This window comes from Hymenobacter crusticola, from assembly GCF_002154225.1.
GTDB lineage: Bacteria > Bacteroidota > Bacteroidia > Cytophagales > Hymenobacteraceae > Hymenobacter > Hymenobacter crusticola.
On the sequence record NZ_MTSE01000019.1, the window covers coordinates 1 to 57671 of the forward strand.

43 protein-coding genes and 2 pseudogenes (1 of these 45 running past the window's edge) are annotated in these 57671 nt (G+C 57.3%); 30 read left to right on the plus strand and 15 right to left on the minus strand.

The features are described from left to right. Window positions 1–297 precede the first annotated feature (297 nt). Both BXP70_RS22755 and BXP70_RS22760 read right to left on the minus strand, forming a co-directional pair. Window positions 298–666: a hypothetical protein gene (locus BXP70_RS22755; protein WP_179197789.1), complete on the minus strand. Its 369-nt coding sequence runs from the start codon at window positions 664–666 to the stop codon at window positions 298–300. Window positions 667–1200: 534 nt separating this feature from the next. Continuing rightward, window positions 1201–2034, minus strand: a complete 834-nt coding sequence (locus BXP70_RS22760; protein ID WP_086596428.1) for a hypothetical protein — start codon at window positions 2032–2034, stop codon at window positions 1201–1203. 435 nt (window positions 2035–2469) lie between these two features. Here BXP70_RS22760 and BXP70_RS22765 point away from each other — a divergent pair, with 435 nt between their 5' ends. Together BXP70_RS22765 and BXP70_RS22770 are read left to right on the plus strand one after the other, a co-directional pair. Beyond that, the gene (locus tag BXP70_RS22765) at window positions 2470–2883 is read left to right on the plus strand and encodes a hypothetical protein (RefSeq protein ID WP_086596429.1); all 414 of its coding nucleotides are present in this window, start codon (window positions 2470–2472) and stop codon (window positions 2881–2883) included. 225 nt (window positions 2884–3108) lie between these two features. Further along, entirely contained in the window at window positions 3109–3627 is a 519-nt protein-coding gene (locus BXP70_RS22770) for a hypothetical protein (RefSeq protein WP_143436636.1), read from the plus strand. 117 nt (window positions 3628–3744) lie between these two features. Here BXP70_RS22770 and BXP70_RS22775 read toward each other — a convergent pair whose 3' ends face one another. Further along, window positions 3745–4209, minus strand: a complete 465-nt coding sequence (locus BXP70_RS22775) for an immunity 26/phosphotriesterase HocA family protein (protein WP_086596431.1) — start codon at window positions 4207–4209, stop codon at window positions 3745–3747. Between the two features lie 431 nt (window positions 4210–4640). On the opposite strand from BXP70_RS22775, the gene BXP70_RS22780 reads away from it, so the two are divergent. Beyond that, window positions 4641–4973: a TonB-dependent receptor plug domain-containing protein gene (locus BXP70_RS22780; protein WP_086596432.1), complete on the plus strand. Its 333-nt coding sequence runs from the start codon at window positions 4641–4643 to the stop codon at window positions 4971–4973. Between the two features lie 416 nt (window positions 4974–5389). On the opposite strand, the gene BXP70_RS22785 is transcribed toward BXP70_RS22780, so the two are convergent. After that, on the minus strand, window positions 5390–6301 hold the full coding sequence (locus BXP70_RS22785; RefSeq protein ID WP_086596433.1) for an NAD-dependent epimerase/dehydratase family protein: 912 nt from the start codon (window positions 6299–6301) through the stop codon (window positions 5390–5392). A gap of 215 nt (window positions 6302–6516) precedes the next feature. Then, complete coding sequence (locus BXP70_RS22790) at window positions 6517–7311, minus strand: 3-keto-disaccharide hydrolase (protein WP_086596434.1); 795 nt, start codon at window positions 7309–7311, stop codon at window positions 6517–6519. A gap of 597 nt (window positions 7312–7908) precedes the next feature. Between BXP70_RS22790 and BXP70_RS22795 the strand changes: the two genes are divergently transcribed. After that, the gene (locus BXP70_RS22795) at window positions 7909–8325 is read left to right on the plus strand and encodes a Crp/Fnr family transcriptional regulator (RefSeq protein ID WP_086596435.1); all 417 of its coding nucleotides are present in this window, start codon (window positions 7909–7911) and stop codon (window positions 8323–8325) included. 60 nt (window positions 8326–8385) lie between these two features. On the opposite strand, the gene BXP70_RS22800 is transcribed toward BXP70_RS22795, so the two are convergent. From BXP70_RS22800 to BXP70_RS22815, 5 genes are all read right to left on the minus strand, one after another. Continuing rightward, a complete protein-coding gene (locus BXP70_RS22800) occupies window positions 8386–9699 on the minus strand; it encodes a hypothetical protein (protein ID WP_086596436.1) in 1314 nt (437 codons plus the stop codon). A gap of 681 nt (window positions 9700–10380) precedes the next feature. Further along, complete coding sequence (locus tag BXP70_RS30825; protein WP_262490760.1) at window positions 10381–10509, minus strand: hypothetical protein; 129 nt, start codon at window positions 10507–10509, stop codon at window positions 10381–10383. Between the two features lie 240 nt (window positions 10510–10749). Next, window positions 10750–11907 carry a hypothetical protein gene (locus tag BXP70_RS22805; protein WP_086596437.1) on the minus strand — a complete coding sequence of 386 codons (1158 nt, stop codon included), beginning with the start codon at window positions 11905–11907 and terminating at the stop codon, window positions 10750–10752. A gap of 11 nt (window positions 11908–11918) precedes the next feature. Next, window positions 11919–12893: a GlxA family transcriptional regulator gene (locus tag BXP70_RS22810; protein WP_086596438.1), complete on the minus strand. Its 975-nt coding sequence runs from the start codon at window positions 12891–12893 to the stop codon at window positions 11919–11921. A gap of 467 nt (window positions 12894–13360) precedes the next feature. Continuing rightward, window positions 13361–14950, minus strand: coding sequence for a hypothetical protein (locus BXP70_RS22815; protein WP_086596439.1), 1590 nt, complete (start codon window positions 14948–14950; stop codon window positions 13361–13363). A 613-nt stretch (window positions 14951–15563) separates the two neighbouring features. Here BXP70_RS22815 and BXP70_RS29575 point away from each other — a divergent pair. The 8 genes and pseudogenes from BXP70_RS29575 to BXP70_RS30835 all read left to right on the plus strand — a co-directional run bounded on the left by BXP70_RS29575 (window position 15564) and on the right by BXP70_RS30835 (window position 21451). Beyond that, a complete protein-coding gene (locus BXP70_RS29575) occupies window positions 15564–15950 on the plus strand; it encodes a hypothetical protein (protein WP_143436637.1) in 387 nt (128 codons plus the stop codon). Continuing rightward, window positions 15947–16162, plus strand: coding sequence for a hypothetical protein (locus BXP70_RS22820; protein ID WP_143436638.1), 216 nt, complete (start codon window positions 15947–15949; stop codon window positions 16160–16162). The genes BXP70_RS29575 and BXP70_RS22820 overlap by 4 nt, the downstream gene beginning before the upstream one ends. Window positions 16163–16341: 179 nt before the next feature. Then, window positions 16342–17475: a Fic family protein gene (locus BXP70_RS22825; protein WP_086596441.1), complete on the plus strand. Its 1134-nt coding sequence runs from the start codon at window positions 16342–16344 to the stop codon at window positions 17473–17475. Window positions 17476–18003: 528 nt separating this feature from the next. Further along, complete coding sequence (locus tag BXP70_RS31085; RefSeq protein WP_179197791.1) at window positions 18004–18261, plus strand: hypothetical protein; 258 nt, start codon at window positions 18004–18006, stop codon at window positions 18259–18261. A gap of 176 nt (window positions 18262–18437) precedes the next feature. Beyond that, window positions 18438–19322 (plus strand): SDR family NAD(P)-dependent oxidoreductase, encoded by an 885-nt coding sequence (locus BXP70_RS22835; protein ID WP_086596443.1) that lies wholly within the window; start codon window positions 18438–18440, stop codon window positions 19320–19322. 64 nt (window positions 19323–19386) lie between these two features. Then, window positions 19387–20316, plus strand: a complete 930-nt coding sequence (locus BXP70_RS22840) for a helix-turn-helix domain-containing protein (protein WP_086596444.1) — start codon at window positions 19387–19389, stop codon at window positions 20314–20316. Window positions 20317–20967: 651 nt separating this feature from the next. Further along, window positions 20968–21015 (plus strand): annotated as a pseudogene (locus tag BXP70_RS31090) (hypothetical protein); the annotation flags it as partial. A gap of 139 nt (window positions 21016–21154) precedes the next feature. Continuing rightward, window positions 21155–21451 carry an alpha/beta hydrolase fold domain-containing protein gene (locus BXP70_RS30835; protein ID WP_179197788.1) on the plus strand — a complete coding sequence of 99 codons (297 nt, stop codon included), beginning with the start codon at window positions 21155–21157 and terminating at the stop codon, window positions 21449–21451. A gap of 93 nt (window positions 21452–21544) precedes the next feature. Here BXP70_RS30835 and BXP70_RS22855 read toward each other — a convergent pair whose 3' ends face one another. The 5 genes from BXP70_RS22855 to BXP70_RS22875 all read right to left on the minus strand — a co-directional run bounded on the left by BXP70_RS22855 (window position 21545) and on the right by BXP70_RS22875 (window position 25024). Then, window positions 21545–22000 (minus strand): MarR family winged helix-turn-helix transcriptional regulator, encoded by a 456-nt coding sequence (locus tag BXP70_RS22855; protein WP_143436639.1) that lies wholly within the window; start codon window positions 21998–22000, stop codon window positions 21545–21547. A 147-nt stretch (window positions 22001–22147) separates the two neighbouring features. Next, the gene (locus BXP70_RS22860) at window positions 22148–22903 is read right to left on the minus strand and encodes a glucose 1-dehydrogenase (RefSeq protein ID WP_086596448.1); all 756 of its coding nucleotides are present in this window, start codon (window positions 22901–22903) and stop codon (window positions 22148–22150) included. An 80-nt stretch (window positions 22904–22983) separates the two neighbouring features. Beyond that, window positions 22984–23751, minus strand: a complete 768-nt coding sequence (locus BXP70_RS22865; protein WP_086596449.1) for an SDR family oxidoreductase — start codon at window positions 23749–23751, stop codon at window positions 22984–22986. A 72-nt stretch (window positions 23752–23823) separates the two neighbouring features. Next, window positions 23824–24378 carry a carboxymuconolactone decarboxylase family protein gene (locus tag BXP70_RS22870; RefSeq protein ID WP_143436640.1) on the minus strand — a complete coding sequence of 185 codons (555 nt, stop codon included), beginning with the start codon at window positions 24376–24378 and terminating at the stop codon, window positions 23824–23826. A 94-nt stretch (window positions 24379–24472) separates the two neighbouring features. Continuing rightward, the gene (locus BXP70_RS22875) at window positions 24473–25024 is read right to left on the minus strand and encodes a carboxymuconolactone decarboxylase family protein (RefSeq protein ID WP_086596503.1); all 552 of its coding nucleotides are present in this window, start codon (window positions 25022–25024) and stop codon (window positions 24473–24475) included. Window positions 25025–25273: 249 nt separating this feature from the next. Between BXP70_RS22875 and BXP70_RS22880 the strand changes: the two genes are divergently transcribed. The 18 genes and pseudogenes from BXP70_RS22880 to BXP70_RS22965 all read left to right on the plus strand — a co-directional run. Beyond that, window positions 25274–25786, plus strand: a complete 513-nt coding sequence (locus BXP70_RS22880; RefSeq protein WP_086596451.1) for an RNA polymerase sigma factor — start codon at window positions 25274–25276, stop codon at window positions 25784–25786. Next, window positions 25783–26418, plus strand: a complete 636-nt coding sequence (locus BXP70_RS22885; protein ID WP_086596452.1) for a hypothetical protein — start codon at window positions 25783–25785, stop codon at window positions 26416–26418. The genes BXP70_RS22880 and BXP70_RS22885 overlap by 4 nt, the downstream gene beginning before the upstream one ends. A gap of 127 nt (window positions 26419–26545) precedes the next feature. Continuing rightward, window positions 26546–27613 carry an alpha/beta fold hydrolase gene (locus BXP70_RS22890; RefSeq protein ID WP_218779844.1) on the plus strand — a complete coding sequence of 356 codons (1068 nt, stop codon included), beginning with the start codon at window positions 26546–26548 and terminating at the stop codon, window positions 27611–27613. Then, the gene (locus BXP70_RS22895) at window positions 27610–27972 is read left to right on the plus strand and encodes a DoxX family protein (protein WP_086596453.1); all 363 of its coding nucleotides are present in this window, start codon (window positions 27610–27612) and stop codon (window positions 27970–27972) included. The genes BXP70_RS22890 and BXP70_RS22895 overlap by 4 nt, the downstream gene beginning before the upstream one ends. A 424-nt stretch (window positions 27973–28396) precedes the next feature. Then, window positions 28397–32638: a two-component regulator propeller domain-containing protein gene (locus tag BXP70_RS22900; RefSeq protein ID WP_086596454.1), complete on the plus strand. Its 4242-nt coding sequence runs from the start codon at window positions 28397–28399 to the stop codon at window positions 32636–32638. 755 nt (window positions 32639–33393) lie between these two features. Continuing rightward, window positions 33394–36528, plus strand: coding sequence for a SusC/RagA family TonB-linked outer membrane protein (locus BXP70_RS22905; RefSeq protein ID WP_086596455.1), 3135 nt, complete (start codon window positions 33394–33396; stop codon window positions 36526–36528). A gap of 11 nt (window positions 36529–36539) precedes the next feature. Beyond that, window positions 36540–38234 carry a RagB/SusD family nutrient uptake outer membrane protein gene (locus tag BXP70_RS22910; protein ID WP_086596456.1) on the plus strand — a complete coding sequence of 565 codons (1695 nt, stop codon included), beginning with the start codon at window positions 36540–36542 and terminating at the stop codon, window positions 38232–38234. A gap of 153 nt (window positions 38235–38387) precedes the next feature. Next, window positions 38388–41594 carry a glycoside hydrolase family 2 TIM barrel-domain containing protein gene (locus tag BXP70_RS22915; RefSeq protein WP_086596457.1) on the plus strand — a complete coding sequence of 1069 codons (3207 nt, stop codon included), beginning with the start codon at window positions 38388–38390 and terminating at the stop codon, window positions 41592–41594. Window positions 41595–41767: 173 nt separating this feature from the next. Continuing rightward, window positions 41768–44929 carry a glycoside hydrolase family 76 protein gene (locus BXP70_RS22920; protein ID WP_086596458.1) on the plus strand — a complete coding sequence of 1054 codons (3162 nt, stop codon included), beginning with the start codon at window positions 41768–41770 and terminating at the stop codon, window positions 44927–44929. Between the two features lie 1288 nt (window positions 44930–46217). Next, window positions 46218–48941, plus strand: coding sequence for a TonB-dependent receptor (locus BXP70_RS22925; protein ID WP_086596459.1), 2724 nt, complete (start codon window positions 46218–46220; stop codon window positions 48939–48941). 391 nt (window positions 48942–49332) lie between these two features. Next, on the plus strand, window positions 49333–49620 hold the full coding sequence (locus BXP70_RS22930) for an ArsR/SmtB family transcription factor (protein ID WP_086596460.1): 288 nt from the start codon (window positions 49333–49335) through the stop codon (window positions 49618–49620). A gap of 260 nt (window positions 49621–49880) precedes the next feature. Next, window positions 49881–51041, plus strand: coding sequence for an efflux RND transporter periplasmic adaptor subunit (locus BXP70_RS22935; protein ID WP_086596461.1), 1161 nt, complete (start codon window positions 49881–49883; stop codon window positions 51039–51041). 16 nt (window positions 51042–51057) lie between these two features. After that, window positions 51058–54267, plus strand: a complete 3210-nt coding sequence (locus tag BXP70_RS22940) for an efflux RND transporter permease subunit (protein WP_086596462.1) — start codon at window positions 51058–51060, stop codon at window positions 54265–54267. Window positions 54268–54271: 4 nt separating this feature from the next. After that, window positions 54272–55699 (plus strand): TolC family protein, encoded by a 1428-nt coding sequence (locus tag BXP70_RS22945; protein ID WP_086596463.1) that lies wholly within the window; start codon window positions 54272–54274, stop codon window positions 55697–55699. Window positions 55700–55783: 84 nt separating this feature from the next. Next, complete coding sequence (locus tag BXP70_RS22950) at window positions 55784–56059, plus strand: ArsR/SmtB family transcription factor (RefSeq protein WP_086596464.1); 276 nt, start codon at window positions 55784–55786, stop codon at window positions 56057–56059. 76 nt (window positions 56060–56135) lie between these two features. Further along, window positions 56136–56903 (plus strand): annotated as a pseudogene (locus BXP70_RS22955) (NADPH-dependent F420 reductase); the annotation flags it as partial. Window positions 56904–56957: 54 nt separating this feature from the next. After that, window positions 56958–57404: an organic hydroperoxide resistance protein gene (locus tag BXP70_RS22960; RefSeq protein ID WP_086596466.1), complete on the plus strand. Its 447-nt coding sequence runs from the start codon at window positions 56958–56960 to the stop codon at window positions 57402–57404. A 55-nt stretch (window positions 57405–57459) separates the two neighbouring features. Further along, window positions 57460–57671 carry the start of an NmrA family NAD(P)-binding protein gene (locus BXP70_RS22965; RefSeq protein WP_086596467.1) on the plus strand. 694 nt of this gene lie beyond the right edge of the window, so only the first 212 of its 906 coding nucleotides appear in the window; its start codon is at window positions 57460–57462; its stop codon lies off the right edge, out of view.

Consider the following 57671-nt stretch of genomic DNA (forward strand, 5'->3'; position numbering starts at 1 on the left):
TCTGCAACAGCCACGTCCGTTTGGAAAATGTCCAAGCGGCTTAAAGACTCGTTGCTCAGCTCAAGGTGGCACCTCTTCTAAGGCCTGCTTCAGAAACAGTCCACGCCCTCATGCTTGTGTCCACTGCTGGGTTAAAGCCCTGGCTAGGGAGCTGCAGCGCACAAAAGCGTCTCTTTTGGAGCTAAGGGCAGGTGCAGACGAGGGATCTTGCCTTCTCACCCAACTGCTCGATCAACCGGAGGTTGTGCCGGTGAGGAAAGTGCCCTCGGTTGAACAGGCCAGATTTGCTTCGACGCGTTACCCCCCATCCCGAAAGCCTGAGCTAATCGATTTTGTAAGGGCCTCGTAGAGCACTTTGCTGCCCGTTGGCGTGGGCTGCGCCATGGTCACTTGCGTGTTCTCGACGACGGTTAGCGCGCTAAACCCGCGACAGTAGTTCGTAAAAAGACGTTGATGGTGTTGCCACGCGCTTGCTAAGAGCCGATTCGGCAGCGGCTTGCCGGCGCGCAACGCATACGAGCCATTGTGCTGCTGGTAGCATTTGTAGGGGTACAGAACACTACCCGCGTCCACCAACACGTATTTTCGTTCGATCACCTGTTCGCCGGTGGTCACCTGTTCATACACGTAGAGGCGACCACAGGGATAGTGTACTTGCTTTTTCAACAGCGCAAACAGCGCTGCTCGGCTCGCCAGGAGTCGATCGCGATCCGGAGACTCGAGCAAGGAGAGGAAAAAAGCATCTAGACACGAGGGATAAGCGCCTGTAGAATCAGAAGCAGCCACTGTGCGCAGGAAGGCATGGGTCCTGCTATTCCACGCCTGCAAGAGCGGCTCCGTCAACTGCGTCTGCGTCGTTCCTGAGCAAGGTGGCGTACGACTTGCTTCCGTCTTCCCCTGACAAGAAAGCAGCAGATAACCCATCCCGAGAAGACTGATGCTGTTACGTAGCCACTTTCTTATCTAGGTAGGGGTTGCTGTAAGGGGCAAGGAAAAGCGCCGGAACCCGGCGTAAAAATCACGCTATAGTGCTTGTAGCATTACTTCATCCAACGTTCAAGTAATGTTATAGCTCATTTAGCAAGATAGCTACTACTGAATAGGTCATCAGCACTTGTGTGCAGGCATGAAGCAAAAGTTCTGAGCGTTCCTTTACGCCTATTCCAGGCTGTAGTAGCTTTGCGGGCCTGCTGCTGGCTTTCAGTAATAGTAATAGAGCAGCGTAGTCTCCGGTTGGCCCTGCTTATTCAGCGTGACGGCTTTCTTCAACTTACCATCTAGGTAGTAGGTCTTCACCTGGGAAGAAACGAGTTCGGCCTTTTCGTTCGTCGTGACAGCCTTTACAACCCTTTTCTGCTTATCTAGGTAGGTCGTGAAGGTATACTGTGGCTGGTAGCCCTTCTGCTCGGGCTTCAAGTGCGCTGGTAGGCCGTCGTAAGCAAACCAAGTCTGGGTATATTGATACCCATCCGTAAAATAGTGGTAGTGTTCGCCCCAAATGAGTTGCTGCTGATCAAAGGAGGTGTACCTATCCACCCTGCCTAGGGAGTCATAAGTCCAGGTGTACCGATTTTGAGTGGAATAGTGCCGCTGGGGCGCATCATATAGTACTAGCTGACCGCAATCATTATAGGAATAGGAAATCTCACTGGTTTTCTCCTTCGTGCGCCGCCGCTGGAAGTCCCGCTTGACGAGCACATCACCACCCGTGCTTCCATGTCCTTTGTTGAGGCCCTTCTTGCGCCGCTTTTCATAGGAAAACCGTACTTCGCGCATCAACTGCCCCTGGGTATTATAGGCAAAGGTTGTTTTGAGCTTCTCGTTATCGAGCTGTGGCAGCCACATGATTTGCTTAGTGAGCACCGCTGCTTTGTAATAGGATCGCTCGCTCGCCCACCGTGTGCTGCCCCAGTAGGTGGTCTCAGACACCAGCTGGCCATTGCGATTAAACTGCTGTTGCAGCGCCAGCGTCTGGTGCAGACTATCAGTTCCTGTAAATTGAAATACTTGGCAACGTGTGAAGGGGTACTGCAAGGGGACGGGAATAGGAAAATCCCGCTGGTGATGCGGGTGAGCACTTGCTCCCTGTGCCTTACTCGGTGTAGAGTAGTGCGTTAAGGCGAGCAGTAAAAACGAAGCACAAAGACGAACCAAAGGAGCGTAGAAGAGGCAAGCGAAGGAGTAGGTTCTAGTAGAGGAGATCTAACAAGCAAAAAGAAGACCGTGTATCAAAGGCCTACAAACCCGCCCAGCAAGTGCAGGAGTCTAGCGGCGGAGTACCACCTTGTCTCCCTCCCTCAGCTTGAGCTAATATATAATCTTTCTAAGGACAGTCCGTATAACACGGATTATGTTTAGAAGTTATTCGAAGAAAGTAGGTAAGCACTATTAGTAAGTAATTATTAGTTTTTTTATAGTCATGTCTTTGTGTGAATGTCTACTAGAACGTTTATTCTAAGCTGATCCAAGATGGAAGAAGAGAAAGCGCAATGCCTAATTTACTGGGCATTAAACGCAAAACAGAAATTGGCCTCGCCAAAGATCAGTATGTGGTCCACAGACGGAATCGATAAGGCTGTTCCGTATCTACGGTTCCGTTTTGCCGGAGTGCCGCTTGCCTCTCCCCTTTACAACCAGTTAGCTGCCTGTATTCAAGCCTACCAGGGGCTCACCCAGTGGGCGTGCCTCTACGATCCGGACCGTAGTCGCAATTACTTTTTGTTACCGCAAGTATTTGCGCCGCATTTATTTACTCACGGAGTCTATAAAGAGCAACTGCTCTCTGTGATGGCGGAGCAAGTATATCAGGAAGCTATTCAGGTAGCAATGCGTGATGCACCGAACTTGAGCCGTCACATCGAGCAAAACTGGGAGGTTGAGTAGCAATACAAACAGATTGTATTCGTACGTATGCAATAAGAGCCTGAAGATGAGTAGCTTCTATAAGCAATTCTCTGCAGAACAGCCGTTCAGATTAATTAGTATAGCCTGTCGTATAAGTAAACATTACGTTAAGCAACTTTTCCAAGAACTGAGAAGATACTCCTTGTACATTCTACTAGAAAGAAATCTAATTTTTTAAAGAAGTTCTTGCCCGCCCCTTAGAAGATGTGTCTGCGCCTGTTGCCTTTCCTGCTGTTGCTTGTGCTCTCTCGCCTCGTCCAGGCCCAACTACCTAAGCAACGGGAGCCGATGCGGGTGTTCCTGCAAGCACTACCCCAGCGGCAATCGAAGCAAAACCAGCCGGATACGTTCGTACAGGTCCACTTTGAGAATACCAGTGCCGATCCCATCCAATTGGTGGAAATTTTGTCTCCCGAGTCCATGCCTGTGACCGCGTTCTTCGAAGTAACCTTGACCTCTACGGCCACGCCTAAAAGCCTGCTCAACTCGCACACCCTGCGCAAGATGGATTTTGGTTTCACCACGCAGTACGGCTACTTGCTGATTCCGCCCGGCCAGCGCCTCACCCGAGTCCTCAACCTCAGCCAAGCCTTTCGGCGCAGTGGACAGGAGTTGCCACCAGGCAAGTACAGAGCACAAGGCTACTACGTGAGTTGGGCGGGCCGAAACTGTGTCAAAGGAAGCTTCCGCAGCAATAGTATTCTCCTGCGAGTACCGGACTGACAGTCCGATCTGAGTGGAGCGAGGCGATTACACCTGTCCGATAAGTAAACGATATGTTTAATAGCAGTTAGCTTTAAAGCGTAATCAACCTGCCGTTCTGTTGCTATTAGCCTATGGTCAGTCAAACAAGGCTACATCTTGCGCACGGTATCGGTTGGGCCNTGCGTGATAGTCACGGAGGCGTTCTTCGACGTGGCTAGTATCCCATACGGCACAGCGTTCGAGCCCTGCACACTGCTCTTTCAGGGCGGGCGTAATGCTTCCGGTTATTGGATCGTAAAGTTCAAACCGCTCTAGCGCCAGCGGATTTTGAATGAACTTGAGTGGTAACTGCTGTAAGGCAGCTGGCAACGGGCGCTTGCCTATCTTCACCCATCGCCCCGTGTTAATAGCTCCATTATTAACGGCGACAATAAACAGCAGCGGCCGCATGATGATCTGCTCTAGGTCTCGTACTCGCTCCACGGTGTACACGTCATAGAACCCGAAATCAGCGTCTGCCAGGATTCGGCCATACGCATAATGGCCATCGGCTAGATCAATTTCCACGATGGCTCCTATTGTTCGCTGAGGGCTCCCCATTATACTATGTGCTAACAAGCTCTTGACCACCTTTGACTTTGCGTTTCAACTAGGCGGCTTGCTTTTCTAAGAAGCGCTTAAAATAGAGAAAAGCTAGAAACAGGGCTATCTGTCAGCTTGTCTGGATCCTGGGAATCTTTTCCTAACATAACGCTGCTTCTCAGACAAGTCGCGGAAAAGCAATAAATTTTACTCTACTTACTTAAACCCGTTGTTATAGTGTTTTCGAGAGTTGATCCCTAGATGGAAACGGTCACTATTGAAGCTGATGTGCGCTCCCCTACTCGCAAGACGAAGCGCAATCCATGGATTCAGCAGTGACTGCCTCCAAGCGGCACCTCGCCCGAACGTTGCTTTCTTTTTGTGCTATCTTGAACAGGATTCCGTAAGAACACTATCTTTCTACTACTGCTCCTTTTACTTCCTCTAGTATGACGACCCCAACCCTCCGCTGCTCGCTGTTAACCGCTCTGCTATTGGGCGGGGTGACGAGTGCAAGTCTTGCCCAAGGAGTTCCGTCCCTATCGCCTGAGCACTATTCCCAGTACCAGCAGGGCCAAAAAGCGGACGGTGTTAGAACGTTCTCTCCCTCGAAAAACAGCCCCCTGTATCTCGTGGATGGAACGCCTGTGACTCAAGAGCAGCTGCATACCATCACGCCAAAGCAGATTCACAAGATCGACATTGTCAAAGACAGCCGTGCGGTTGCTTTGTATGGGCCACGCGCCACGAATGGGGCGGTGCTGATTACCACCAAGAAGTAACTGTGAAGAGCACTTACGGCTCCTGAGCGATAACACCTAGTGTGGTAACGGCAAATTACAACGTTTTCCAAACGGTGCGTTGCTCGGTCGAAGCTATGGCCGTTACCGTTGGGCTTATAACGTACTGTAAACGCTCGTTTATAATATGTAAAAAAGAGCCAAAACACGCGCGTTGCCGGCGTCCTGTACCATCTAGGGTACTTTGTAGTGATCATCCCCTAGCAGGTAGGTTGTCTTGAACCAGGAAGTCAGTACACAAAGTGACGTGTTTGCTTTTCCGCCTACTCTTCTTGTTCGGATTCCTACCATTAGTTATCTCCACCCTCTATCTCTGTCGTGTAATCGCACCCGAGAGTGCCTATACATGCTATTAGTAGTATAGGCAACTCTCAAGAGAATGAAGAAGGCTGCGTCTGTTAATTCCGCTCGTCCGCTAGCGGCGTTTCGTTGCGCCAGCTAAAGGCGGGCTCGTAGCCTAGTACACGGCGCGCTTTCTCAATCGAGAGCAGCGTCTCGTGCTCGGCCAATGCTTTTTTTACGGGCACCGTGGGGAAGACCGTAGCCATCAACTCGGCGGACGGTGTGGTCATGACCGTATCGGCGTTAGCGATGATGAAGGCGTGCATGCCCGTGACGTCCCACTCTAAGGCTTTGCGAATCGCCTGGGCCCCGTCGCGGGCATCGATGTAGGACCACATGTTCCACTTGCGCTCCTGCGGGTCGTCGTTATACGCCGGAAACTTCGCGTAGTCAGCCGGCTCCATCACGTTGGAGAAGCGTAGGCCCACAAGCTTGAGAGCGGGCGTCTGGTAGCAAAATTGGCGCGCCATGTCTTCCATGAGCACTTTCGCGAGGGCATATGCGCTCTTCGCCCGCAAGGGGTATTCCTCGTCGACGGGGGCGTACGGCGCAGCCTCATCGAAGGGCTCGCCTAGGGTCGTTTCGCTGGAGGCCCAGATCACCTGGTTGATACCTAGGCGCCGCGCCGCCTCGAAGATGTTGTAGGTGCCCATCATGTTGTTCTGAAACAGATGAGCGTCGGGATACTGCCGCGGGGTAGGGAAGGCCGCTAGGTGCACAATGGCTTTGAAGGCCTGTGGGGCCACACCCGCATAGATTTCCTGGCCCACGGATGAGAGGGCGTCCAGCGTCTGGCCGAAGTCGGCTAGATCAGCAATGATGCCGGGCACACCTTGTACGGGCACGGTGTCGACCACAAATACATCGTAGTCATGGGCTAACAGGTCGGCCACGCAGACCTTGCCTAGTTTGCCGGCTCCGCCCGTGACGAGGATGCGCGGGCGCGCAGAAGATGGTTGGTTGCTCATAGCGGAAGGGGGCCCTCGGGTTAGGTAGGGGTCGGCACGTGCCGACCGGGTGGCCATAGGCCTATACGGGGAAGGGCCGGCTGTGGTCAGCACAGGCGCTGCTCGGCCGGTAGCCGGGGCAGCGCCGTAGCGCCTACCGTCCCTGACCACTCCAATGATTTAGACAGGCCTAGGTGCAAGCCAAAGGCGCAGGGCCACGGAAGAATAGCGCCACCTTATCGCCGCTTTGACAAATCCTGGAGCTCGATATTTCGAAAGTCCACCGGCTGCCCTTCGCTTTGCAAGGCAATGAACCCGCTCGTTAGTAATTTGCCATCCTGCTTTATGGCCGGATCGAACCGGTTTACGACTCCCCCCCCAATCTGCGGCTTTGCATAGCGCATGACCGTATCCCCGTTGATGATGTGGGTGATGCTCGAATCGCCCAGCACAATAAGCTCGGCTCGGACCCACTGCTCCCCATCATAGGTTTTCGAGGTCGACTCGATGCAGTGGCGCTCATCCAGCTGGCCGTTGTACACGATTTGTGTGCCCGGTGAACACATGTTACCCGTGGGCCGCGGCTGACCATCGCCTAGCCCCCCAAGAAATTGAAACTCGACGGAAATGGGCCAGTCCTGTTCTTTGGGCATCGTGCGCGGATCTTGCGAATGGAACATGACGCCGCTATTGCGCAAGGTGTAGCTGGGCGCTCCTTTTTGCAGTGTACCGACGAAGCGGTACTCTAGTTTGAGGTGATAATAGGAGAAGGGCACCTTATAGTACAAGTGGCCAAACTGATCGTTGAAGTCTCCGTATTGATCATAGCGCACCTGGATAACGCCATCTGCTACGCGAAACGTATTCCCGAAATTCTCGCCTACCTCATGGTGCTGGATTTTGACCATCCAATCCTGCAGATCCTGACCATTGAAGAGCTTGATCCATGCCGCCTCCTGGCGTGAACGCTTACCAGCGGTACAACTAGATAGTCCTAGCAGCACTAGGATCGTAAGGGGAATGAGTCGCATAAGATGTCGGGAAAGAGAGGAAGTGCTGAAAGTATGAATTTAGCCAAGAAGATCGGCGAATAGAGGCAGCACGAGGAAAGCGCTTATACGACGCGTGTAGGTGGAGGGAAAGAGCAGGGACTACTGGGAAAATTAGCGGGGGCATTTGGCTTGTCTAGGACGAGTGAGATGCACACAGCGTACCTAGTCGGCAGTGGTTGAAGAAATAGCTCTCAAGCACAAAGTAGGTCTCCTTCCAGCCAAGAGTATTCGGGAGCAGAACGCAGCTGTTGATTTACCGCAGACAAACGCTAACGAATGTAGGTGTAACCCAAAGGCGATGTTCTTGGAATGTAACTTTTGTATTAAAGCTGGCGGATATGAGAACGTGACTACTGAGACGCGCGGTTGCGCCAAGCCAGAACGAATATCTTCATGCGTTTTCAAAATCCCCTTCTTGTTCTCGTTCGCCCACATGCATCCGCTTCGCGCCCACCTGCTCCGCTTTGTGCCTTACTTGACCGACGCGGAGTTGCGGCCACACCACTTAGCTCGTGGCGAACACTGGGTGCAAGCCGGCGAGTATGTGCCCGTGCTAGCCTTTGTGCTGCAGGGCACGTGCCGTCTCTACTACCCCGCCCCGACGGCGAGGAGCGCACTACCTACTTCTTCTTCGAGAACTGCCTGCTCGGGGACTACACCAGTTGCCTAACCGAGCAGCCGAGCCAGCTCCGAATCCAGGCCCTAGTCGACACTGAACCGATCATCTTCGATTACACCGTCTCGCGCCGGCTCTCCGAAGAGTGCCCCGTGTACGAGCGCTTGGGGCGGCTGGTGGCCGAATACCTGCTAGGCACGGAGGCCCGTTTGGTTGAGCACCTGCTGCTCAACCCCGAGGAGCGCTATCGGGCCTACTCAGCAGCGGCAAGACCAAGATCCTGTAGCGCATCCCCCCAGCATCTGGTAGCCAATGACCTGGGCATCACGCCCGTTTCGCTGAGTCGCATCTGGGCCCGGGTGGCGCGCGGCCATTAAAACAGGAATAGATTTTTTCTTAGCTTTTATCGTTGTCTGCGTCGGCCGAACAACGTACGGCTACACCTTTGTCCAACTGGTCTGGTTGGACCACAGAATCTTATTAGCCTGGAGCTTACCCGTAAAAGGCCCCGTCGCATCATCGGGAAACGCGACCGTAATGGTCTCCTGATCCAGCAGCACGCCTTTGCCGAACGGGCGGTTGAAGGCCGACATGTCCACCGTGATGATTTTACCGCTCACCGAAATGACCGGTCCCACGTGGCCGCCACCCTCGATCCAAAGGCCGTTCAAGATCGACTCGGCCGTGCCCTTCACTAACTGAGGAACCCGAAACTTGGCCACCTCAAACTGCGTGAAATTGCATTTGCCGGCCTCGCGCGTACACTCGGAGGCCTCGTCTTGCATCTGGTTGATGGCCGCGACCACACTATCTAGGTCTTGCAGCACTTGCGCGCGATCCACGGGCGTGCCATCGGCATTTTCAAAATCGCCGCTGAACTTGAGAATGTATTTTAAATTATCGCGGAGCGCTAAAAACTCAAACCGTTTTTTGGCCAAGTCTTCTAGCACCTCTTGTCGCTGTTGGATGTCGACCGGCACAAATTGATCGTTGGGGTTCTTGAGCGCGTCATACTCTTGCAAGAGGACCGCGTAGGGGAAGGCCTTGTCCCCGGACACGCCCACGGGAAACTGCTTGGCCGTCTGGATAATATCCTCCAAGTTGAGGTCCGCCGTGCCGATCGTGCCTTGCCGGAATACCAGCGCCCGCACGTCTAGGTGCGAGCGACTGGCGGCTTTAGCGGTATTGATGGCCGTATTTAACTCGGCCGAGGCCAAGATGCCATTGAAGGCGGCCTGTACCTTAACCGCGATACTTTCTTTCTCTTGCTCATTGGAGCCGCTGATTTGGTAGATGGCGAAATACTCGCCGCCCTTTTTCACCCCCGCAATGAACGTATCCCCAAAGCGCTGGCGAAAGCGCTCCGGATTATCCGTCACCAGTAAATCGATGGCGTCGGGGGAGAAGGTGGGGGAGTCGATGCTTTCAAAGGCATTCTGTACACTCACCCGAATGAGCACGTAGGTGGAAAAACTCGAGAAATCGCACTCGTTCACATAGTCTACCTTGGCGCTTCCCGAGAAGCCCAGGTAGGCGCCCCCCGTATCCACGGAAATCCCGAGCGATTTGTGCAACGTTTCCACATCCTGGATGGTGGTGCAGCTAATCGTGACCTGCTGGCCGCCGGCGCCTTGCACCGACGAAATAGACGTCCCTTGGACCGCCGGGGAGGGCAGCCGATCCCCGGTTAAGCGGTTATACCCTAGCCCAATTTTCATTCCGTCTGTGAACGGTACGGTGCGCGTTGCCATCTGTCTATTTTTATGAATGCACGTACTACAAGCCTAGGTTTTGCTACTGCTTACAGGGAAGCGTCCACTCCCCTTTACCCGTTGCCGGGTCACGCAATCCAAGAACACCGCTTGTGTCATGGGCCTAGTGAACGAGTGCTACACAACCACCAATCGCAAGGGAAAGCCGGATAGTTGCCTGACACGAAGCATCCGCGAAGATCGAGAGCCAGCGCCAGCGCCGCAATCACATAAACATGTGACTAGTAAGAATATAAAGTATCGCAACCGACCTGATTGCGTAGGACACCATTCTGTGTTGCTCAGCATTAGATATCCCCGGCTGGCTAACCGCTCCAGTAGGAGCAGGTTCTCATAACTAAGACCGTTGTAAGCCAGATAATAGAGGGACTAAGGGAAAGGGACTAGGGCTCATCGGCGCGGCCAGCGTGCTACGAGTGGGCAACGTGCAGGGCGGAGCGGCGGAGCGAAAGTCTAAGCCGGCGCGCAGGTATTCTGCGAGTTGGGGGCCTACCTGGCGGCAGAAATCGGCCGTTAGACCGAAATTCATCCGGGAACCGTAGGTATCCAGAAAGTGGCCATACTGGGGTGACTGGCCGGCTAGAACAGGTCCATGTGCACCGGGCGGAAGCGCAAGCGGTCGACTCGTAAGGTGTCAAATGAACGGGTCACCTCGTAGCGTTACACTTGTTGGTAGCCCACCTGGTGCCCTTGGGCAGGATCCGGCTCTTGCGCCGTGGCGGGCCCAAAGAGAAGTGCCGCGAAGCCTAGCAAGAGCCAGCGCAGGTGATGGAAAAGCAAAACCGTCATAGGGAATAGGAGGGACGCCCTCCGCGAAAGGGTACACCTCCTACAAGCAGAGGGTCAACCGTCCGTTCGCTTCTAGGCCCACTTGGGATTCTCGTTACAACGGAAAGAAAAAGTAGGCTACGCCGGCGCGATAGCCAACCCGAACGCTTATCGCGATTGGCCTAACGCCAGGCAAACCCAGCCTATATTCCGTCGAAAAGCAGCCGGAGGGAAGCCCAAGAACGGATCGAAATTACCTTCCTATTTCTCTCTAACGGTTCCAATCTTCATCTCGGCCGCTTCTGATTTTAGCAGCGCGATGCGATTCGTGGCATCCAGCTCAAAGCGTTGCAGCACCGTGGCCTTTTGGAAATCCTCCAGATACAGCCACGAGGTCGGACGTCGTTCTACCAGTCGTACGCTTATTAAATCACCTAGCTTTTCCAGTTCGGGCTGCATCTCCTTTTGGGCTGGCCCAATTAGTTGCCAAAGCGCGGGAGTAAAATCCTCCGGGTGCAGCCCGCCGACCCGAGCCTGCTTTAGCATTCTGGTTACCAAAGCAGTCACCACCGGCTCATCCGCCGGAAAGGGCTCGTAGCCCTCTCCCAAATAACGCTTCATATCGGCCAGTAAGGGAACCGGTGGTTGCAACACCTGCTGCTGGATAAGGGGAAGGTCATAAAAATGTCCTCCTTTTTTTAACTCAGTAACTAAATCGAGCCGAATGCTTTCCTCCTTGCCGGCGAGCGACGTGAGGTATATAATCCCGTTGCGCAGGTCGTACACGCTGGCATATTTGGTGGCGTACTGGCCTGGCTGCCGACACGCCGTTAAAATCGGCAGTCCGTTTTCCAGGGACGGGAGCAGAGCGGGATTTAGCATTTTTTTGAGCGAATCGTTCCCGTAGCCAAATCCCCGGGATTGATGCGAGACGTTGTACTGCAGTTCCCCATTTTTAGCACCAATAATGACCGATGCGCCAGTTTTATCGGCAATGAGCATGCGTGAAGTGGCAAAACTTGGCTCGGCATAGCGCTGATAAAAAGCAATGGCTTCGGCGACCGTCTTGCAGGATTCGAGCATGCGTTCAGCCGGATTTCCCTGCGGCGTGGTCAAGCCGGGGGCAGGCGTGTAGCGGCCGCTGGCATCGGCGACCCAGTCAAAGGCCAGGCCGAATTGATTCACCCCTCCCTGGGCCCAGTCGTCATCGAAGCCCACGTACGCGCAGCCGTAATAGGTTTTCGTAGCCGGCTGAAACCAGATGCGCGTGGCCGGATTAGAGTAATCCTCGTTGTTAAAAAACAACGTCCGCTTGGCATCCGCCAAAACAAAGATGGTGCAGGCTAAAGCCGCTTGCACCGGACCAACTAGGGCGAGTACAAGTAACCAAACCCGCCCGAAACGGCCAGCTATGTTCATGATACGGTGTGTTAAAAGGTAGAAACCGGCCGGGGATTTTCCCGGGTTGAGCTTGCCAATAGGCGTTGTAATTGTCGCACGCTACGCAAGCCACACTGCGCGGCGATGGCTTCCTGGGTTAGGGCAGGATTACGGCGCAGGGTGCGGGCCAATTCCCGGCGCAAAGCGGCCGTGTACGCGTGAATGCTGATGCCAGTCGCTTTGCGAAAGGTGCGCGTCAGCGTGCGCGGGCTCATGTTCGCCCGTTCTGCCAGGGTTTCGAGCGTAGCCCCAGCCGCTAGGTTATTTGTCAGCCAGTCTTGTACTTCATGTACGCCTGAATGCAAATGGTTGCGGTAATCTAAGTACACACTCTGCTGGCTATGTCCGGCCCCGCGCCGGGTGTACACCACCAGCTCGCGAGCCACTTTGGTGGCAAATAAGGGCCCGTGCCACTCCTCCAGCAGGTGCAGGGCCAAGTCGATGCCCGCCGTTACCCCCGCACTGGTATACACGCCCCCGTCCTGTACAAACAACGTGTCAGCCTGCGCGAGTACCCGCGGAAAGCGAGCCTGCAACTCGGCCAGTCGCCGCCAGTGCGTCGTGCATTTGCGGCCATCCAGCAGCCCCGCTTCCGCCAACACAAACGCCCCCGTACAAATGGAGCATAGCCGCACGCCCCGGCCGGACAGCGCCCGCAGCCACGCAAAAAACGCCGCTCCTTCCTCTCGGAACGCGGCCGACTGCAAGTAGCTCATCTCCAGCCCCGGTACGAATACTACGTCGGTTGAGGCCACGACCACGTCCGCAAACGGCACGAGCGGTCCTAAGCTTAACCCCGCCGAGCTGTACACGGCTCCTTGGTACGAACAGTAGGTCATTCGGTACGGTTTGCCGTACGTAGCCGCCTCGTAAAATACCTGCACCGGGCCCGTCAGATCCAGTACGTGCACGCCCGGCGGCACGGCAAACACCAGTTGAGGCAGGAAAGTAGAATCGGCGTCCATCACGAAGCCAAAAGTACCAGCTATTTGCAACCACCTGCAGCCATTCACCGGACATTTTCGGCCACTTTTGCAGACGCCTAGCCTCGCATACTTGAACAGCCAAAGTCATGCGTCTAAGTGCTGAACGACAACCTGCTATAAGGTCTGCCAGGAATTGCTGTCTTTATACGTGCGTTTCCTCAACAACAAGACGATGCACCCGCTTAGCGTAATGTTATCTCCCTCGCTGCTAGAAGAAGACGATTTTGATTGACGTATCATTTCTTGGGAGGGCATTTATGTACTAACACAAGCTCAACCATAGATTTCCCAACCTGCTTAGTCTGCCAATGTATCATAACATGAGCCGTCGTTTCAATAATGCTACTAACCGCTTCCCATCATGTTGTAGAGCTTAGTACCGTGCTACAAGGCAATTCTTAATTAGAGGATGCCTTTTGCTTGGGCTAAGGAAGTTGAAACTCGATTTACGGCATTTTGGCTATTAGTTTACCTAAGCGTTGAACAGCCTCTGGACCGTAGCCATGGGACTCGAGTATACCATGTACATCCATGCACGCCAACAGCTCTTGCATCAGGGGCGCTTCTTCTTGCTCTTTTTCTTTCCTGGAAGTCATCAGCGTGGCCCAATGCGAAAGGCCATGTTCCAAACTCGAGCTGCGTGCTATCATGGCAGCTACTTCCTTCAGTATCTGTTGATAATGCGCTAGCAGATTCTGCAGTGTAAGCGCTAAGTCCTTCGAGCCTTCTGCGGCGGTTGATGGCTGTTGTTGACTTAACGCATAGCACAGCCGCAATGCCTTGCGCAGCTGATTCAGCACGCGCCAAACGGCGGTCCAAAGGTGGTTGGTAATTTTGCCCTGCTCAAACAGCCGTGCAATTTGTTTGCTGTGTTGCTTAACTGTAAAGGCGGCGGAGCCAGCGTAATTGGCGAAGTACCATACGGTCCAGTGATCTAGCACTTGGTCAGGGTTGAGCTTGCTCCAACTGTAGCCTTGTTCATGCACCTCTACGCGGGAAAACCAGCGTTCGGTGAGCGGGGGAGCGGCTCGCTCCATCAGTAGCTGCAAAGCAATTTGAGCTTCCTGCGCGAAACGCAAGGAAGCGAGAGCACTGCCCTGCGCATCGGCTTCCCGCGCGAGATATTCTATCCCATCGATAAGGCATGCTAGCACAAATTCGTATAGGGCGGACGAGTCATCTAGTGGAAGCTTTTCGAGTGAAACGCGCAGGATTTTGAAAACGGGAAGCTCCTCGTAAATGTCTTCGGGGTTCTCCGGATGCTCGTAGATGCCCATCAACAAACTAAGAAACACGGCAATGGGCAAGGGCTGGCTGGTAAGCTGGGCGAATAGCTTTTCTCGCCTACGATAGGCTCCAAACAGGCGGGGAATGACACCTCCCCATTCGGGTTCTCTGAGCTCGTGGCGCGCCACCGCGCCGAGCAGTTGAGCCACCTCGTGGGTAGGGTCACAGGCGGCTACGTGTAGGAGCCAAGGAGTTAGATTCAACTGAGCAACAAATAGCGTTACGGAGGCAAATACTAGTTGCCAATCGGGTGGACGCGAGAGCGGAACCGCGGGTGGGGCAAATGTTAGGCGGGCATGCTTGCCGTCCGTTTGCAAGCAGCAGCCATACGCCTGAAACACTTGGGCTAGATCTAGTATCTGTGGCCGAGGCTGCGGAATGACTGGCACGGGTTCGGGCCATAGCTGCGCTAGTAAGCCTTGGACAAACCCAGGGTAGTGAGGTTCTAATAGTTGATACGATTTGCGGGCGTAACCGCCTAGTACCACCCGCAACGGTTCACCCGTAAAGTCCCCGAATTGGCTAGCTGCTTTTTCTGGGGTGAAACCCTGAAGCTCGATATGCTCTGCGTCGCATATTACCCAAAGCCCCGTGCGATGATTTAATGTTACATCAGGGGAAAAGCCGGGCAACAGAAGCAAGCCTACGGAATTGAACAGGGCGATAGTATCGCCTAATAAGTAGAGCGCATCTAAATGTGCTGGAATGTTTACTTCGCCAAAGTCGGGGGAAGTTTCTGCCTGCGTCATGAGTTTCTTCAAGGAGGAGGACACCATACCAAACCGCCTACCCTACCAGGACCTGTCAACTGATCCCACGCGCGCGAAGGTGGCCAGGCCCACTCGACGTCGTTTCCGCGCGACAAGAGCGGGAGTAGATCCCACACGCTCAAACAACTATCGGAGGGTCCTTAAACTTGTGAGAATTAGCTGTTAATAACAAGCGTTCTTACACTTCAAACCAACTTTATCTACTTTGACGCCCAGTGAGTTAAGAAATAAGGTCTACTCAGCGTAGTATTATAATCAAAAAGGTGCCGTTAGAATCAAGTGGGCACCTGAACTTGAATGTTTTATTATTTAGTGTGGCTATCGTGCCAGCAGCATCTACCTACTTATGGACGTAATCTTGTAGCCTACAATCGTCATCATTCATTATAAGTGCTATAGCCCAGAGTGTGTGAAACTATCAATACCCACGCATAAATCAACCGGTTTCTACACACTTGCATCACCCAGCTAAACAAGCTGTATAAGCTGTTTTTGAGTCCGTTTTCGTGACCTTTTTGCGCAGTTGACTTGCGTCAGTTGAAGCCGCCATCGTTACTTCGCGGGGCCGCTGTAGCTAGGATCGTTCTTCTCCATGAAACGACTATTCGCCTTTTGCCTGCTCTATAGTGGGGCCAGCCTGAGCTGGGGCCAAGGACAAACCGCCTTCCCGGTTGATCCCACGACGCACCGCATTCGCTACTCGGGCCTCGTGTCCGTAACCGGTCGCCGCCAAGCGGACTTACAAGCCGGCGCACAAGCGTGGGCAAAGGGCATCAGCCCGCCCGATAAGCCGGCGGTGCTCACGCATGCGCCAGATGCCGAGCGGCTCATCGTGCACGGGTCGCAACCTTTTCCTATACGTATCGCTATGCTCCGCCGCAGAAGGCCGCGAGTACGCTACCACACTATACAGTCAAGTTGGTGTTGCACTATACCGCGACGCTTTCGCTGCAGGACGGGTGCTACGCGTATGACGTGACGGACTTCGTTTTCGGTTATCCGACGGCGCAGCCGCCCTCGCCGACGCAACTACCTGCGGAAGACGACCTGATCGAAACGCGCCCCCTCAACGAACGCGGCGCTAGCATGCTGACGGCCGAGCGCACAAGTTTCCAGCAGACGATTCAGCAGTTGCTCGTCCACCTGCAGCAGCAGATAAGCCAACCTGCCGGACAGCCGAGTGCGGAATGAGCGTTCGAATAAACTAATTCTTAGCCAACCAGGAAGAGGCTACCGGTCGCTTAAAGAAACGTTTTAAGGTCTGCCTAGCCGTCTAACCTTAAAAGCAGGTATTTTTAAGGCTAGCAGAGGAATTTGATTGTATATTTGAGGTTTGTTGCGGTAGCTAGCCTTAATTACGCCGTCTTTTGATGTCAAGTTCACCCTTGTATCCGATCAATCCTAGCCGGGACATTCCTTGGAACGCGCTGCCAGATCTTCCCATTGCCCAGTCGTTGTGGCGCACACCGGATGTGCTGGAGCAACTTGGCCAAGCACGGGAAGCCTTGGGGCGACTACACGGGCGTAGCGTAGCGATTCCCAACCAAGGGCTGCTGATCAACTCTATTAGCCTGCAGGAAGCCAAAGCCTCCAGCGCCATTGAGAACATCTTCACTACCGATGACGAGCTCTACCGCGCCTTCAGCGAAACGGCCGCGGAGCGCATGGAAGGGCCCGCTAAGGAAGTCCTGCGTTATCGCGAGGCCTTGTGGAGTGGCTACGAATACCTGCAAGCGGGTTCAGGCTTTACCCGCGACTACTTCATCCGCATGTTCCGCGAGATCAAGCAGGTAGAGGAAGGACTGCGTCCACCCTTCTCACCCACCATCATTCGCCAAGGAGGCAGCGGCTTTAATGCCGGCAAAGCTATCTATACCCCGCCGCGCGGGGCAGGCATCCTGGAGGCCAAGCTAGATAACTTGGTCACCTTTCTCAACGACGATGAGACCTATTCGCTACATCCCTTGCTGAAGATGGCTATCGGCCACTTTCAGTTCGAAGCCATTCACCCATTCCGGGATGGCAATGGCCGCACGGGACGCATTTTCAACATCCATTATTTAGTGCAGAAAGGCCTGCTGGACTACCCAATCCTATACCTGAGCCGCTACATCCTGGAGCACAAGGAGGCCTACTACGGGGCCCTAGCCGGCGTTTCACAACGCGGCGATTGGCCGGCGTGGTTACTCTACATGCTCCGGGCGGTAGAAGCGACGGCCAACTTGACGTTCGAGAAGATCAATCGCATCCTGGCCGCGCGCGAAGCCATCTTGGAAGTGGTGGTCGCCCAAAAAAACCTACGTCGCCCCGATCAGCTGGTGCAGAAGATCTTCACCCAGCCTATCACCCGCGTTAAGCACCTGACCCAGGACCGGACTTATGCCGAGAACACGGCGCGGGAGTACCTCAATCAACTCGTGGAGTTGCAGGTGCTGGAGAAGCAGACGCTTGGGGGCAATCACTATTACCTCAACCGCGAACTCTACAGCATCTTAGAAGAGTAGCCACTCGAACGTAGATCTTCCCAGAGCGACGAGCGCTCTTCTCGGGCGTTCGTGAAATACTGTTGCTGTTGAGCGCAGCACTAGGGCCGCTAGAAGGACCTGCTTGCGTGCCGCAAGGAGGCATAACGGCGGCCCCATTTTGTACAACTAGAGACGACGAGTGCCAGCCGCTGTCGGTAAAATGCGCGGCATCTAGGCCCAAGGGCATCGCTCCCAGTACAGCTTCCTCATTGTCTCACGATGCAGGTTGTACTTTGACTGCTGAACAACTTTTTGAACTGTTTTCGGGCGGATATTAACTCCTCTACTGCCCTATCTTCAACACAGCAAGTTGAAGGAGACCAACTAGACTATCAAGTATTTCAACACAAGACATATTGGTCCGGCTGGTCAGCCATTGATTTTCTGGAACTACTGCACATATGTCAATAGCAACAGGAAGCGTTTCGGCTCAGCGGCAATACCGGTTCAGCAATAGGGATTCTAACCAATAAAGAGCTGATTGCCCTCAACCAGGATAAAGGCTTTGTGCAAGCGAAAAGAGCTCTGGCGGAGAATGGGGTGGAAGTGTGGGTAAAACCGCTTGGCGATGGTAACAGCAGAGCCATCGCGCTGTTGAACCGGGGCGAGACAGAAAAGCAATTCAGTCTTTCAGCTGCGCGAGTAGGTCTGAGTCCAAAAAGCAACCTACGCAACTTGTGGCGGCATAAGGAGTTGGGCAAAATCAGCAGCAAACGAGACTTCGTGCTGCCTAAACATGGAATTATCGTGCTAAAAGCTTCTTGATGATGTCCACCCCCTCGAAAGTGTTGCTTCGAACTCGGCTTCTGCGCACCATCTAGTGGCAAAAGGCAAGGAGCTGCTGGGCAAACCTCATTTAGGCTACAAACTCCCGCAATTCGGCTACAGGTTGCCAGGCCCCGCGTCGGACCTTTGTCCTGTTCTCTAACGCATTCTCCTGTATGACTACTCCATCGCATCCTGCCGCGGAAACCGGCTCGGCACCCGTTACGGGCGCCTCCTCTAAAATCTGGTTTATCACGGGCGCTTCCCGCGGCTTTGGCCGCATCTGGACTGAGGCCGCCTTGCAACGCGGCGACAAGGTCGCGGCCACCGCCCGCAACCTAGCCAGCCTCGCCGATTTGGCGGATCAATACGGCGCCAACGTGCTGACGCTGGAACTAGACGTAACCAACCCCGAACAAGTCAAAGCGGTCGTCGCGCAGGCCCATGCGCACTTTGGGCGGCTCGACCTTGTGCTCAATAATGCCGGGTACTCCTTGGTCGGCACTATTGAGGAAGCTAGCCTGGACGACATCCGGGCGATGTACGAGACGAATGTGTTCGGGGCCGTTTCCGTCATTCAGGCCGCGTTGCCGCTGCTGCGGGCCCAGGGCCACGGCCACATTCTGGGCACTTCGAGCAACCTCGGCCACGTCACCCTGCCGGTCATTGGCTACTATTGTTCCTCCAAGTGGGCCTTTGAAGCGATTCACGAAAGCCTAGCCGCCGAAGTGGCCCCCTTTGGTATTAAGGTCACCATCATCGAGCCCGGCGCCTACGCCACCGAGTTTGGCAGCCCCGAGTCGCTGAAATTCGCAGCGGGCATAGCGGTGTACACTGACTTTAAGAACCAGTTTTTTGGTACCTTACAGAATGAGAAAAGAGGTGACCCAACCGCCACGCCGGCGGCCCTCTTCGCCGCCGTAGACGCCGAGCAGCCGCCCCTGCGTCTGTTCCTAGGTAGCCACAACCTGCCCTGGGTGCGCACGGCCTATGCCGAGCGGTTGGCAACCTGGGAAGCCTGGCAAACCGTTTCCAGTGCGGCCCAAGGCGAAGCCAAGTAAACTACCACGGGCAATCGGTGGTTTAGCGCACGACCGGTTGCCCGCCTTATTCTAAACGGAAGAAATGAAAACGCCAGAAAACGCACCGTTTCGATTTGCCTCCTTGTCTGAGGCGCACCGTTTCTTTGGCTTGCCAGCCCCGCTGCACCCGCTCATTAGCTTGGTACGCGGCGTGCACGCGCCCGCGGCGCCCGTCGGCGCGCCGCAGGCGCACGTGCTGAGCTTCTACAAGATATCCTACCGGCCCAAGCTGAGCAGCAAGCTCAAGTACGGGCAAGGGTACTACGACTTTGAGGAAGGCGGCTTGTTATTTGCCGCTCCCAACCAGGTTATTGGCGGCACGGAGGAGCGCGAGGAAGAAGCATGCGGCCACTACACCCTACTCATTCATCCGGATTTCTTGGCGGGTTCTCCCCTGGCCAAGAAGATCCGGCACTACGGCTTCTTCTCCTACTCGGCTCATGAGGCGCTGCACGTGTCGGAGCAGGAAAAGGAACTGCTTTTGGCCCTGCTTAAAACCATGGAGGCGGAACTGGCCAGCCGCCTAGACGAATTTAGTCAAGCGGTGGTCATTGCCCAGCTCGAGTTGCTGCTGACCTACGCCAACCGCTTCTACAAGCGTCAGTTTCTTACGCGCCAAGCGGTGAACAGCGAGTTGCTGCAACGGCTGGAAGAAACCTTGGCGGACTGCTTCACCCGTGAGAACCTACTCAACCAAGGCATCCCCACGGTGCAGCACCTAGCCCAGTGCTTGCATGTGTCGCCCAGCTACCTGAGCGATATGCTGCGCACGCTCACCGGCCAAAGCGCTCAGCAACACATTCACGACCAGCTCATTACTCTAGCCAAGGAACAGCTTACGACCACAAGCTTGTCGGTAAGCGAAGTGGCCTACACGCTGGGCTTTGAGCATTCACAATCCTTCAGCCGATTTTTCAAAAGCAAGACCTCCCTGTCGCCGCTGGCCTTCCGCCAGTCGTTCCAGCACAACTGAAGCGAGTTTCTCTAAGATGGTCTAGCGGAACAGCGCGGCGACGGTTTCGTGAGTAGGCTGTGGAGAAGTAACGCTGGGTACAGCTTATATACTCAGGGTAGGGCAACGGGGAACCCAACTTACGCGGTAGGTAGCGCCATCAAAGCGGCTATTTGAGGCCTTGCATTGCCTCTCGCAACTTTCCACCTGACGTGCTGTGAGGTGGCCCTGCGCAGGCCGCTGCTGTGGAGTCAGGAACTCCTAAGTAGATAACGCCTTGTTCAGATACCGTTTGCTGCCTGAGTTACAGTTCATCGCCGACCTGCCGACCCAGCCGTATGATTCTGTGGCTGTACTGGAGGACATCCGGCAGCCTCCTCCCATTCCGGCCGACCCAACCACGCTCGCGCAGGTCACCTTCGTGGAGGAGACGATTGCTGGATTCAACGACGGGCCGCTCGTGGTCCGTATTTACCAACCCTGGCATCACCGCAGTGACCGGCTTGTAGTCTGGTGTCACGGGAGGGATTCTTCGCGGGTAATCTCGATACCGAGCATCGCACGTGTGTCAACCTCACTGCCCTGACCAGGGCCGTCGTGGTCGCACCCGACTACCGGTAGGCGCCCGAACACCGCTTTTCCGCGGGGCTGGAGGACTGTTACGCAACCCTGGTGTGGAGCCGCATATATGCCGCTACCTTGCACCCGGCTGTGGGTAAGCTGCTGGTCGGGGGTACTAGCTCTGGTGCGTGCTTGGCGGTCGCGGGGTGGCTGCGCCACCCCGCGACCGCCAAAGCCCACCGATTGTCTTACAAGTCCTGCTCGTACCCCCCACGACCATTGGGTCTGTACGGCTTCGATGCGGGAGTTTGCCGCGGCTCCTGGCGGCTGGAATGCCCGCACCGCTACCCAGATGTGGCACTATTACTTGCCAGAAGGGACGCGCTGTGTACCGGCGTACGCGGCACCCTGGCTCACCGCTTCCTGCCAGCAGCTGCCGCCCGCCTATGCTGTGACCGTGGAGCTAGATCCCCTCCGCGATGAAGGACAAGCCTACGCCCACAAATTGCAAGCCGCCGGTGTAGCCGCGGGGCATCATCACTACCGCGGCGTACCGCATTTCTTTTTACTCGGCGCAGAAACCGAATTTTTCTGAGCGTTTACGCAGGACTTGGTACGCGTCGTTCAAGCGGCATAGCCACCTGTCTCGAAAAGAGCCCGCTAGGGGAAGGCAACGGCACGTCGCTGCCTACGAAAGTGGCGCGCCCGGAATGGCCGTCGCCATCTGGTCCAGGAGCTGATTGAGCTGCTGGGCCTGCTCCAAGGGTATCACCTGCAGAATGGCGTCCAACTCCTGCATTTTCTCGTCGAGCTGGCGCAGGAGTTCCAGGCCTTGGGCTGATATCACCACATCGACCAGGCGTTTGTCGGTCTGGGAGGGCGATTTCGTTACCAAGTGCTTCAGGGCTAGGCGGTCTACCAAGCGCGAGGCATCGCTCATTTTACTGTCCACCATCCGCTCCCGGATTTCCTGCGTGCTGATGGGGTGGCCCTTCTGCCCGCGCAGAATGCGCAGGATATTGAACTGCGGCTGCGTGATGCCAAAGGGCTCGAGAATGCGCGTGACTTCGGCCCGTAGCCAGCCCGAAACGCGAAGCAGATTAGTGCGCAAGTGATGCCAGTCGTTGGGATAGGTAGGGGGCATAGGGAAAGAAGTCAGCACGTGCAAGGGGGCATACCAATTGCCGCCCACTGTGGGGTACGCAAAGAAGCCACCTAGGGCGTAAATAAGCGAGCGGAATTCGTCCGAAAAACGGATTCCGCCTGACTAAAAACGCGTGCTGGCTAGCCGTTAGGCCATCATGCCGCCATCGAGCACTAGCGAATGCCCGGTAATGAAGCCGGCGCCTTCTGAACACAAGTAGATAACCGCGCTGGCAATTTCGCTCGGCTGGCCTACCCGGCTGATGGGGTGGCCAGCGCCCGATTCTTCCGGCGACAGCCCCGCCTCGACCCGCACCCGCTCCGACATCTCGGTGTAGGTCACGGCCGGCAGCACGGCATTCACCCGAATCCCGGCCGTGGCGACTTCCAAGGCGGCTGCTTTCGTGAGCCCGATAATGGCGTGCTTGCTGGCCGCGTACACCGAGCCGGTGGGGAAGGCGCGCAGGCCGTACACCGAGGAGTTGTTGACAATGGACCCGCCGCCGTGGGCCCGCATGTAGTTGATTTGGTGCTTCATGCCCAGCAGCACACTCTGCACATTGGTGGTCATTACGTGCAGGAAGTTCTCGGGCGTCTGCTCGGTGATGGGCACTAGGTCGCCGAGGGTGCCGGCGTTGTTGAAGGCGAAGTCGAGCCGCCCGTAGACCGCGTCGAGGCGCGCAATCAGGTTTGCTAGGTCCGCTTCGCGGGTTACATCGGTGGGTACGAACAAGCCGTCGCTGCCGGCGGCGCGCACCAGGCGCAGGGTTTCCTCGCTCTCTGCAGCGCGGCGGCTGGCGATAACGACGCGGGCGCCTTGCTCGGCGAAGGCAATGGCTGTGGCCCGGCCGATGCCGGAGCTGCCGCCCGTCACTAAGGCGACTTTATCTTGAAAGGGTTTCATAGGGAAAGACAATAAGAGGCCTTGCAACCAAATAGATTTGGCCGCAAGCAATTGATAATAAAGTGAGTGAAAGAGAAAGGCTACAGGCCTTTCGCGCTCAGCCCCCCGTCCACGACGAGGCACTGGCCGGTGAGGTAAGCCGCGCCCGGCAGACATAGAAAGGCCACCGTAGCGGCAATCTCTTCCGGCTCGCCCACCCGGCCTAAGGGCGTGCGGGCAATGACGCTGGCCATAAAGTCGGGCCGGGCCAGCAGCGGCTCGGTGAGCGGGGTGCGGATAAACCACGGCGCGACCGTGTTCACCCGAATGCCGTCGGCCGCCCACTCCACGGCCAGGTTGCGGGCTAGGTGCTCCTCGGCGGCCTTGCTCATGCCATAGGGGGCGCCGGTGCCCACATCAAAGCGCCCGGCCACCGAGCCCACGTTCACAATGGCAGCCGCGGCCGAAGCTTTCAGCCAGGGGTAGGCCGCCCGGCACATCTCCATCGTGCTGAACAGATTGACCTGAAACAGGCGCTCATATTCCGCCGCGGTGTACTCGTTGAACGCCTTGCGTACGTTGGTACCCACATTATTGACGAGGATGTCCAGCCCCGGCCAGTGCGTGCCGAGGTAGTCGAAAATGGCCGTGCGGCCGGCGGCCGTGCTCACGTCGGCCGCCAGCCCGGCGGCGGGCAGCCCCTGGCGCGTCCAATCGGCCACGACCGCGGCTACTTCGGCCGCATCGCGGGCCACAATCAGCACGGTGGCTCCGAGGTCCAGTAATTCCTGGGCTACGGCCTTCCCAATACCCTTGGTGCCGCCCGTCACCAGGGCCCGGCGGCCGGTAAGATTCCAACGACTATTCATAGTAACAAACAAATATGAAGTGGCTGGATGAGCTGATGAGCGGTTGCCGCTCCCCGGCCCATTCAGTTGAAATCAGCCTTCAGCGGTCGTAGGTAGGCGCTGGGCGAGGGGCCAGTCAATGGGTGTACCATCGAGGTGCTCGACATAATTGTTGAAGGTGTTCAAGGCCACAAAGCCGATGAGTTCCACCAGCGCGGCTTTGCTGTAGCCTTGGGCGAAAAACGCCTCGATGTTGGCTCGGGACGGGAAGCCCCGACTTTCCACTACATCGCGGGCCAGCGTAGCCACGGCGTTGAGCTTGGGGTCGGTGCTGGTTTGCTGGCGTAGCGCCAGGGTCTGCTCCTCGGTCAGGCCGAAGCCTAGGCCCATTTGCGTGTGGGCCGACACGCAGTAGAAGCAGTTATTGGCTTCGGAAGCCGCCAGAAAAATGGCTTCGGCCTCCTGGCCGTTTAGCTCGCCCTTGCGCAGGGTTTCGGCCCAGGCAATGGAGCCGTTGAGTGCCCGGGCCGAGTGGGCAAAGGTGGCATAGAGGTTTGGCATGAAGCCAACCATTTTCTGCAAACCGTCATACGTGGGCTGAGCGGCAGCAGGGGCCTGCTCGCGAGTTAGAATTCCAAGGGTAGCCATGAGAAAAAAGATTTTGATGTTTATAACATTAATTTCAGCCCTAATGGAATAGCCGGGCGAGGTGCCCGGCTGTTCCACATCGGCAACGTGCGGATCAAGCAGCCACGGTGCTCAAAGCGGGCGCGGCCGGAAAGTCAACCGGGATGTGGGTGATGTTGTGCAAGTAATTAGTCAAGGTCTTGTCGGCGACTAGCGCCACGAGGTCAACGAGCGCTTTCTCAGTGTAGCCCTGGGCAAAGAAGTTTTCCAGTAGCTGCGCTTCGGGGCGGCCGTGGGTAGCTGTAATGCTAGCGGCCAACTGCGTGAGGACGCGCAGCTTGGCATCAGCGGAGGTACCGGCCCGCAGGTCCAGCGTATCGGCTTCTGTGAAGCCGTTCATTTTGGCCAGTACCGTGTGGGCGGCCAGGCAGTAGTCGCAGCCGTTCACCTGCGACACGGCTAGAAACACGGCTTCCCGCTCTTTGGTCGAAAAGGAACCTTTAGCCTGCGCCTGCTGAAACGCCAGGTAGGAAGTCAGCGCATTTTCGGAGTAGCCAACAGTGGCATACAGGTTGGGCACCATGCCCATGGCCGATTGCATATGGTCGAAAATACCTTGTACGGCGGGCGAGACTTGCTCGCGGGTGGGGACTTGAAACGTTTTCATGGGGGTAGGAAAGTGAGTTGTGGTGGTTGACGCTGCAAAGATATGCAACTCAATGTTGTAAACTTCAATGTTATAAACATTGTTTTTTAAAATGGTCAAATTTTTTATTCGACTTCAGACTACAGAATGTCTTCTTAGCTTTTTAAGCGCGTTTGAGCTATTGCAAAAAATAAGTAGGCGCACGTGTAGTTTTTCGGGGGAATCGGCTACTAATACAGTAGCTACATTTCTGAGCCACTACCCAACCCTATGTGCGAGGAACGAGAAACCATCTTCCTATCCACGCTCAACCCGCACTTGGGGCTAGTATACCGTGTGTGTCGCCTTTACTGCCGCGATGCCGACGACCGGCAGGATTTGCAGCAGGAAATTCTTTACCAACTCTGGAAAGCCTACCCTAGCTTTCAAGGTACAGCTAGGTTTTCCACTTGGCTCTACCGCGTCGCCCTGAATACGGCCCTAACCTACGAGCGCCAGCGGCGTCGCCGGCCCGCCGCCGAGCCGCTCAACGACTGGGTCCTAGAACTCGCGGCGCCGCTCTCCGCCCCCGAAACGGAGCAGGTGCAGGTGCTGTACGCAGCCATTGAGCAGCTCTCGGCCGTGGACAAGGCCGTCGTGCTGCTGTACCTGGAAGAGCAGACGTACGCGCAGATTGCCGAGGTTACGGGCCTGACGGTAAATCACGTAAGCGTGCGGCTGGTGCGCATCAAAAAGAAACTCGAACACGCCCTCAAACGGGCCCTAGCCGACCTTCCCGCATGAGCACCGACTGGAAAATGCTCCAAGCTGCTTGGCAACAAGGCACACCGCCCGCCAGTAGCCGCGCCGTACAAGCCAACGAGTTGCGGACCTTGGTAGCGGCCCGGTACCGGCGTGAGCAGCGCCGGGTGGGCAACTATGTGGTGGGATCGGTCTGCTGGCAGACGATTGTCTACGCCGCCTTGAGCTACATGGCCCTGCGCTTTCGCACTGATCCTAGCACGCTGGCTTATTGCGGATTAGGCGTGCTGCTGTACCTGCCCTTCACCGTGGTATTCGTGCGCCAGCTGCGCGGGTACACCCGCCGCCACCTAGCCGATAGCGCTTCGGGTGCGGCGGTGCACGCTCACATTGTGGAACAGTATGAAGCGCTGCGGCAGTTTTTTAGCTTCAAAAAACGCTTCGACCTAATCGCCACGCCGGTTACGGCCCTGGTGATGGTCGGCTTGTTTATCCGCCTGAGTTGGGTGCCGGCCTTCTCTGCGTCGCCTACACCTAGCTTGCTGTTGGGCGGGCTTATCGTGGGAATTTTTGCCCTTGCCCTGCGCTGGGAAAACAACCATCAGTTTGCTGGCCCTTTGCAACGCCTGTACGCGCTGCGCCAAGACCTAGACCTCAGCAAAACCCACGGCTAATTACCGCCTCACCAGGATTTGCGCAAAACCCACGGCCGTGTTCGCCGCGTGGATAGGCGCCCTATGCCTAGGACGCAAGGAATTGACTGGATCCTATTGCTGAACCACCTTCTTACTTCCTTACTATATGCTCCCTCTTCCAACTTCCGTGTGGCCCCGGTGCGCCGCCGACTTCCCCTTGTTCCTGAGACGTAGGGCTAGCTTCGTAGCGGTGGCGGCGCTGCTTGCGCAGAGTTTCTTGGCGGCACCAGCGCAGGCGCAATCTGGCACGGTGCAAGCGAATGGGATGACGCTCGCCTATGAGAGCCTAGGCAACCCGCGGCGGGAAACGATTCTCCTCATTGGCGGCACCGGTAGTCAGCTCACGCAATGGCCTGATTCCTTCTGCCAGGCGCTCGTGGCGAAAGGATTTCGCGTTATTCGCTACGACCAGCGCGACTGTGGCCTTTCTACTCGCCTGGAGGCCGCTGGCTTACCGGATTGGTCCGGCATTATGACGAGGCTGGCCGCTGGCCAATCGGCGCCGCTCGCCTACACGCTCTCCGACATGGCCCGTGATGCGGTGGGGCTGCTCGATGCGCTCGGTATTCGCCGGGCGCATGTGGTTGGCGCCTCCATGGGTGGCATGATTGCCCAGTTGGTAGCCACCACCTATCCGGCCCGGGTGCTCTCGCTCACTTCCTTAATGGCGACCGATGGCAAACCCAGCCTACCTCCTATTGCGAAGCCAGAAGTGATGGCCCAGGCACCGCCGCCACCCACCGACCAAGACACGGCCGCGGCCCTCGTCTATGGCGTGCGCACGCGCCAGCTGCTCGGCAGTCCCGCTTACCCTACTGCGGAAGCGGCCATCCGGGCGGAGGTGGCGCGCGAACTCCACCGGAGCTACTACCCGGCAGGCTACCAGCGCCAAGCCGCCGCCGCACTGGTCGAGAGCCTGCATGACCGCCGCGCGCAGCTGCGCATGCTACAGGTGCCCACGCTAGTCGTACACGGTGACGCCGATCCTCTGGTGCCCGTCGCGGCAGGCCAAGACGTAGCTGCCACCATCCCCGGCGCGGAGTGGCGCCTCCTTCCGGGCATGGGGCACGAGGTGCCGCTTCAGTTGGTTCCAGTTCTCGTAGACGCCATTACGGCCGTCGCCACACGCGCCCACCCCCGGCAAACGATGCACGCTCAACCACGACCACGATGAATGGTTTCTTGTGGAGTTTACAAGGCCTACTAGCGGCGGTGTTTCTGCTGGCGGGCACGTTTAAGGTGACCCAGCCAGCCGCTAAAGTGCGAACCCTAGCCCCGGCCCTATTTCCCATTTCCTTCCTGCGGGGGCTGGGCGCCCTAGAACTATTCGGGGCCGTAGGCGTGCTGATACCTATGCTGACGGGCATTTTGCCGTGGCTGACCCCGCTGGCTGCGGTAGGCATGGGCGTGGTGCTGGCGGCCGCCACTGTGGTGCATGCCTGGCAGCGTGAATTCAACCGACTACCATTTCTACTCTTCCTACTCGCTAGCGCGCTTGTGGTGACTTACTGCCGCGGCCACTTCCTAAGATAACAGTAGTGTCTTATCCTGAAATACATTGACACAATCTACCCAGCGAAAACGGTAGATTTCTTGAACCACCCCAGTGCCTTAATTTCACGCAAAGGCAAGGTTACTCTGGTATAAATGAGAGGTGAGTTGTACAGCCAAACGAGAAAACCTATAAACTTACTTCCAGGCAGGAAATGGCGCAGACAATCTTCCTGCTTTGGCATTTTGGTGTCCTTCAATGACAAACTGCTTTATAAGCTGCAATTCATATTGTATAGGACTGCCAACTAATCGATTGCTTTCAGGTAATCTCTTATATTCGTGTTGCTAGCACGCAAAGTCGAATACTCTTTGCGCCTTCACTTTTGCTCTTATCCGCTCCAACTCACTTTTTCGATTTGCGTTGAAAGTACAGCGATATGCTCTGCTTAAGCAAGGCCGAGGGATGGTCTACTGGTGGATGCTATGGGTGTGCTTGCTAGCCGTAGTATATCCTGGCCACGCGCAACTTTCCCCGGCGAGCAAGCTACGCTTTGAGCACCTCACCATCGAAGATGGCTTATCGCACAGTGATGCGATGGCGGTGGTGCAAGACCACGCGGGCTTCATCTGGATAGGCACTAACCGGGGCCTCGACCGCTACGACGGATACAGTCTCAAAACGTACGTGCTGCCTGTTAACGCCCTGAACGGGTTGTCGGCCAATCGTATCCGAACGTTGTTTACTGACCCGACAGGGCGACTGTGGGTAGGGACTGAACTGGCCGGTCTGAGCTTTTATGATGCCGACCACGACCGGTTTGTCCGCCTAGCCGAGCAGCCCTTCCCGCATGCTAGTCGTTCCCTAATGCAAAAGCTAGCCCAGGCTGATGTAGCGGCGCTAGCCTGCGACGCGGCGGGCCGGATGTGGGTAGGAACCAACCTAGGCCTATTCGTGCTGACAATGAAGCCAGGCTATCCGCAAATACAACGTGTCGAGGCTATCTTTCCTACAGGCTCACAAAACTTGTTCAATGTCCGGGCGTTGGCCGTGGATCGACAGGGCACAGTATGGATTGGCTCCTCTAATGCAGGCCTGCAAGTAGTAAATACAAAAGCTCCGCATTTAACGCCTCGCGCTACGGCCATTAACGCTACTAGTGTGCGAGCCCTGCATCTCGACCGCCGCGGCGACCTATGGGTCGGCACGGAACACACGGTACTATGGGTGCCCGGGGCCGCGGGCCGCCGTTCTGAAGAGCTTAAAGCGACTCCGCTTCCCGAGCGGCTACCGCTGCTGCACTCCCTTCACCTGGATTCGTTTAACCGCTTGTGGGCCGGCACGACGAATGGTTTATACGTGTGGGAGCCTGGCCCAGCCATCGCCAACCGCCCGCCGCTGCAACCAGATCCGCCACACCGCTTCATGCCCCGTGACGGGGAGCCCAACAGCCTCACCTCCGAGCAAGTTTATCAGATTGTGGAAGACCGCAACCAGATCGTGTGGCTGTGTGCGTCGGACGGGGGACTTAATTGGGTGAATTTGCGGCAAAAGCCCTTCGCCGGCATTCGCCAGCTGCTCTTAGGAAAGCCCTGGCAGTCTACCAACCACATCAACGCCATTTTCAAGGAAGAGGCACGCAACCTACTATGGTACGGCACGCGCAACGGCGTGCTGTGCTACGACCTGGCTACCAATCAAGCGCGCTCCTACCTTACCCAACAGCCACCCGGAGCCGGTGAAATCACCGTTTCAACGATCTTCCAAAGCTCCAACGGCACGTTGTGGTTTGGCACCCGCGGCCACGGGTTGGTAGCACTTACCCGCCCCCACGGCCACGACCAGCTCACCACGTACGCCGGCCTAGGCAAAGGCGCCGTAGACCTGCGTCAAGCCGACATTGAAAGCCTCGCCGAGGACCGGTACGGCACGCTGTGGGTAGGTACCCGTGGTCATGGCCTCTTCCACCTGAATCAGCAGGGGCAGTTGCTGAACACCTACCAGGCACCGAGCCACGCGCTGCCTTCCATGCGCTTCACGTTCCTGCTTTACGACCGTACGCAAGACGTGCTTTGGGCCAGCACCACCGACGCGGGCCTGCTCAAGCTGCGGGTCACGCCCGACTCTGTGGAGCTACGACGGCAGTTTGCCTATCACTCGCCCGCGGGTCAACGGCTGCCCGTAAATTACGTGTGGCCCCTACTGCTCGATCGGCAGGGTGCCCTCTGGATTGGCACCATTGGCGGGGGCCTGCAGCAGCTGGTAACCGACGCACACGGGCGAGAATTCATCCGTTCGTACCAGTCGTGGCTCCCGGAGAGTGACGTGGAAAGCTTGCTGGCCGACGACGATGGCAATCTATGGATGGGTGGCAACGGACTCTACTGCTTCCAGCCCCGAACCTGCCACTACCTGCGCTACGACGTGTCGGATGGCCTGCAAAGCAACGCCTTCAAGGTGGGCGCCGCCTACCGGGCGCAGGATGGCACACTGTATTTTGGGGGCATCAACGGCATTAGCTACTTCCAGCCGCGCACCGTTCACCCCAACCCCTCGCCGCCCACCGTACAACTAACCGGCCTGCAGATCAACAACGAGCCTGTGGGAGTAGGCGCTCGGCTGCACGGGCGGGTCCTGCTGAAGCACGCCCTAACCGTGCCGCAGCAGCTGACGATCAAGGCGTCGGAGAATGACCTTTCCCTGGAATTTGTGGCGTTGAACTTCGCTAATCCGCAGAAAAGCCGTTATGCCTACCGCTTAGAGGGGTACAATCAGCACTGGGTGTTCCCGGTGGCCGGGCAGCGCACAGCTAGCTTCACTACCTTACCTCCGGGCCAGTACACGTTCTGGGTAAAGGCCAGCAACGGCGAGGGAGCTTGGTCGCGGCCGCGGGCCACGCTGCACTTCACGGTGCTGGCGCCCTGGTACTATACGTGGTGGGCTTATGGGGCCTATGCACTAGTGGCGTTGGGAATTGTGGTGTGGTACCGGCGCGTGGAAATGGCGCAGCAGCGGCTGCAAAGCCAGTTGGTGCTGGAACAGTTTCAGACGGAAAAGGAAAAGGAGCTCACGGATTTGAAGCTGGGCTTTTTCACCAACATCTCCCACGAGTTGCGCACCCCCCTCACCCTTATCCTAGGTCCGCTCGAGGATATCATGGCCGACCCCGGGGCGGCCGTCGGGCAACGCGGCAAACTCCGGCTCATGCAGCAGCAGACGCACAAGCTGCTGGCCTTGGTAAATCAGCTGCTGGACTTTCGCAAGGTAGAAACCGGCCACGTACCGCTACGCGCCCGCTATAGCGACGTCGTACCTGTGTTAACTAACTTCTACGAGGTATTCCGGCTGCAGGCGACGAGCCAAGGGATTGACTACGTACTGGAGGTGCCAGCCGAGCCCGTTCCGCTCTATTTTGACTACAACAAGCTAGAGACTATTCTCACCAACCTGCTCGCCAATGCTTTCAAGTACACGCCTGCGCCGGGCCGCATAGAGCTAGCCGCTACCCTGGTTGGTAACCCCGGCGGCGAGGCCGTTTACAGCCAGCAGCAGCTCCTCGGCAACTATTTGAAAATCACCGTTTCCGATACCGGTACAGGCATTCAAGCGCAGGAGCTGAACCGCATTTTTAACCCGTACCACCAGGCGACACAGGCGGGTGACCGACAGTTGATGGGTACTGGCATTGGGTTGTCGCTAGCCAAGCAGTTTGCCGAACGCCACGGGGGGCACCTGCGCGTGGTCAGCACCGAAGGCCAAGGCACCACCTTCGAGCTGCGCCTGCCCTTCGGCCGGCAACACCTAGCTTCCGAAGATATACCACCTGCTGACCCCACAGCGGAGCTGCTAGATGAGGCGCACGCCCTGCTGCCGCTTGACGCAGTTGACCTAGCAGAACCTGGGCGTACCCCGGGCTCCCGGCCGGCCGTGCTGCTGGTGGAGGACAACGAGGAAGTACGCGAGTACCTGCGTCAACTTTTCGAGGGAGAATACACCGTACTACTTGCCGAGGATGGGCTAGTGGGTTGGGAGAAAGCGCTTTGCCACCTGCCTAGCCTCGTTATTTCGGACGTGATGATGCCGCACAGCGACGGCCTGGCACTGTGTCAGAAAATCAAGCAACATCCCAAGACCGGGCACATTCCCGTGGTCCTGCTCACAGCCCGGACCGCCGCCCTCCACGAGTTGGAAGGCCTAGGTATGGGCGCCGACGAGTACGTAAGCAAGCCGTTTAACCCCCAGTTGCTGCAAGCCAAAGTAATCGGGCTGCTGCGCAACCGGGAGAAGCTGCGTGAATACTACCATCGCCAAATCCTGCTCGAGCCCACCGAAATTGTGCTGGCCGACGCAGACAAGCAGTTCTTGGAAACTGCCATGGCCGCCGTCGAGCGCAACCTAGACAACCCCGAGTTCAGCGTGCAGGTGCTAGCTCGGGAAGCCGGGATGAGCCAATCGTTGCTCTACCGGCGTATCAAAACGGCGACGGGGCAGACGGCCGTGGAGTTCATCCGGGATGTGCGCATGAAACGCGCCGCGCAGCTACTCACCCAAACCCACATGCGGGTGTCGGAGGTAGCCTTCCAGGTGGGCATCGCAGACGAGAAGTACTTCCGCAAAACCTTCCAAAAAGTGTACGGCGTGCTTCCTTCCGAGTACATTCGGCAGCACCGACCTAGCCGGGAAGTCTCGGACTCCTCGCATGGATGACCTTCCCCGGCGTTTCATTTCAAGCTGCGAGTAGTTATCAAGCGTTGCTCCTGATCATATTGCCTGCAAGGCGTGCGGCATAGGCTGCTTCCGTTCAAGGCGGCCCCAACACACCAAGCATTCATCCAGCGGCAGGTTGTGTTCGCGCAGCGCCTGCGCATAGCCGTTCCGTCGTGACTCGTAGTCCTTCATAGATGTTCTGTGGGTACTTATTCAGGTAGGGGTACCCGGGTGCGATGAGCGAGGAAGCTCCCTGAAGTCCCGGCGTAAACAAGGGCAATACTACCCTAGGTAGACGAAACCGGAGCGGGGCATTCCGGCAAATAAACCGGGTAAAATTCAACAATCCACCTTGGCAGCTGCCTAAAGTGCTCACCTACATTAGGGGCGGTTGCTGCTACGCCGTAGCGGCTCCGGCGGGCAGGTTGCACCGGCACCTGCTCCGTTGCAACGCGAGCGGCTAGCGCCACCAAAAAACTGCTGGTAAAAGGCTGAAGAAGCAGAAATAACCCGGTTTTTTTCCCGAAAACCCCCGGTTTAAAGCAAATTCAACCCCGTAATCTTGCACCATTCCCAGATTACGCAGCACTCCCCACATTCCCGAGCCCTCACCTAGGGTGCGGCGCGCTTGGTTAGCGAACGGAGTAGGCTGACTGTCGTCAAGCGCTGCTGAGCGTCTGCTGGGTGCCGGCTTCTGCTAGCTGGCGAATACCTCCGAGCTTCCTCTTATCCCTCCCAAATCCTTCTTCCCTTGTATGAAAAAAATACTACTTCAGAAGGTTCAGCTTCTTTCCCTGGCGTTGCCGTTCGCCTTGCTTCCGGGAATAGCGCTGGACGCTTCTGCCGCACCGCGAGTCCTCGTGTATCAGGCGGCACCCGTGACCGGTCAGGTGACTGATCAGAAAGGGGAGCCGCTGCCCGGGGTGACTGTCCGGGTGAAAGATCAACTGACGGCTACGGTTACCGATGCGATGGGGAATTACTCCCTGACCCTACCCGCTGGTAACACAACCCTGGTGTTTTCCTTTGTGGGCTTCGTGAACCAAGAAGTGGCGGTACAAAGTGGGGCCAAGGTTAATGTGCGGCTGAACGAGCAAGCTCACTCCCTGAATGAAGTCGTAGTGGTGGGCTTCGGCACGCAGAAGAAGACCTCGACCACAGCGGCCGTGTCGACGCTGCCCGCGGCCGACATTGCGCAGAAGCCCGTAGTGAACGTAACCAACTCCCTGGCTGGGCGCGTGGCGGGCGTTATCTCCACGCAAGGCGGCGGCGAGCCGGGCTTCGACGGCGCCAACATTCAGATTCGGGGCATTGGCACCACCGGCGGCACGCAGCCCCTGTACATCGTGGACAACGTGCCGCGCGATTTCAGCCGTCTCGACCCAAATACTATTGAAACCATCACGGTGCTCAAGGACGCGGCTGCCGTGGCGCCCTACGGGGTAGCCGGGGCCAACGGTGTGGTGCTGGTCACGACCAAGCGGGGCCGCAAGGGCCCGCCCCAACTGTCCTACAATGCCTACGTGGGCATCCAGAACCCGACGAGGCTGCCCACGTTTGTCAATTCCTACCAGTATGCGTTGATGCGCAACGCCACGGTCGCCAACGATTTTCCGAACGACCCTACCCGGCCGCTGCCCTACTCGGACGACGACCTGCGCAAGTTTCAGGACCACTCAGACCCCGATGGCCACCCCGACGGCCAGCCCCTACGCGACATCATCAAGAAAAACCGCCTGCTGACCTACCACAATATCTCGCTGACCGGTGGCGGCGACAAGGTTAGCTACTTTGCCTCCTTGGGCTACACGCGCCAGAATGGCATGTGGGACCCTACCTTTCTAAACAAATACAACGGCTCGTTGAGCGTGACGGCGGAGGCTACCAAAACGACTCGCGTGAGCTTGTCGGTGAATAGCTGGCTGGAGGACCAACACTTTCCCTCGTTCGGGGCGGGCTCCATTCTGCGCCAGGCCCACCGGCAGGCGCCCACTACCCCCGTGCGCTACAGCAACGGGCTGCCCACGGGCTACATTGGCGAGTCGCTAATTGGGGAAATCTACGGCAGTGGCAACCAGGTTAACCAAAACCCAACCACGCAGATACAGTTTCTGGTGGAGCAACAGCTGCCTCTGAAAGGGCTCAGCCTCAAGGGCACTGCCAACTACGACCCGAGCAGCTCCTTGCAGCGCCGCTACACCACGCCCATCACGTTTTACAACGTCGACACCAGCACCAACCCCTACACCTACAAACAGGGGACGCAGGGCAGCGCCAAACCTAGCTTTTTTGAGTACTACGCCCAGGACCGTGCCCTCACATTTCAGGGGTATTTAAACTACGCCAAGAGCTTCGGCAAGAGCGAGGTAACGGGCCTAGCCGTGGTGGAGTGGCGTACCCTCAACCACCAGCAGTTTCAGGCCAACCGCATCAATTACAATACCTCCATTGACGAGCTGGACTTTGGCGGACCGGCCGCAGCCGATGCTACCAACGGCGGCACCTCGTTTCAAACCAAGCAGCTAGGTTACATCTACCGCGTCACGTATGCCTACGCCGACAAGTACCTGCTGGAAGCATCGGGCCGCTACGACGGCAGCTACATCTTCGCACCTGGCCAGCGCTTTGGCTTCTTCCCGGCTTTTTCGGCGGGCTGGCGCCTGAGCGAGGAGGCGTTCCTGAAAGACCGCTTTGGTTGGCTCGACAACCTGAAGCTGCGCGCGTCGTGGGGCCAATCCGGGGCCTATCCTTACATCAACGGCAACATTGCCGCGTTTGAGTACCTGAGCCCGTACTCGCCCTATAGCCCGGCCGGCGTGCTGGATGGCAGCACCGTGCAGGGTCTCTACGAGGTGCGCCAAGGCAACCCGAGCATCACGTGGGAGCGAGCCAACAAGACGGACATTGGCATTGAGGCCAACCTGTGGCACAACGCCCTGAGCTTGGAAGCAGATTTATTCTACGAGAAACGCGCCAACGTGCTGACTTCCCGCACCAGTGTATTGCCCGGCGAATATGGCATTGGGGTGGGCCTGGTGAATGCCGGCGTCATCAAGAACCGTGGCATCGACCTCACCCTGCGCACCTCACGCCACTTCGCCAAAGACTGGAACCTAGACGTGACTGGCACCTTCACTTACGCCCACAACACGCTAGTGAATGTGTTCGAGAATAGTGCGACGTACAACAATCCCAACCGCCGGATTACGGGCCGCCCCATCGGTACGCAGTTTGGCCTAGAAGCCCTAGGCTATTTCACGCCCGATGATTTCACGCCCGATGGCAACAGCCTCAAACCGGGGGTGCCGGTGCCCTCCTTTGGACCAGTTCGCGCCGGCGACATCCGGTACGCGGATCTGAACGGGGACGGCAAGATTGACGTGAACGACCAGACCGTTATTGGCCGGTCTCAAACGCCTCAAATCATCTATGGGTTGGCTCCGCGCCTCTCCTTCAAGAACTTCGACCTAGACTTCCTGATTCAGGGCACCGCCCGCAGCAATATCTACCTGAACAACATCTTTGTGTGGCCCTTCGAACAGGCCGGGTCGGCAACCACACTCGCCTTCGAGGAATACTGGCGGCCTGACCGCACCAACACCCTCTACCCCCGCCTAACCGGCACCCCCACGGCCAACAATACCCAAGGCTCGTCTTGGTGGATACGCAACGGCGCCTTTGTACGCCTGAAGAGCGCGGAATTTGGCTACACCTTCGACAGCGCCATCCTGCACAACTCCCTTAAATCGGTCCGTCTCTACGTGTCGGGGCAGAACCTGCTGACGTGGACGCCCTACATCCGGGAAATCATCGACCCAGACAACGCCGGTGACAACCGCAACTACTATCAGCAGCAAGTATTCTCCCTGGGCCTGAACGCTAATTTCTAACCGCTCTTTTCATGAAAGTTCTTACCCAATTCCGGCGCCTCACCCCCGCCCTGCTGCTGGGGGGCGCGCTGCTGCTGCCCGGCTGCAAAAAAGACGATTTCCTCAACGTAAATCCCAAAAATGCGCTGAACGAAGCCAGCGCGTACAGCACCGAAACGACTGCCGACTTGGTGGTCAACGACATCTACAACAACGTACCTAGCTCCTACAACGACTCCAACCAGACCACGGAGCAGTATTCGGACAATGGCTTTTGCGCGGCGGGTTGGCAGACGGCCCAAACCGTGGTGCGCGCCGGCGCCATCTCGGCGGCTAATGTACCGACGGGCCCCAACGGCATGTGGGACTGGGAAAGCAACTACAATCGCATTCGCAAGTGTAACCTGTTTTTGCAGAACGTGGAGACGTACACAGGCAACGTCTCGGCTACCTGGAAAAAACAGCGGGTGGCGGAAGTGCGCTTCCTGCGGGCACTATTCTACTCCTACCTCTTCACTAGCTACGGCGGCGTGCCGCTCATCGACCGGCCCCTGGATACGGGCAAAGACCCCAATAACCTATTCGTGCCGCGCGCTAGCCTCGACGAAACCGTGGCCTTCATCGTGGCCGACTGCGACGCGGCAGCCGCCGACTTGCCTGCTAAGTCGGTTCGCCAGGGCGACGGTCGCGCTACCAAGGGCGCGGCGCTGGCGGTAAAGGGGTGGGTGCAGTTGTTTGCCGCTAGCCCCCTGGCTAACCCCGGCAACGACGCGGCTAAGTGGGCCGCCGCCGCTGCCACCAACAAGCAGATCATTGATTCCAAGGTCTACACCCTGTTTCCGGACTTTGCCGCGATGTTCCTGCAGGAAAACGACGACAACTCCGAGGTCATTTTCAACAAGGAGTACCTAGCCGTCACGGCCGGCCACTCACGCGAGGGCACCTACGGTCCGGTGTATGTGAAGGGCGTGCAGCAGGGCTGGGGCAACTTCGCGCCCACCCAGAGCCTGGTGGATGCTTACCTAATGAAGAACGGCCTACCCATTACCGACCCGGCTTCCGGCTACAACCCCCAGGACCCGTACGCCAACCGCGAAAAGCGCTTCTACCAGTCGATTATCTACGACGGTGCCACCTGGCAGGGCGACGTGATTACCACGCGCATGGGGGGCAACAACCAGATTGACCTAGGCTCCACTAGCGACGTGAGCAACACCGGCTACTACGGGCGCAAGACGCTGGATGAACGCATTCTAGCCCAAACCAGCCGCGCCCAGAATGCCAACGGCTCCAACTTTATCATCTTCCGCCTCGGAGAAGTGCTCCTCAGCTACGCCGAGGCCCAGAATGAAGCCGTCGGCCCCGACGCCAGCGTGTACAGTGCCCTGAACCAGCTGCGTACCCGCGCGGAGCTACCCGCCCTCACGCCTGGCCTAGACCGAGCCGCAATGCGCGAGTACATTCAGCGGGAGCGGCGTGTGGAGCTAGCTTTCGAGGAGAAGCGGTGGTTCGACATCCGCCGCTGGAAGATTACGGCCGGCGCTAACGGCGTCCTCTCCACCCCGGAGTTCGGCATGCAGATCACCCCCGATAAAACCACGGGCAAGCTGACGTACAGCCCGGTGAAGGTGTTCGAAAATCGTTTTTTTGACTACCAAAACTGGATGCCGATTCCGCAGGGAGACCTGGCAAAGAACACCCAATTGGTTCAGAACCCGGGGTACTAATGCCCTCCTTCCCTTGGCCGGAAAGGGATAATACTCCCTTTTTCGACAGGATTAATTGTATTTGACCACCAGAAGAACGGTGAATGAGTGGTAGTTAACTTACGCACCTAGCTCTCCGCTGAATAACTTTTCATTTTCTACGAGTACTCCTGCATGCAATCCTTCCTATCCCGAAAAGATATCGTCACGTTGTTGCTAATAGCCGCCGCTGCGCTGCATGGCTCCCTTGGCTTCGGCCAGCGGCAGCCAGCCGGGTTGCTAGCCGCGGACACTGCCCCCGTCCCAAAGGAAATTGAGGACCCTACGTGCATTGGCATCAATAAAGAGCCTAGCCACGCTACGCTGATGCCCTATGGCTCGCTGCCAGAAGCGCTGGCGGCCAGCCGCCACGCCTCTTCCTTCAGCCAGAGCTTGAACGGTAAATGGAAGTTCAACTGGGTGGACTGGCCCCAGAAACGGCCCGTGGACTTCTATAAGCCCTCGTACGACGTATCGGGGTGGCAGAATATCGACGTGCCCTCCAACTTCCAGGTGGCCGGGTACGGCACGCCCTACTACAGCAACTACACGTACATTTTCCAAAACGACTTTCCGCGGGTGATGAGCACTCCTTCGGTAAAGTACACCAACTACGAGGAGCGCAATCCGGTGGGCAGTTACCGCCGCACCTTCACCGTGCCGGCGGCGTGGGCTGGCCGCCGCACCTTTATTACGTTCGATGGGGTCGATGCGGGCTTCTTTCTCTGGGTAAACGGCCAAAAAGTCGGCTACAGCGTGAACAGCCGCAACGCGGCCGAATTTGACCTGACCAAATACCTGCAGCCCGGCGAGAACACCCTAGCCGTGGAAGTGTACCGCTTCACCAGCGGCAGCTACCTAGAAAACCAGGATATGTGGCGCCTGAGCGGCATCTTCCGCAACGTAACGCTCTGGAGCGCTCCGCAGGAGCACGTACGCGACTACTTCATCCAAACAGACCTAGACAAGCAATACCGCGATGCGGAGGTAACAGTGAAGGCCCGCGTGAAAAATTACGGCTCTACCGCTACCAAAGGCCGGGAGTTGAACGCAACGCTTTACAACGGCACTGCGCCGGTGGCTGGGGCGGTGGGCCGGCAGCGGGTGCCGGCCCTGCAACCGGGCCAGGAAGCCACGGTGCTGGTGCGCTTTCGGGTGCGCAATCCGCAGAAGTGGACGGCCGAAACGCCCACGCTCTACACCACCGTGCTGACCCTGCAGGAGGGCAACAGTACGGTGGAAACCCTTTCGTCGCGGACGGGTTTCCGAGAACTAGCCCTGCAGGGCCGCCTGTTCACCGTGAATGGAGTGCCAATTAAACTCAAGGGCGTAAATCGCCACGAGAACTGGCCCGACGACGGCCACGCCGTGACTGAGGCGCAGATGCTGGAGGACATCCGTCTGATCAAGCAGGCCAACTGTAACCACGTGCGCACCAGCCACTACTCCGACGACCCGCGCTGGTACGAGCTCTGCGACGAGTATGGCCTCTACCTCGTAGCCGAAGCCAACGTGGAGTGTCACGAGCGCCAAAACCAGTTCAACGACGTACCTAGCATCAAAGCGGCCATTGTGGACCGCAACGTGGCCAACGTAGAGAACTTCAAGAATCACCCGTCGGTGGTGATTTGGTCGCTGGGCAACGAGAACGGCACGGGCGGCACCAACTTCCGGGCAGCCTTGGCCGCGGTGAAGACCCTGGACCCTAGCCGCCCCACGCACTACGAGGGCTTCGGCATTGCCGATAAAAACCCGGCCGACATCGACAGCCGCATGTACACGGGCACGGCTGACCTAGAAAAGCACGCCCAGGACAACACCCTCACCAAGCCGTTTTACCTCTGCGAATATGCCCACGCCATGTTCAACTCCATGGGCTCGGTGGATATTTACAACGATCTGTTTGATAAATATCCCCAGCTGCTGGGCGGCGCCATTTGGGAGTGGCAGGACCAGGGCATCTACAACAAGCGGGACCCGCAGCACCCCATTACGGCCTTCGGGGGCGGCTTTGGGGAGTACCCCAACGACCACTACTTCATTCACAAGGGCGTCGTGTTTTCTGACCGCTCACTTAAGCCGCACTACCCGGAACTGAAGCACGCTTACCAGTGGCTGACCATCCGGCCGAAAAACGCCAAAAACGGCGTAATCACGATTAAAAATCGCTACCAGTTCCTGGATTTGAGCGGCCTGACGGCTCGCTGGGAGGTGAGCGAGGACGGGAAAGTAGTAGCCTCTGGCCCGCTGACGGTGGGCACCATCCGGCCGGGCGCGGAAAAGGACCTTACCATCCCCTACGCCGTGCAGCCCAAACCGGGTGCCGAGTACTTTATGCGCGTGTCGTTTGCGCTAGCCGCCGACCAACTTTGGGCCAAGAAAGGCTACGAGGTAGCCGCACAACAATTCGAACTGCCCATCGGCCGGCCGGCCGTAGCTGCCGCGCCCACCACAGCACCCCTGACCCTGACCGATGCACAGGGGAGCATCAATGTAAGCGGCAGCGGTTTTGCCCTCGATTTCGACAAGACCAAAGGAACCTTCTCTCGCATAGAAAAAGGTGGGGAAAACGTGCTACAGGAAAACGGCGGCCCCATGCTGCACCTATGGCGGGCCCCGCACCAGATAGACGACCTGTGGGCGTATGAAGGCTGGGAGAAAAAGGGGCTGAAAAACCTCACGTGGACAACGAGTAACGTGCAGGCTCGTCAGATTTCCCCTACCACGGTAGAAATCAGAGCCGACCTCACGGGCAAGGGCCGGCAGGACTTTGTGGTGCAGCATCAGGTGGTGTACACGGTTACGGGCGACGGCCTCATCGACGTGGCTAACCGCGTCACCTTCAGCGACCCTAGCCTAATTCTGGCACGAGTGGGCGTACGAATGTTTCTGGCGAAAGACTTCAACCAATTCGACTACCTAGGTCGGGGGCCCCTGGAAAACTACGCTGACCGCAAGAGCGGGTTCGACGTGGGACACTACGCTAGCAGCGTGGCCCAGCAGCTGACGCCCTACGAGAAACCCATGGAATGCGGCAACCACGAAGACGTGCGCTGGGCCACCCTGACCTCTGCCAAAGGCACCTGCTTCACCGTCCGCCAGGATACCGCGCGGCTGCAAGTCAGCGCCCTTCCCTACAGCGATGAGGAGTTGGAAAAGGTGGAGTACCAGATTGACCTGCCACCTAGCAAAGGCACCGTCGTGTGCGTGAGCGACAAAACGCTGGGCGTCGGCTCCAACGGCTGCGGGCCCCGGCCGCTGGAGCCCTACCAAGTAGCCGCCAAGCCGACATCCTTCCGCTACCAGCTTCAGCTTTCTGACAAGAAAAAGCAACTGCCCTAAAACTATTGATTTCGAGGCTTTTACAGTGCATGGGCAGCAAGAGGCAGCCCATGCCTAGGTACCCTGTTGCCTTGACTACGCCGCTTCCATCACCAGAAACGACGCAACGGTCGGCTGTTGAGTAGCCCAACAATCCAGTTTGCTTACATGACGAAACCTTTACCACCCTACCTATGGAAACCCACCCACAAGCTATCAGTCGTGCTCTTTCACGCTATTTAAAAACGGTTGCCCTTTTCCTATTAATGGCCGGCTCCACAGCGGTGCAGGGGCAGATAATAAACGCACGGGCTGATTCGGCAATTGCGGCGTTCAATCAAGCCTTTCTGCTGCGGCAAAACAACAACGTCTTCTACCGAAAGGCCCTAGACACCACCGAGCCCGACGGTACCTGGACGTTGGCGTTGGATATTTTCGGGATGCAGGATACTTACGAACGCAGAAACAGTGCGGCCGACAAAACCCTAATTAATGACCTCTGCACCTCCTTTCTCAAGCTGAATCCTCCTCCCTACGCCTGGGATGGCTGGAATGATGACCTTGCCTGGATGGGCCTCAACCTGGCTAGGAGCTACCAAATAACCGGCAACCGCAATTTCTTAACCCAGGCCGAGTATTGCTTCAATTTGGCGTACGACCGAGGCTGGAACACCACCTTTAACGGCGGCGGCATCTGGGAACAACAGCCGGACATGACGCCCGCCGACGGCACCGTCAGCAAGGAAGCATTAGCTAATAACCCCAACGGGAAGCTAGCATGCCTACTGTACGAAAGCACCGGCAATCCGACATACAAAGACAAAGCGGTTCAACTCTATAACTGGTCGAGAAGCCATCTGTTCAACCCGCTGAACGGGCAGGTATACACCGGAATTGATCGGGCCGATGTGGTGAACAAATCAACGGCGGTGTACAACCAAGGGTCGTTCATTGATCTTGCGGCACATTTGTATAAGATCACCGGTAATGCAACGCTGCTGCGCGACGCGCAGCTAGCCGCAAACTATGTCATTGAAAACATGACCACTAACGGTATTATCAGTAATTCGGCTGATTACCTGAACACCTGGGCCGACGAGTACGCTCGGGGGCTAGGTCACCTTTGCCAGTGGAATCCGCAGCTTTGGAGTATCTACTATCCTTTTCTCAAACGAAATGCGGACGCCGCGTGGAAAAATCGCAGAACAGATCTTAATCTGGCGTGGAATGGCTGGGCAGTTCCTACCCCCGTCACTTCCTCCGGCTGGCCCACCAAGTATGTAAGTACCGTGGCACTGCTACAGTACACTCCCGCCGTGCAACCACTGCCCGGAACGATTGAAGCCGAGAATTACAACTTTAGCAGCGGTACTTTCACCCGCGATGTTGCCGCTACGGGTACCACCCTAGGCGCGCTCGACAACGGGGATTGGCTGGAGTATATCGTCACAGTTCCAACCACGGGGCTCTACACCCTAGCCTTCACGCTGACTGGCTCATCCACGACCGGAACTTTGGAAGTTCAACAAAACAACGTCACCCTAGCCTCCCTTGCGCTTTCTACGGAAGTGAGTACTGCTGGTAAGATACAGGCCGCCGTAAAACTCAGCGCCGGTGTGCAATCCATCAAACTGCGGGCAGTTTCTGGGAGCTGGAGGATCGACAAGTTCAGCGCCCAGAACTGCAACCAAATAGTGCCTTTTGTGGTGGTGAATGCAAAGCCAGAGCAACAAACAGCTTCTGTAACTGCAAATTCCGGCGACAAAGTGCAGTTGAAACCCAAACCAGGCAACGGGACGTGGAGCTGGACCGGGCCCGACCATTTTTCTTCCGATTCGCGGGTCGTGACGCTCAACAAAATCCGTTATGCGCAAGGGGGTGCCTATACCGCAACATACACCAACAGTGAAGGTTGCGTGAGCGTGCAAGACTTCACCATCACCCTAAACGGATGCACCCCTACCCCCATCACAACTACGGTGCAAGTAAACCAAGCAGCCCCCGTACTGGCAGATTCGCTCGCCGTGCAAGCGGGCAGCTTCGTAGTACTAGCGGCCCAGCCGGAAGAAGGTAGCTGGACGTGGACGGGCCCGAACGGATTCACTTCCGACGCAAGAACTCTTTCTTTTTTGAATATCGCTTATAAGGAAGCAGGCACTTACACGGTCACTCATACCAATGCTTCAGGATGCGTCAGCACCAAGGCGTTCCGCCTGACATTGACCGGGGCAGATCCTTGTAGCTCGCCAATTGTTCCGTACCTAAACGTCAATAACCTAGCGTGGAAACAACAAGAATATGCTTCCTTAAATCTTGGCGATAGGGTCACCATTGGCCCGCACCCACTTGATGCCGGAACCTGGCGCTGGGCTGGTCCAAATAATTTCACCAGTACTGCCAGAGAATTTACCATTGAGAATTTTACGGCGGCGAAAGCAGGTATTTACACTGCTTCTTTCACCAATCCTTCCGGCTGTGTGAGCTCACAAAAATTTGTTATCGGATACAGCGGCAACTGCGCCCCAATTTCCCTTATTCCGACTCTTACCGTGAACGGTACTGCCACACAAAATACTTCCTCTATTGCAGTTCATTCCGGGGATGATATCGCCATTGCGTTTCCGACCGCTGCCGGTACGTGGCGCTGGACGGGCCCTAATGGCTTTACCTCGCAGGCATCGCAGGTTAACTTTGATAATATTCTGTTCTGGAAAAAAGGAAAATACGAGGTCAATTTTATTGATGCTAATGCCTGCATCAGTACGTATACCTTTGACCTTAACGTGCTAGGCAACGATTACTGCGGTGAACCCATTGTACCCTATTTTAATATCAATGATGGTTCTTGGCAAAGCGACACGTTGATTACGGTAACCGAAGGTGATAAACTCCAGATTGGTCCTCACCCAGTGAAAAATATGTGGATATGGACCGGTCCTAACGGGTTCGTTGCCAATACCAGGGAGATTCAAATCAGAGATACACGAGTCAATCAAGGAGGAGTGTATAAAGCTACTTATACGAATAACCTAGGTTGCTTGAGCTTCAAAAACTTCGTTATAACTGTAAATAAACGAAGCGCGAATAAAACAGAAGTATTATCAAACATCCCGCGTAAAAACCAGATATTTAATGTATACCCAAATCCCGCAACGAATGAAATATCACTAACAAATATTGCCGAAAACGAAGTGATAATAATACGTGACTTAGTTGGAAAAACCGTATTGCGCCCAGAGGTAAAAGCCACAGGTGGAGACAAAAAAATTGATATAAGCGCACTAAAACCTGGCATTTATTTTATAAACCTGAGCAATATAAACAGTCAAGCAACACTCAAGTTAATAAAAGAGTAATCAAAAAAGATTTGTTACTGAAAATGTTTAATAGCAGCACGTTTCAATTAATCATGTACTTAATATCTTTCCAATATAATTATGTTAAACACTATCATATTACATAGCTCAGCGTTGAATACTTAAACTCTAACAGAGGTAAACGAGAAAACGTCCGCTTGGTCGCCTTTGGCGATTAAGCGGACGTTAGCTTTTCAACCTGAATCGCTTCCATACCTGCTATGCTGTTTCACTGTGTTTGTTCTTCACGCCTATTAGGTCAAAGTCGTTTGTGCGGCCTCATTGAACGCCCAGCATTATACCCACCATTCTAGGCACAACCAACTTAGTGTACCTGACAGCGCAGGACATGCAGGACCTAGGTACTCTCTAATAAAATCGAGGAAGCCTCAACGCTTAGCAATTCTGCAAACTTAGCCCCTACCATGTTGCTCACGTAGGCCCGTCGGGTTCCAGGCGGCAGTATTTCAGCGAAAAAGGCTCCCCTGGTAAGCTCAGCAATATTAATGGGGGTAGGGGGGCTATGACGGAACACTGAATGCGGGCGCCAAGGGCCGCCAGCAGCAGGCCGGCAGCCGGGCAGTGAGCGACGGCGCTGGCATAAAGGCCCCCTAAACCGGTCTGGGTCAATCCCCCAGATTGGGTGATTTTGCCCGCGCCATTCGTTGGCCCTCGCCCGGAGCCGCTACATTTAGTACGCCGCCAACCTGTGCCCGCTAAAGTCAGGGAGTTGACGCTCCCCCTAAAAGACCTACAAGCAGGGCTCTACCTGCTGCGGTGTGGCGCGGCTACGGGCCGGTTGGTCGTCGAGTAAGCTAGGCCAGCAATGGTGCGCTTGGTATATAGCATTAAAAACAAGACGCTTCTGCCCGTGCTACATACTGCCTACAGGCGTGAAGCGGCTGTCAAGGAGCCTTCGCCTTTATCCTATCTAAATTCCTGGCCGGGTAAGGGCAGGCGGGACCGGCTCGCAAGGAGCACTCGAAAAAGGCGCTGGTGTTGCCTTGCGCTGGGGTGTTGTCGCGGTAGTTAGGGTAGCGTGGCCACCTAGGTTTTGTTTACTGTTCTCCGCCGGTAGCAACTTGTTAGTACTACTAAAACATTATGATTTTTACGTGCTGATTGTCAATATTTTATATAATGAAAGCTCCTGTGTTACGTGGAGACTAGAAAGCGTAGATTCGCCCCTGTTTTTTGCTTTAGCGCCCCACTTAAGTACGCTGCTAATCCAGTGTCGTGCTGCCAGTAGGGGCGTTTTTGCAGCCTATTCTCACGCTTACTATACCGCATGAAACAGTACTACGCTTCGCTACTTCTTACCAGTACACTCACCGGGTTTGCCCTGACGGCCCAGGCCCAATCGACTACCCTCACCGGCACCGTGCGAACGGCCGCCGGCGAAGCCTTGCCTGGCGCTACCATTGTGGTGAAGGGCACCTACCAAAGCACCACTAGCAACCGAGAAGGACAGTTCACGCTGCCCCTTTCTCGACAAACGAATTTTCCCTTGGTCGTCGCGGTGCAGTTTGTGGGCTTCGAAACCTACACCGATACGATTCGCCGCTTCAACCAGCCGGTGCAGGTGGTGCTGGCCCCGAGCTCGACGCTGATGAACGAGGTCGTCGTGTCGGCTTCGCGCGTGGAAGAACGTGCTTTACAGGCACCCGTGACCGTGGAGAAGCTCAATAGCCGGCAGCTAGCTAGTCTCACCGCGCCCGACCTCATCACCAACCTCGCCCGGCTGAAGGGCATCGACGTGACGACTTCGGGCTTGTTTATGGCCAGCGTCAGCACCCGCGGCTTCAACGGCACCACCTCCGAGCGGGTACTGCAACTCGTTGATTATATGGATACCCAATCGCCGAGCCTGAACCTGAACGCGGGCAATGCCCTTGGGCTGCCCGAAGTGGATATTGCCAGCGTGGAGGTGCTCTACGGACCTAGCTCGGCCTTGTACGGAGCGAATGCCTTCAACGGCGTGGTGCTGACTACCTCCAAGGACCCCTTCACCTACCAGGGCCTGAGTGTGCGCCTGCGCGGCGGCAACCGCGAATACGCCGATGGGCAGCTTCGCTACGCCCAGCGCCTCGGCAAGCGTTGGGCCGTCAAAATAGCCGGCAGCTTTGCCCGCGCCCAAGACTGGATTGCCACCAACGAAGCGGCCTTGTCAACGGCGTACGTACCCAACAACAACCCAGCCGGCTCGGGCCTCGGGTATGATGCCGTGAACCGCTACGGCGACGTGGGCAACACCTTCGGGGCGACGGGCGGGGCCCTGAACGGGCAAACCGTGTTTATGCCGGGCTGGAGCGAGCGGGAAATTATCGGCTCCGACTCGCCGGCCAAACTCTACCGCATCTTGCCCTCGGTGCACTTCTTGGTGACCGACAAGATCAAGGCCATGGTGGAGTTCAAGCGGGCAGAGGGCACCACCTCGTACCAGGCTACCAACCGCTACCGGTTGAAGAACTTTGCCACCAACCAGTACCGCGCCGAGCTCCGCAGCGACCGGTGGTTTGTGCGCGCCTACCAGACCCAGGACTTCGGCGCCGATTCCTACGACCTGCCGTTTACAGGCGCCTTTATGCAGACGGCCGTGGACCCGCGCAGTACCACCGGTCGCACCTACGCCCAGCAATACTTCGGGGCGTATGCCGTGGCCTACAATACCTTTCTAGCCCAAAACGCGGGTAATACGACGGGCGCCCAAGCGGCAGCGCGCGCTGCCGCGGCGCCGTTTCAGCTTGCGGCGGGTACGCCGGAGTTCAACAGCTTGCGCGAGCAGGTGCGCCGTAACCCTACCCTGGGGGTGGGCTCGCGCATCAACCCAAGCTCTTTCCTCACCGACGTGAGCGGGCAGTACGAGTTCCGGCCCGCTTTTGCCGACATCGTCGTGGGCGGAGCGTACCGCCAGTTTCGGCTGGGCTCCGATGGGCACCTGTTTGCCGACCAGGATGGCCCGCGTATCCGCAACGAAGAGTACGGCGGCTATGGCCAGATTGCCAAGACCTTGCTGCACGATAAGCTCAAGCTTACGGCCGCGGCCCGCCTCGACGGCAGCCAGAACTTCAAGGCGGTGTTTTCGCCCCGCGCCTCGGCGGTGTACTCGCTCGGCGCGCAGCAGCAACATAACTTCCGCGTGAGCTACAACCAAGCCTACCGCTCGCCCACCCAGCAGGGGCAGTATATCTACCTCGACCTAGGTCGGGCTCTGCTGCTGGGCAACATCAGCCAGGGCTTTGCGGGCTACTCTACGGCCGCCGCGGCCCAACTGGCCCGCATCCTAACTAGTCCGAACCCGGCCGAAGCCCTGAACGCGTACGCCGTCCGCTACGACCGGCTGCGGCCTGAACGCGTGGCCACGTTGGAAGGTGGCTACAAAGGGTTGCTACTGGAGAAGCTAGCCCTCGACGTTAACTACTATTACAGCCGCTATAACGATTTCATTGGCTCGGTGCGGTTGCTCGGCAATACAGACGGGTCGCGCCCATCCGTAACCCAAATTGGGGCCGAGGCCGTCACGCCGCAGCCCTTCCAAGACCGCAGCCGCACCACGCGGGTACTGCAAGTGCAAGCCAATGCCGCCCAGCAAGTAAAGACGATGGGAGGCCTCGTGGCGCTTACCTACTCCTTGGCGCCGGCCCTGCAGCTGACGGGAAATTACAACCTGAACGTGCTCGACACGGACAACCTGCCGGCCACGTTTCAGACGTACTACAATACGCCCAAGCACAAGTACAACCTCGGCGCTTCCGGCACCGCCTGGCGGGGCATCAACTACAGCGTCAACTACCGGTGGGCGCAGGGCCACTTGTTTGAATCTCCTTTTGCCGCCGGCCAGCTTAGCAGCTACTCCAGCCTCGATGTGCAAGCGGGCTATGCCCTGCCGAAGCTGTACTCCACCGTACAAGTGGGCGCCTCGAACCTAGCTAATGCCCGCAATATTCAGCTTTACGGCGGCCCGCAGATTGGCCGCCTGGTGTGGGCTGGGCTGTCCGTGGAAGTGAAGTAGCTGGTGGTCATTACCACAACGTCCAGGCTGGGGCCGCAATGTACATGTGGCCCAGCCTGGACGTTGTGAGGGTGGCGTTCTGTGGTTCGTACTTTTCTTTTGCTGAATAACCGGGCTTAGATCAAGAAAATACATAATCTGCTTCAGCATGGACCACCAGGAAATCTTAACTTTTATCGTCCAGGTAAATAGTAAGCTTTCTAAACCATTCTATTGAAAAGCAGCTACAGTTTCACCAAAAACAGGTTTGCCGTGCTGCCTATGAGAAGTAATTTGTTCAGGAAAAAGGAGTCCAATAATTTAATAGTTATAAGAAACGGTTTAAACCTTTTCAGCGCCCGCAAAGTTAATATACATTAATTAATGCGCATGTATTACCTTCGTTCCCGCAATGGATACCAAGTCACTCGTCAAATTAGCTAAGTCGCTGAGCGACCCTACTCGTCTCCGCTTATTGCAGGAAATTGCAAAAGGGGAAATCACGGTGTGTGCTGACTTGTTTCAACATGTGCCTATCAGCCAGCCTTCGATGTCTCAGCACCTTAAGGCCCTGGGAGATGCGGGCTTGATTGAGTCGCACAAAGAAGGCCGGAACATGTGCATGTCCATTAATACCGAAAAGTTGAAGGAGTTGGAAGACTTCCTCCAACTACTTAAACCAGTTACTGTTAAAGGTTAATCAATCCTTTTGCCCGTTGGCGGTATCGTCAACGGGTTTTTATTTTTTCAAAACATTATTGATTGCTTATGAATTTATGATTGGTACCTTTGCCAAAACTTAGTGGGAAGAGTACCTGCTGCCAGCAAAGCTCTTGTCTGGGCTTTTTTTTGCCTTAATACATTATCTCATGCTTATTAGATAATGTATTGACAGTACTCACCCGCTTCTAGCGCACACATCACTTTGCCTAATAGCCTCATCTGAGCCGCTTTTTACCCATGAAACTATCTTCTCTTTTAGCCAGCAGCGTGCTGTTGGCAGGCTGCGCGGAGCAGCAAGCCCCGCAACAGGCCATGACCCCCCCGGCCCTGCCGGTAGAGGCGGTGCATACCGGCACCGAAACCACGTACCAGGATTACCCAGCTTCCATTGAGGGCGTTGTCAACGTGGAGATTCGGCCGCAGGTGGCGGGGATGCTGGAGCGCATTCTGGTGGATGAGGGCGCGGCGGTGCGCAAAGGCCAACCGCTGTTTAAAATCAATGACGCGCCATTCCGCGAGCAGTTGAACAACGCCCTGGCGGCCCAGCAGGCGGCGGCCGGGTCCGTGGTTAGTGCCCAGGTAGAAGTCGACCGGTTTGCCCCGCTGGTGCAGAACAAGGTCGTTTCGGAGGTGCAACTGCAAACGGCGCAGGCGGCCCTGACCGTGGCCAAGGCCAACCTGCAGCGCGCCAAGGCAGCGGTCAGCAGCGCCCGTATTAATATGGGCTACACCACCATTACGGCCCCGGTGAGCGGCTACCTAGGGCGGCTGCAAACCAAGCAGGGCAGCCTAGTCGGCCCCACCGATGCCCAGGCCCTGACCCAACTTTCCGACGTGCACGAGGTGCACACTTACTTCTCGCTGGGCGAGGACGACTTTATCACCTTCCGCAAGCAGTACGCGGGGCAAACGCTGCAGGACAAGCTCACGCACCTGCCCCCGGTGGCACTGGTGCTGGCCGACCAAAGCACCTACCCTACTAAGGGTAAGGTGGACATGGTCGACGGGCAATTTGACAAGACGACGGGGGCCGTGACGCTGCGCGCCACTTTCCCCAATGCCAATGGGCTGCTGCGCTCGGGCAACACGGGCACTATCCGGCTGGCCCTGGCGCACCCCGATGTGCTGCTGGTGCCCACCGCCGCCACCGTGGAGTTGCAGGACCGGGTGTTCGTGTACGCGGTGGGCGACAGCAACCGCGTCAGCCGCCAGGCCATCACCATTCAGGGCAAGAGCGGCGCCAACTACCTAGTGAGCGAGGGCGTGAAAAATGGGGACCGTATCGTGCTGCAAGGCGTGGACCACTTGCAGGAAGGTCAAATCATTCAGCCTACCCAGGCGCCTAAAGCTAGCGCCGCCGCAACGGGCAAAGTGGCTACTGCTCAATCTGTTCTATAGCTAAGCTCTTTATCGCATGTTTAAGGTATTTATTGAACGGCCCGTGCTGGCCACCGTCATCTCCATCTTGCTGGTGATTTTGGGGGTGCTGGCCTTGTGGAAGCTGCCGCTCCAGCAGTTCCCCGACATTGCGCCCCCCGCGGTGCTGGTGACGGCTACTTACCCCGGGGCGAATGCCGAGACGCTGCTGCGCTCGGTGGCGCCCTCGCTGGAAGAGTCCATCAACGGCGTGGAGAACATGGTGTATATGAGCTCGACGGCCAGTAACGACGGCTCGCTGGCGATTACGGTGAGCTTCCGGCTGGGCACCGACCCCGACCAGGCCGCCGTGAACGTGCAAAACCGCGTGGCACAGGCCACCAGCCAGTTGCCCGCCGAGGTGGTGCAGCAGGGCGTGACGGTGGCCAAGCAGCAGAACAGCATGGTAGTTGTGCTCAACCTCTACTCCACTGATGCGCGGCAGTACGACCAAACCTTCCTGACCAACTACGCCCAAATCAACCTAGTGCCCGAGCTGAAACGCATTCCGGGCATCGGGTCGGCCACCCTGTTTGGGGGCAACCGCGCCTACTCCATGCGCATCTGGCTGAACCCGTCCCAGCTGGCCAGCTACAACCTCACGCCAGCCGAAGTGATGGCCGCCATCCAGGACAAAAACCTGGAGGCCGCCCCCGGCCGCCTAGGTGAAAGCAGCCAAGAAGCTTTTGAATACGTCATCAAGTATAAGGGCAAGCGCAGCCAGCCCGGCGACTACGAAAACATGATTATCCGGGCCAATGCCGACGGCTCGATGCTGCGCCTCAAGGACGTGGCGCGGGTGGAGTTTGGCGCGGCCACCTACAACGGCGATGTGCGCATTGGGGGCAAGCCGGGCATCAACATCGGCGTCTTTCAAACGGCTGGCTCGAATGCCAACGAGCTACAGATTGCCGTGGCCAAGGTGATGACGAAGCTGGAAAAGGGCCTACCCAAGGGGGTGAAGCAGCAGACGCTCTACACCACCAAAACGGCGCTGGATGCCAGTATCGAGCAAGTGGAGCACACGCTGGTGGAGGCCTTTATTCTGGTGTTCATCGTGGTGTTCATCTTCCTGCAGGATTTCCGCTCGACCTTGATTCCGGCTATTGCCGTGCCGGTGGCCATCGTGGGTACGTTCTTTTTTATGCAGCTGGTGGGCTTTTCTATTAATCTGCTCACGCTCTTTGCCCTGGTCTTGGCCATTGGCATCGTGGTCGATGACGCCATCGTGGTCGTGGAAGCCGTGCACAGCAAGCTGGAGGAAGGCGCCGAGTCGGTAAAAGCGGCCACCACGCAGGCCATGAGCGAGATTACCGGGGCCATTATTTCGATTACCCTGGTGATGGCCGCCGTGTTTCTGCCGGTCGGCTTAATGGACGGCTCGACGGGGGTGTTCTACCGCCAGTTTGCCTTTACGATGGCCATTGCCATTGTTATTTCGGCCGTTAACGCCTTGACGCTGAGCCCCGCCCTAGCGGCACTCTTTCTCAAGCACACTCCGCACGACCATGACGGGGAGCACGCGGCCTCTGCCGCGCCGAGCACGTTTAAAACCCGCTTTTTTGCCGGCTTTAACCGCAGCTTCGACCGGCTGACCACCCGGTACGTGGGTAGTATCAAGTTCTTAATCCGCCACAAGTGGGTGGGCCTGAGCGGCCTGGTGCTGGTGGCGGTGCTCACCGGCTGGCTGGCCAAGCGCACGCCCTCGGGCTTCATTCCTTCCGAAGACCAGGGCTTTGTGGCTATTTCGATGTCCTTGCCGGCCGGCGCGTCGCTCGACCGTACCAACCAGGTCGGCTTGCAGCTGGAGGAACAGCTGCGAACCATGCCGTCTGTCCAGGAAATCAACCTGTTGACTGGCTTTAGCATCCTGACCTCTTCGAACAGCGCCTCGGCGCTCACGGCGTTCGTCATTCTGAAGTCCATCCCGGAGCGGGGCAAGGTGCAGGACATCAACGCCGTCATGGCCATCATCCGCGAGAAGGCAGCCGCGACTATTAAGGGAGCTGATACGTTCGTGTTTACCACGCCTACCGTGCCGGGCTTCGGCAACGTGGAAGGCTTGGAAGTGGTGTTGCAAGACCGCACGGGCGGCGAGCTGCCCAAGCTCGGCCGGGTGGGCCAGGACTTTATCGGCGAGCTGCTGAAGCAGCCAGCTATCGGGGTGGCCTTCACCTCGTTCCGGGCCGACTACCCCCAGCTAGAGGCGGAAGTGGACGAGGTGAAAGCCGCCCAATTGGGCGTGGGCGTGCAGCGCGTGCTGCAAACCATGCAGGCGTATTTCGGCAGCGCCCAGGCCTCGGACTTCAACCGCTTTGGCAAATACTACCGCGTGGTGGTGCAGGCCGACAAGGCCAATCGTGCCGACCCCACGGCCCTGAACGGGGTGTTTGTGAAAAACGACCGGGGCGAGATGGTGCCCCTGCGCACGCTGGTGCGCCTCAGGCGGGTGTTCGGGCCGGAAACGGCCTCGCGCTACAACCTCTTCAACTCGCTCACCATAAACGCGGTGCCGAAGAAAGGCTATAGCTCCGGCGATGCCATTAAGGCCGTGGAACTGGTGGCCGAGAAGTACTTGCCCTCCGGCTACACCTACGAGTTTTCGGGCCTTACGCGCGAAGAAATCTCGTCGGGCAACCAGTCGACCATCGTGTTCCTGATGTGCCTGGTGTTCGTGTATTTCCTGCTGGCGGCCCAGTACGAGAGCTACATTCTGCCCTTTGCCGTGCTGCTGTCGCTGCCGGCGGGCATTGTGGGGGTATTCGCGGCCATTGGCTTTGCGGGTATCACCAACAACATCTACGTGCAGGTGGCCCTGATTATGCTTATCGGCCTGCTGGCCAAGAACGCCATCCTCATTGTAGAGTTTGCCTTGCAGCGCCGCCACGCGGGCGAGCCGCTGGTGCAGGCCGCGCTCAATGCCTCGGCTTCCCGCCTGCGTCCCATCTTGATGACGTCGCTGGCCTTCGTGGCCGGCATGCTGCCCATGATGCGGGCCCAGGGGCCTTCGGCGCAGGGCAACCATTCTATCAGCATCGGCGCGGCCGGGGGCATGCTCACGGGCGTCGTGCTCGGCCTGTTCCTGATTCCCTTGCTGTTCGTGATTTTTCAACGCCTGAACGAGCGCCTCAGCGGGACGCCCGGCCCCCAAGCACCTGCGGTTCCGGCCGAGCGGGAGCGGGTACCGGTCCACGCCACGGTTAGCTAATCCCATGACTACTCTGCTAAATAAACCCTGGCACCGGCTCCCGCTGGTGCTGGCAGGCGTGCTCCTTGTAGCGGCCTGCAAAGTGTCGAAAGACCTCCCCCTACCCCAGCTGCCGCTGCCGGCCACGTACCGCACCGCGACCAACACCGATACGACGTCGGTCGTCAACCTGCCGTGGCGCAGCTTCTTCACCGAGCCAGCCTTGCAGCAACTGCTCGACAGCGCCACGGTGCGCAACAACGACTTGCAGCTGGCTATTCAGAATATCGCCTCGGCGCAGGCCACGCTCAAGCAGGCCCGCCTAGGCTACCTACCCACGGCCACCCTGCAAGCGGGCGTGACGACCAACCGGCCCTCCAGCAACAGCCTGAACGGCATTTCCTACAGCCAGTTCCTGGGCGTCAAGCACCTGGAAGACTACAACCTCTCGACGGCTGTCAGCTGGGAAGCCGACATCTGGGGCAAAATCCGCAGCCGCAAGCAGGAGGCGCTGGCCGCCTACCTGCAAAGCCAGGAAGCCCGCAAGGCCGTGCAAACCCAGGTGGTGGCGCAAGTGGCCGAAGGCTACTACAATCTGCTCATGCTGGACACCCAGCTGGCCGTGGCCCGGCGCAACTTCGCCCTCACCGACAGCACGTTGCGCTTCACGAAATTGCAGTTCACGGCCGGCCAAGTGACGGCGCTGGCCGTGCAGCAGGTCGAAGCGCAACGCCTCACGGCGGCCGGCTTCATCCCCGAGTTTGAGCAGGCCATCACGGTGCAGGAAGATGCGCTGAGCATCCTGGCCGGGCGGATGCCGGGTGGCATTAGCCGCACCGGCAACCTGCTACGGGTGCAAGTGCCGGTAATAGCCGCGGGCGGCGTGCCAGCGGCGCTGCTGGCCCGGCGGCCCGACGTGCGCAGCGCCGAGCTGGCTCTCGACCGGGCCAATGCCACGGTGGGCTACACCAAAGCCCAGCTCTACCCCACGCTGGCCATCACGGCGCAGGGCGGCCTCAACTCCTTCCAGGCCAGCAACTGGTTTAGCGTGCCGGCCTCGCTGTTTGGCTTGGCCACGGGGGGCATTACGCAGCCGCTGTTTCAGCGCGGGGCGCTGCGCACGCAGTACCAGCAGGCCCAAATTGACCGCGAGCGCACCGTCATTCAATTCCGGCAGCAGGTGCTGGTAGCGGTGGGCGAGGTATCGGATGCTCTCGGGCAGGTTCAGCGCACCCAAACGCAGCAAGCCATCGCCACGGAGCGCGTCAGCGCGCTCCGCCAGGCGACAACTAATGCCAGCCTGCTATTCCGCAGCGGCCTGGCCAGCTACCTGGAGGTCATCACGGCCCAGAGCAATGCGCTGCAAAGCGAGCTGGAGCTGGCTTCGCTGAAACGCAACCAGCTAGGGGCCAATGTGGAGCTGTACCGGGCCGTAGGCGGCGGCTGGCAGTAGTAACCGGCTTACAAGCCGCTATCCACGCGCCCTACCCTGGCCCGCAAATGCCAAGCAAAATCCTCCTATCCCCACCCTAATGCTATGGATACCAAGTCCCTCGTCAAACTAGCCAAGTCATTGAGCGACCCCACGCGCCTGCGCATGTTGCAAGAGATTGCGCGGGCGCAGCGGCTGGGATGCGCCAATCTGTATGAGTTTGTACCCATCAGCCAGCCCTCCATGTCGCAGCACGTGAAGGCACTGGTAGACGCGGGGCTGGTCCACTCGTGCAAGGAGGGCCGCAACATGTACTTGACTATCAACACGGAAAAGCTGCAGGAGCTGGAAAGCTTTCTGCAGCTGCTGAAGATGCCCTAGGGCTCTTGCAGCAAGTCACTGCCGCACAAGGGCTTTCCCAGGGCAGGCTGAAGCAGGACCTCGTCGTGGAAACGAGCAAACACTTAATCCCCATCCCATGAAAATCGGAATCATTGGCACCGGCCCCGTCGGCGGCTCCCTGGCCAAAAACCTGGCTACCCTCGGCCACCAAGTGAAAGTAACCAACACCCGCCAGCCGGCCGAATTGGCCCAGAAAGCGAAGGAGCTGGGGGCTAGCCCCGCCGCCCTGCAAGACGTGGTGCAGGACGTGGACCTCGTGTTTATCGCCGTGCCTTTCAAAGTGCTGGCCGAGTTTCCGAAAGACCTGTTCCGGTCGCTACCCCCCGAGGTAATCGTGGTGGACACCGGCAACTACTACCCCTTCCGAGACGAGAAAATCGACGCGCTGGAGCAGGGCCAGCCGGAGAGCGTGCTGGCGGCCGAGCAACTAGGCCGCCCCCTCCTGAAAGCCTTCAACAACCTGCTCGCCGAGACGATTGCCAGCGGCGGTACCGCGCCCGGCACGCTCGGCCGCATTGCCCTTTCCATTGCGGGCGACGACGCGCGCGCCAAGCAAATTCTATCCGACCTCTGCAACGACTTCGGCTTCGACGTAGTGGACGGGGGTAGCCTGGCCGACTCGTGGCGGCAGCAGCCCGGCACGCCGGCCTACTGCACCGAACTCACGGCCCCCGAGCTGACCCAGGCCCTGGCCAACGCCGTGCCCGGCAAGGCCCCGCAGCTACGCGACCAGATTATCTCGGAGCTGCTGCAACGCGAAGCCTGGCCTACGCGCGAAGAAGTGGTGGCCGGCAATCGCGCCCGGCAGCTAGGTAAGGAGTAGCCGGACCATGCTTTTTCCTAGGTTCTTTTTTAAACAAAATTTCAAGCTAACATCATGGCAACTACCATCATGCACTCGGCGCAAGCCAAATCTATCGGCGGCCGCGACGGTCGTATTGAATCAACCGACAACGTGCTCAACCTGGAGCTGACCATGCCCCGCAGCCTAGGCGGCCGGGCCCGCGAAGGCGCCACCAACCCCGAGCAGCTCTTTGCCGCCGGTTACGCCGCCTGCTTCGGCAATGCCGTCATTCACATTGCCCGCCAGGCTAAGGTGAATGTGGGCGACATCTCCGTGGATGCCCAGGTAGAGCTGTTCATGAATGAAGAAAACCTGCCTACCCTCGGCGTAGCCCTGCACGCCAACCTGCCCGGCGTAGACCAGGCCCAGGCCGAGGAAATTGTGGAAAAGGCCCACCATACCTGCCCTTACTCGCGGGCCACGCGCGGCAACATCGACGTGAAGCTCACCGTCACCACCGACGCCGCAGTAGCCGCCTAGGCAGCTGTGCCCGCCACCCCCACAACTATTGAATACAAAGTCGAGGCACTCGCACATGGAAAATAAGCAGAACCCGACCGTCCTGGTCCTGGGCGCCAGCGGCACCATCGGCCGTCAAGTTATCAAAGACCTGGAAGGTCAAGCGGTCAACGTGCGCATCACCTCGCGCAAACAGGAGGTAGTCGAGCAGCTTACCGGCGAAGGCAAAGACTGCGTTTACCTGGACCTGGATGACCCCAGAACCTTCGCGCTGGCGCTGGCCGGGGT

Coding starts and splice junctions, on each gene's coding strand:
- BXP70_RS22900 (WP_086596454.1), top strand. CDS start 28,397: ATGGTCTACTGGTGGATGCTATGGGTGTGCTTGCTAGCCGTAGTATAT.
- BXP70_RS22895 (WP_086596453.1), top strand. CDS start 27,610: ATGAATGGTTTCTTGTGGAGTTTACAAGGCCTACTAGCGGCGGTGTTT.
- BXP70_RS22780 (WP_086596432.1), top strand. CDS start 4,641: ATGACGACCCCAACCCTCCGCTGCTCGCTGTTAACCGCTCTGCTATTG.
- BXP70_RS22825 (WP_086596441.1), top strand. CDS start 16,342: ATGTCAAGTTCACCCTTGTATCCGATCAATCCTAGCCGGGACATTCCT.
- BXP70_RS22835 (WP_086596443.1), top strand. CDS start 18,438: ATGACTACTCCATCGCATCCTGCCGCGGAAACCGGCTCGGCACCCGTT.
- BXP70_RS22885 (WP_086596452.1), top strand. CDS start 25,783: ATGAGCACCGACTGGAAAATGCTCCAAGCTGCTTGGCAACAAGGCACA.
- BXP70_RS22870 (WP_143436640.1), bottom strand. CDS start 24,378: ATGGCTACCCTTGGAATTCTAACTCGCGAGCAGGCCCCTGCTGCCGCT.
- BXP70_RS22770 (WP_143436636.1), top strand. CDS start 3,109: ATGTGTCTGCGCCTGTTGCCTTTCCTGCTGTTGCTTGTGCTCTCTCGC.
- BXP70_RS30835 (WP_179197788.1), top strand. CDS start 21,155: ATGCGGGAGTTTGCCGCGGCTCCTGGCGGCTGGAATGCCCGCACCGCT.
- BXP70_RS22800 (WP_086596436.1), bottom strand. CDS start 9,699: ATGGCAACGCGCACCGTACCGTTCACAGACGGAATGAAAATTGGGCTA.
- BXP70_RS22945 (WP_086596463.1), top strand. CDS start 54,272: ATGACTACTCTGCTAAATAAACCCTGGCACCGGCTCCCGCTGGTGCTG.
- BXP70_RS22790 (WP_086596434.1), bottom strand. CDS start 7,311: ATGCGACTCATTCCCCTTACGATCCTAGTGCTGCTAGGACTATCTAGT.
- BXP70_RS22950 (WP_086596464.1), top strand. CDS start 55,784: ATGGATACCAAGTCCCTCGTCAAACTAGCCAAGTCATTGAGCGACCCC.
- BXP70_RS22855 (WP_143436639.1), bottom strand. CDS start 22,000: ATGCCCCCTACCTATCCCAACGACTGGCATCACTTGCGCACTAATCTG.
- BXP70_RS22930 (WP_086596460.1), top strand. CDS start 49,333: ATGGATACCAAGTCACTCGTCAAATTAGCTAAGTCGCTGAGCGACCCT.
- BXP70_RS22960 (WP_086596466.1), top strand. CDS start 56,958: ATGGCAACTACCATCATGCACTCGGCGCAAGCCAAATCTATCGGCGGC.
- BXP70_RS22910 (WP_086596456.1), top strand. CDS start 36,540: ATGAAAGTTCTTACCCAATTCCGGCGCCTCACCCCCGCCCTGCTGCTG.
- BXP70_RS22925 (WP_086596459.1), top strand. CDS start 46,218: ATGAAACAGTACTACGCTTCGCTACTTCTTACCAGTACACTCACCGGG.
- BXP70_RS22890 (WP_218779844.1), top strand. CDS start 26,546: ATGCTCCCTCTTCCAACTTCCGTGTGGCCCCGGTGCGCCGCCGACTTC.
- BXP70_RS22935 (WP_086596461.1), top strand. CDS start 49,881: ATGAAACTATCTTCTCTTTTAGCCAGCAGCGTGCTGTTGGCAGGCTGC.
- BXP70_RS22810 (WP_086596438.1), bottom strand. CDS start 12,893: ATGGACGCCGATTCTACTTTCCTGCCTCAACTGGTGTTTGCCGTGCCG.
- BXP70_RS22920 (WP_086596458.1), top strand. CDS start 41,768: ATGGAAACCCACCCACAAGCTATCAGTCGTGCTCTTTCACGCTATTTA.
- BXP70_RS22865 (WP_086596449.1), bottom strand. CDS start 23,751: ATGAATAGTCGTTGGAATCTTACCGGCCGCCGGGCCCTGGTGACGGGC.
- BXP70_RS22815 (WP_086596439.1), bottom strand. CDS start 14,950: ATGACGCAGGCAGAAACTTCCCCCGACTTTGGCGAAGTAAACATTCCA.
- BXP70_RS22840 (WP_086596444.1), top strand. CDS start 19,387: ATGAAAACGCCAGAAAACGCACCGTTTCGATTTGCCTCCTTGTCTGAG.
- BXP70_RS22805 (WP_086596437.1), bottom strand. CDS start 11,907: ATGAACATAGCTGGCCGTTTCGGGCGGGTTTGGTTACTTGTACTCGCC.
- BXP70_RS22875 (WP_086596503.1), bottom strand. CDS start 25,024: ATGAAAACGTTTCAAGTCCCCACCCGCGAGCAAGTCTCGCCCGCCGTA.
- BXP70_RS22905 (WP_086596455.1), top strand. CDS start 33,394: ATGAAAAAAATACTACTTCAGAAGGTTCAGCTTCTTTCCCTGGCGTTG.
- BXP70_RS22765 (WP_086596429.1), top strand. CDS start 2,470: ATGGAAGAAGAGAAAGCGCAATGCCTAATTTACTGGGCATTAAACGCA.
- BXP70_RS30825 (WP_262490760.1), bottom strand. CDS start 10,509: ATGACGGTTTTGCTTTTCCATCACCTGCGCTGGCTCTTGCTAGGCTTC.
- BXP70_RS22860 (WP_086596448.1), bottom strand. CDS start 22,903: ATGAAACCCTTTCAAGATAAAGTCGCCTTAGTGACGGGCGGCAGCTCC.
- BXP70_RS22940 (WP_086596462.1), top strand. CDS start 51,058: ATGTTTAAGGTATTTATTGAACGGCCCGTGCTGGCCACCGTCATCTCC.
- BXP70_RS29575 (WP_143436637.1), top strand. CDS start 15,564: ATGAAACGACTATTCGCCTTTTGCCTGCTCTATAGTGGGGCCAGCCTG.
- BXP70_RS22785 (WP_086596433.1), bottom strand. CDS start 6,301: ATGAGCAACCAACCATCTTCTGCGCGCCCGCGCATCCTCGTCACGGGC.
- BXP70_RS22880 (WP_086596451.1), top strand. CDS start 25,274: ATGTGCGAGGAACGAGAAACCATCTTCCTATCCACGCTCAACCCGCAC.
- BXP70_RS22915 (WP_086596457.1), top strand. CDS start 38,388: ATGCAATCCTTCCTATCCCGAAAAGATATCGTCACGTTGTTGCTAATA.